Here is a 57671-nt window from a genome sequence, read left to right as displayed (position 1 = left end):
CATGGGTCGGCATTCCCGGCCGCACCGTCGGCGCTTCGCCCGGCTGTCACGAATTGTCGATCAATCTTTGGGGTCGTTGATCGTGTCCATGAGTCCATTTCCCATTCCCGTCGCGCCTTTCCGCCCGGGAAACCAAGCCGAGAGCGATGCGGTGCTCGACTATCTGCCGATGCCGCAAGGCATGCGCATCTATGTGGCGCCGACGCTGCCTGAGCGCTGCAATGCGCGGGCACTCGACGGCGCGCGCGGCGTGCTTCGCAACGTATTAGGCGTACTGGCGGCATACGAACCTGGTACGCCGTCCGAAGCCATCGATCTGACGCCGTACGATCGAGCAACGCTGCGCGTTCTCAACGACGTGCTGGGCGAGGGCGAGGTCAGCGCGCACGTCGACGGCGCGCAGCGGAGCGGCGGGCTGATCCAGGAGACTGTGTTTGCCGGCCTGTGGCGCGTAGTCGAGCGGAATGGCGCGCGCCCGGTCGACCGGCTCGAGATCGGCGCGGCCCCCGCGATGCTTGCCCAGCCCAAAGACCCGGCGCAGCCGATGATGCCGTTGCCGGACATGCTGCCGCTCGACGTGATGAACGCGCCGTCGATCCTGAGCGAAGTACGCGATTCCGCCGCGCGCTGGCGCGCCGGGCATGCGCCCCACATCGTCAACCTTACGCTCCTGCCATTGTCGCCGGGGGATCAGCAACTGATCGACGCCGTGCTGGGCGAAGGCGCGGTGCAGATCTTGTCGCGCGGCTACGGAAATTGCCGGGTGGGCAGCACGGCGATCGCGAACTGCTGGCGTGTTGCATATTTCAACTCGCAGGACATGATGATCCTGAACACGATCGAGATCACCGATCTGCCAGAGGTCGTGCGCGCCGCGCCGGAAGACCTCGCGGATTCGCGCGAGCGCTTGACCCAGTTGATCAACTGGATGGGTGAGGTGTGACGATGGACGAGCGAACGAAGCAATTCGAGGGCTGCCATCTCGGCGCCAGCAGCCCAATCGCGACGCACACGTGCCTCGAATGCAAGTTCTGCTGGTGGATCCACCATCCCGAACAAGGCGATCCGGTCTTGCAGATTCCTCCGCACGCGAGGTTCGCGGCGCTTCAGGCGCACTGGCGCTGCCGCGTTTATGGCCGCGCGCCGGATCAGGTCATTTTTCTTGTGGGACGCGGATTGACCGTGCGTGCAATCCAGCGAAAGGTCATACACGGCGATCCAAGGGTGGCTAGGCTTGTAGCGCACTTCGAAACGGCCGCAACCAGTGCGATGCCTGACATGCCGGTCGTGAAACTCGCCTTGCGTATCGAGGGGACCGGCTTTGAGCCGGTGCCCGGCGAGACCGGGGCCCGATGCGGTTGGTTCGGGATGCCGATCACGCCATGGTCCATGAGGCCCCTCTCGTTCCCCGGCGCGGTGCGGGACTCGGTGGAATGTCCGCGGCCGGCCGGCAAAGCGCACTTGCGCGTTGGCGACGTCGATTTCAAATGGCTCGGCGCGCACGCGCAAGACGTCGGAGCCTATGCGTGCTGCTCGCTCTTTTTGCCGATGCTCGAATTCCCCAGACAGAAGAGCGCCACATCGGGCGGTGTCCCATGCGTGTCGCGTCATGCGCTCCTGCTGCGGCCGGCCGCGTTCGGGAGCGCTCCATGACCGCGCCGATGCTGGCAGCATTGGCCGCACAGTACCGGGTGCGCCCCGGCCGGCACGACAGCATTGCGGGCGGGCGCCCACCACTGGCCGCCGCGCTGCTGCGCGGGCAACCGGTAGCAACTGCTGCGGCGCGGCTGTCGGCGCTGTTCTCGTTGTGCGGACTCGCGCATAGGCTCTGCGCAGAATTTGCCGTCGGCGCAGCGGGCGCTTCAGTGGAGCACAAACGCGACGATGTGACCAACGCCGCTCATGCCGCAATGCTCATGCGTGAGACGCTCGCCGTGCATCTTCGCTGCATGTGGACCGACTGGCCGGTGCGGCTGGCCGCCGCCGCGCCGCATACGCTGCCCGACGTCGAGTCGGTTGACTCTTCCGACTGGCTGGAGCGGCACGTTCTGGGCATGCCTGCGCAAAAGTGGCTCGCGCACTGGACGGACGATCCGCGTGGCTGCTTAGCGGCGTGGTGCGCACGAGCCGCGACGTTCCCGGCCCGGTTGCTGGCAGCCTGCCGCGCGCACGCCGATACGATGCGCGCTACGCCGCGGCCGCTCATCATCGACGAAACGCGGTTAAGCGAACTGGCCGCGGCGATTGCCGAGAGTCCGGTGTTCGCGCACGCGCCCGTACAACGCGGCCTGCCCGCGGAGACCGGCGTGTGGACACGTAGCGACGATCCGCGCGCGCTGGAATACGACACGCCTTGGCTGCGGATTGGCGCGCGCGTCGCGGAGGTGGCGCGGCTGGCAGCGGGCGACGACGGGCCAAGTGCGCTTCGCTTTGGCGCGCGAACGTGCGCGCCCGGCGAGGCGCTCGGCTGGTGCGAGATGTCGCGCGGCGTGCTGCTCCATTGGGTGCGCCTCGCGCCAGGCGATGCGGCGCGCATCGAGGACTATCGCGTGGTCGCGCCGACTGAGTGGAACTTCCACGGCCAAGGCACGCTCGCGCAAGCCTTGTCGCGACTGGATCCGGCGTGCGGCGATGGAACGTTCGCCGCGCGCGTAGGCGCGTGGATGGGCGCGTTCGATCCCTGTGTCGCCTATGTGGTCGACACGGACGGCGCGTGAGCACAAGGATCGAGACAAGGCCCCGAATACTGAGCTGAATGGAAGCCAAGGTATGCATGAAGTAAGTCTGGCCGGCGGCGTGCTTGCGTTGGTCGAAGCGGCAGCCGAGCGTGAGAGCTTTGTCCGCGTGAAGGTGCTGAGGCTTGAAGTCGGACGCCTCGCTGGCGTCGATGTCGAGACGCTGCGCTTCGCCCTCGAAGCGATCGCGCCCGGCACCTGCCTTTGCAGCGCACGCGTCGAGATCGACGAACCTTCGGGAAGCGCGTGGTGCATGAACTGCAACGCGACCGTGGCGCTGGCCACGCGGGGCGCCCCCTGCGCGCACTGCGGCGGCTACTGGCTCCAGCCGAACGGCGGCACAGAGTTGTGCATCGTCGATCTGATCGTCGACGATGCCTAACAATCATCGGATTAGCGCAAGGAGAAGCAACATGTGCATAGGATGCGGGTGCACCACCACAGGCGATCGGCAAAACACCGCTCAGCGGCGCGAGTGCGCGTATGCGCAGGGCCAGTCCGACACTCATTCCCACTCCCACCGGACGCCACCGGGCAAAGACCTGCACTACGGCCTCGGGCCCGCGGGCCTCACGGTGCCCGGCCTAGACCAGGGCCGCACCATCAAGCTCGAGCACGACGTGCTTGGCGAAAACAATCGCCATGCCGCCGTCAACCGGCGGCACTTCGCGCAGCATGGCGTGCGTGCGCTCAATCTAGTGTCGAGCCCGGGCTCGGGGAAAACGACCCTGCTGTGTGCGTCGATCGCCGTGCTGCGCGAGCGCATACCCAGCTTGCCCATCGGTGTGATTGAGGGCGACCAGCAGACGGCAAACGACGCCGAGCGCATCCGCGCGGCCGGTGCGCCAGCGATCCAGGTGAACACGGGAAAGGGCTGCCATCTCGACGCCGCGATGATCGCCGCGGCCTTCGGACGGCTTCCGTTGCACGATCATCGCCTTTACCAGGACCAAAAGCACGAGCGTGAATACGTACCGCTCACGCACGACGCCCCGTGCAGCGTGCTCTTCATCGAGAACGTAGGCAATCTCGTCTGCCCCGCGCTCTGGGACCTCGGCGAGGAGGCGAAGGTCGTGATCGTCTCGGTAACGGAGGGCGAAGATAAGCCGCTCAAGTATCCCGACATGTTCGCCGCCGCGCGCCTCATGATCGTCAACAAGATCGACTTGCTGCCTTATGTACACTTCGACGTCGAGCAGTGCATCGCGTATGCGCGCCGCGTGAATCCGTTCCTCGAAGTGATCTGGCTCTCGGCCACGACCGGCGAAGGCCTCGATGCGTGGCTCGACTGGATCACGAGTGCGCGCGACTCGATTGCCGAGCGCATTGGCGTGCTGGAGAGCAACCTTGCGGCGCAGCGTGCGCGAAAGCATCGCGCCGGAGGCGAGGCATGACGGCGCGTGTGCAGAACCTACCCCATACCCTCGGCGAACGGACGGTGCTCGCCACCGGCGCATGGCTGAAGAACGCTGCGTGCCTGTGCATCGGCGGCGACGTTCACTGGTCGATGCTACACGGCGATCTCGACGATCCGGAGCACTGTGTGGCGCTCGACACATCGGTGGCGGCGCTTGTTGAGAGCGCCGAGCGCGCGGGGCAGCCCGTGCGCATGATCGCGCACGATCTGCATCCCGACTTCTACAGCACGCGCGTCGCGCTCGAATTGGGTGAGCGGCTTGGCGTGCCGACCGTCGGCGTCCAGCATCATCACGCGCATATTGGCGCGGTTGCGGCCGAGCATGGGCTGCGCGAGCCCGTGATCGGCCTCGCGCTCGACGGCGTGGGCTTCGGCACGGACGGCGCCGCATGGGGCGGTGAGCTGCTGGAGGTGGCGCCCGCCTGCTGGCGGCGCCTCGGCAGTCTCACGCCACTCGCGCTACCCGGTGGCGACGTCGCGGCGCGCGAGCCTTGGCGAATGGCCGCCGCCGCCCTGCACGCGCTCGGGCGCAGCGCCGAAATCGGGCCGCGACTCTCGGCCGCCGTGGGCGCGACCGCGGCGCGCACGGTCGGCGTCATGCTCGCGCGCGGCCTCAATTGCCCGCCTAGCACCGGTGCGGGTCGCTGGTTCGATGCGGCGGCGGGACTGCTCGGCGTGTGCCTGCGCCAGCGCGCCGAATCCGAGGCGGCCATCGCGCTCGAAAGGCTCGCGAGCGGCTACCTCGTCGCGCACGAGGCCCCCGATGTGGCGGGCCTGTGGCGCATCGCGGACAACGGCGAGCTCGACCTTCGTCCGCTCCTCGTCAAGTTGCTCATGCTCGCGGACGCCGGCGAAGCCGCGTGCGGCGCGGCCGTCTTTCATGTTGCGCTGGCCAAGGCGCTCGCCCAATGGGCCGCGCTTGCCGCGCAGGGGCGCGCCGTTCTGTTTGGCGGCGGCTGCTTTGCTAACCGGCTGCTCACTGCGCATATACGGGAGTCGCTCGCCGCGCACGGCGTGCGCACCCTCATGCCCGACACGGTGCCCTGCGGCGACGCCGGGCTAGCGCTTGGCCAGGCTTGGGTTGCCGCATATGGTCCGCAGATGTTGTCGATGCCTACGACCGCAAGAGGAGTCAGTCCATGTGTCTAGCAATGCCGGCACAGCTCATCGACCGGTCCGACGCCGAAACGGGCGTCGTCGAGCTCGGGGGCGTTCGAAAGACGGTCTCACTCGCGCTCGTACCCGACGTGCGCCTAGGGGACTTCGTGGTCGTGCATGTCGGCTTCGCGCTTGGCATGATCGATCCCGAAGAGGCCGAGCGCACGCTCGCGCTGTTCAGCGAGGTCGCTCGGTCGCTCGGCGACACACCCATCGTCCAGTCGGGAACGGCGCAATGAAGTACGTCGACGAATTCCGCGACGACGAACTCGCCGCGCGCATTGCTGGGCGCATTCAGGCGGAGACGCTGACCGAACGCCGCTATCACTTCATGGAGTTCTGCGGCGGTCACACGCACGCCATTTCCCGCTTCGGCGTGGCCGATCTTCTACCCGGTAACGTGTTTATGATCCACGGTCCCGGCTGCCCAGTTTGCGTGTTGCCGATCGGGCGCATCGATCTCGCGATTCGCCTCGCGCTCGAACACGACGTGATCCTCTGCACGTATGGCGACACGATACGCGTGCCTGCCTCGTGCGGTCTATCGCTCCAGCGCGCCAAGGCGCGCGGGGCGGACATCCGCCTTGTGTATTCTCCGCACGACGCGCTGCGCATCGCGCGCGAGCATCCGGAACGCGAGGTCGTCTTTTTTGCAATCGGCTTCGAGACCACTGCGCCGCCTACCGCGCTCGTCGTGAGGGAAGCGGCAGACTGCGGCGCGGAGAACTTTAGCGTGCTGTGCTGCCATGTACTCACGCCCGCGGCGATGACACATCTGCTCGCCGAGCCGTCCGCCGACGCGAACGCGGTGCTGCTCGACGGCTTTGTCGGTCCCGCGCACGTGAGTGTTGTGATCGGCTCGGCGTCTTACGAGGCGTTCGCGCAGAGGTATCGCAAGCCGGTCGTGATTGCCGGGTTCGAGCCCCTCGACGTGCTGCAGGCGATCCTCATGCTGGTGCGTCAAGTCAACGATGGTCGCGCGGAGGTCGAGAACGAGTTCACGCGCGCTGTCACACGCGCGGGCAACGCCGCCGCGCAGGCGCTCATACAGGAGGTGTTCGAAACGCGGGAGTCGTTCGAGTGGCGCGGCCTGGGCGAGGTCCCATTGAGCGGGCTGCGCATTCGCCCGAAGTACGCGCGCTACGACGCCGAGGTCCGCTATGAACTCGTCTACCGCCCGGTCGCCGATCACCTCAAATGCGAGTGCGGGGCGATCCTGCGAGGTCTAAAACACCCGCGCGACTGCACAATGTTCGGCACGGTCTGCACGCCCGAGAATCCCATGGGCTCGTGCATGGTGTCCAGCGAAGGCTCTTGCGCCGCGCACTATTCCTATGGTCGCTCGAAGGACATTCGAGTCGTCGAAGCATGAGCCCAGTCCACACATCCCCGGTGAAGCCCGCCTACGTGCGGCCCCTAGACTTTCGCGACGGCCGCATCGACATGGGCCACGGCGCGGGTGGCCGCGCATCGGCGCAATTGACCCGCGAGCTGTTCGTCGCGAGCTTCGATAACGAATGGCTGCGCCAAGGCAACGACCAGGCCACCTTCGCGCATCTCGCGCCCGGGCCCGGCGAGCGCATCGTGATGACCACCGACGCGCACGTCGTCTCGCCGCTTTTCTTTCCCGGCGGCGACATCGGCAGCCTCGCCGTGCACGGCACCGTCAACGACATCGCGATGGCGGGCGCACGGCCTTCGTATCTCAGCGCGAGCTTCATCCTGGAGGAGGGCCTCCCGATGGCGGATCTGCTCCGCATCGTCGAGTCAATGGCTGCTGCGTCGCGCGCTTGCAGCGCTCCGATCGTGACGGGCGACACTAAGGTCGTCGAGCGCGGTAAGGGCGATGCCGTGTTCATCACCACGACCGGGATCGGCGTCGTGCCCTCGGGCATTCACATTGATGGCGCGCAGGCGCGGCCCGGCGACGTTGTGCTGCTCTCGGGCACTATCGGCGAGCACGGCGTGGCCATCATGTCGCAACGTGAGGGCCTGGGCTTCGACACGGAGATCCGCTCGGACAGCGCCGCACTACACACGCTCGTGGCGGACATGGTTGCCGTCGCGCCCGGTGTGCGCGTTCTGCGCGATCCGACTCGCGGCGGACTGGCCACGACCCTCAACGAGATCGCCAGCCAGTCGGGTGTCGGGATGCACATTCAGGAGCGCGCAATTCCCGTGCTGCCGCAAGTCGATGCGGCGTGTGAGCTGCTCGGCCTCGATCCGCTTTATGTCGCCAACGAAGGCAAGCTAGTTGCAATCTGCGCAAGCGCCGACGCGCCGCAACTGCTCGCCGCGATGCGCGCACATCCGTTGGGCGCGGCGGCGGTTTGCATTGGTGAGGTGGTCGACGACGCCCACAGCTTCGTGCAGATCGAAACGAAATTCGGCGGACGGCGCATCGTCGACTGGCTTTCGGGCGAGCAACTGCCGCGGATCTGCTGATCCGTTTGCGGCGATAGGTATCGGGAGACTGAGAGTGCTTTTTGATCGTCAGGTCGCTAGTCGCGTTGCCTTCGCGGGAGCTTTGAATGATCCATCCCCTTACGGCATCGATCAAGCAATGAGGTCTCCAGTCCCGCCCTCGCTGCAGCAGCCGTCGACCGCGCTCGTGGTCGAGCCTACGCTACATTCAGACTCTATTACGAGGAATGCTCTCCAATTCATTGTTGCCTGAGCGCTTTATCTGCAGCGGACTGTACCCGCCTCTCCTAGCCGGACAATCTCGCCTAGAGGGTGTTAGGCACTTTATGTCGGACCTGGTATCCTGGCGGAATGAAAAAACGCAGGCCCTACCCAACGGATGTATCGGATGAAGAGTGGTACTTCGCCGCTCCGTACCTGACCTTGATGAACAAGGACGCACCGCAGCGCCGCTACGAACTGCGCGAGATGTTCAACGCGCTGCGCTGGATCGTACGTGCGGGTGCCCCGTGGCGTTTGTCGCCTAATGACTTTCCGCCGTGGGAACTGGTCTACCAGCAGACGCAACGCTGGATTCAGGCGGGCTGCTTCGAGGCTATGGTGAGCGATTTGCGTTCGATCATCCGGGTCGCCCAGGACCGCCGTGGTCAACCCAGCGCGGTCATCCTCGATGGCCGTACCCTCCAGTCGACGTGCGAAAGCGGCGCACGCGCAGGCTACGACGGATACAAACGCAAGAAAGCCAGCAAGGTACATATGGCGGTGGACACGTTGGGACAACTGCTCGCGGTGCATGTGACGCCGGCCAATGAGCAGGAGCGCGCGCAGGTTGGAGAACTGGCGCGTCAGGTTCAGTAGGCCACGGGCCAGACGGTCAAGGTGGCGTTCGCGGATCAGGGATATACCGGCGAAGAGCCCGCGCAGGCGGCGCTTGACGAAGGGATTGAACTTCAGGTCATCAAGTTGCCCGAGGCGAAAAAGGGCTTCGTGCTGTTGCCGCGCCTGGGTGATTGAGCGCAGCTTCGGCTGGCTCAACCGCTTCCGCCGACTCGCAAGAGACTACGAGCGATTGCCCAGAAACTCTGGCTGGCTTGCACTTCGTCGTCTTCTCCGTGCTTATGCTTGTGCACTTTGCACCCCCTTAGCAAAAGTGCCTAACACCCTCTAAGCAACCGCCACGAAGCGTTTAAGCGTCCGGTTACAGAACAGCAAGTCGAGATAAAGGCCATCATTATCGATCTGGAGTCGCTTCTGCCGGGCGAAGAAGGTAAAGCCATCTCCTAGTTCGAGGAGTAACTGTTCCATTCCCGAAGGACTGCATCTCATTCATGACGAAGCACGGCGACTTAGAAGTCATCTTCCCTGCCCCATCCGCAGCTGCACCCGCCGAATTTCGCCAGTGCCTTTTCCTATCGGAGCGACGCATGCGAAGGCGTCGGTATGCCACGGCAGTTCGGCCATCGGCACGGCGGAGGGGAAACAGGCAACCGAGGCCACGGATTGGATCTCCGAAGACCCGCAACGCTTCGTCGCCAACTGAGTTCGGATGGTGCTACATGGTTAGGTGCAGCTGCCCAAGGAAAGGCGCCAATGAATTGATACTAAAGATTATATTGTTTGCGAGCATTTCTGCATTTTAGTGGTGGGCGCACGCGATATGGGGCTCAACGAACCGTGGTGTGCCGGCACGGGATTGATTCACTCTAGCCAGACCAAAGGGAGAGACGGCCTAATGATTTTGTCAAGCAAGCGGCAGTCGTTCGGGCATTGGATTCCTGTTGCGGAGAATTGCCGACAGCACATTCACACGCCTCCTGGCAAGAGCAATGATGATCTGATGACGGCGCTTCGCTTCTTTACGTTTAAAGGCAGCGCTCTTGGGACAGCGCATGGATGCAAATGCCGACTGATAGAAGATCCGCTTCAAACGCTTGTCGCCCTTCTGGGGCCGTTTAAGGCAACTGGATTTGCCCGTGGGACCCCAGAACATTGCTACTCCCGATGTGCCGAATGAATTCCCATAGTCGGTGGGGCGTTCGACACGTCTGCGCCTGCGTCCTCGTTCTGCGCGATAAGCGGAAACGCGACACGGTGTCGTCAGCCACCGTATATTCGCGAGCGGCCGCTAACCTGTATGCGGGAAAAATAGCCTGCTGCAAGCAGAGGAACCAGGTCTGAGGCGCAGCGAGATACGCGCGATAGCCACCGTTCCGTCAAGCCGGATCTTTGGGTATTTGAGATGGCCCGTGAAATCACCGAATGACAGCACTAGACGGCATTGAGTAACGCTTGATCGCGGTGAGCCGCCGATTTTTCAGACACTGTCTGGAAAATCTCTCCCTAGGGCGAGGCGAGATGGAAGTCGCGCATGCTAGCGAGATTGGCCCAGCCGATCTCGCGGCCAAAGCGGGGTGTTAAGTCTTCAGCGAGGTATGCGATGATCACTTGCCACGATATCTGCATCGATCAGCAAGGCGCTTTGAGCGCAGCTGCCGTGGAGTTCATTGAACTGTGACGGCATGCGCGTCGGCATTTCGGACAGTAAGCTCAATGAATGAATGGCAGCGGGTTAGCGTGGTGGCAATCCGGTGAGCAGGTTCACAAGGGTTCCGTAGGGCCAGAATGTTGCTGGCGCTGTATGCGAGGAAGACTCTGTCAAAGGGCCTGGTCAACAGTGACTGGCGTGACGCATTTCTTCCAATCTCGCCGACGGATGTAGGCAATGGCGATTTCCAGACAAACGGTGTACGAATGCAGACAGGCCAAGCGCTGAGAGAACTGAGCCTCAATCCGACTTTCTGGAAACATCCTTCCACCCCAAGGGCCCCAACAATCTCACAACGGTGGTCGCGAGTCAGCGAATTGAGCGGCAGCTGACGTTCCTGAAGCGACCTGTGAAGGAACGTGCTGAGGCGCTCTTGCCTGTCGTCCTTGAACAGGTCTTCAGGCTGTTTAGCTATGCCCAATCCTGATATTACGCCTCGATGATCCGCCGAATGGGGTATCTCGGAGCGAGACCTTCGTCAAGATGGTCTCGAGTTGCTTGCAATTGCCCACATCTTTGCCGCGAAACCTGGTAACCTGGCATACGTCACGTTCCATGCGTAAGCGAGATGGCCGGCAAGCGACGGGCGGATGATCGGTCGTGGATGAATCTTGGAGTCCAGGGAGGCGAATTCCAGGACACACGGTTGCGCCGTCGCTTCGCAACGCTGCTGGAAAAGCTCTGGGACGGCATGGGGCAGACTATTCCGTTCGCATGTCAGGACTGGGCTTCTACCAAGGCCGCGTACAGGTTTCTGTCGAACGACCGCGTCAGCGAACACGATATCCTGAGCGGGCATTTCCAGGCCAGCGCCGAACGTGTGAAGGCCACCGATGGACCAGTGCTTATCCTGCAGGACACGACCGCATTCTCGTACCAGCGCGAGCGTCCCGAACTCATCGGCTACACGGGCAAGACGAGCCTGCGCACAGGGAAGAATGGCATGGGCCCGCGACGACCGCTCACGCAATGCGACATCCTGATGCATTCGAGTCTTGCTGTTACTGCCGATGGATTGCCACTTGGCCTGGCGGCGGTGAAGTTCTGGACGAGAAAGCGGTTCAAGGGGGCTTCGGAGCTCAAGCGCCATATCAATCCCACGCGCGTACCGATTGAGGAAAAGGAAAGCTGGCGATGGCTGGAGAATATGCGCCAGTCGACCGAGCTTCTCGACGATCCTGTGCGTTGCATTCACATCGGCGATCGGGAAAGCGACATTTACGAGCTGTTTTGCACCGCATACGATCTTTGCACCGTAAGCGGCCAGCAAACCCGTCTTGGCGAACTGAACTAGCGGATGGGATCCGCCGGTTGCCAGCGATGAGGCAGCAATGCTGCGATGTCGCTGGCCTTTTGAGTCGGCAATCGGGTGAGAACGTCCTTCAGGTAGGCATGCGGTTCGTGCCCATTCAGTTGCGCTGAACGTAGCAGACTCAAGATGGCTGCGGCTCGTTTGCCGGCTCGAAGCGAACCGGCAAACAACCAGTTCGACCTGCCGATAGCCCAAGGACGTATCTGATTTTCGACCCAGTTGTTGTCTATAGGCACGTGACCGTCATCGAGATAGCGGGTCAGCGCATCCCATCGTTTAAGACTGTAATCCAGCGCTTTGGCAATTGCAGAACCTTCCGACACCAGCTTGCGCTGCGCCATCATCCATTCGTGTAGTGCGTCGCAGACCGGTTTGGCCCGACTCTGTCGGAGCTTTTGGCGTTCGTCGGCTTGCAGCATTGCAGCGTCGCGCTCGATGTCGTAAAGCGCAGCGAAGAACGGCAGCGCCTGCGCGGCGATCTGACTGCTGTGATTGGCGTGCAGATCGAAGAACTTGCGTCTCGCGTGCGCCGCACATCCAATTTCAGTGATGCCCTGCTGGAATCCAGCCTTGTAACCACTGTAGTCGTCGCATACCAGTTTGCCCTGCCAGCCAGCGAGGAACGCGCGCGCATGTTCGCCTGCACGGCTGTCGGCGAAGTCGTAGACCACGGCGCGTAACTCACTGTAGTGTGTGGGCGTATACGCGCACAGATACGCGCGGTGAGTCTTGCCTTTGCCGGGACTGAGCACCTGTACCGGTGTCTCATCCGCATGCAGCACACCCTGCTGCAGGATTTCCTGATGCAGCGCGTCGACCAGCGGTTGTAGCTGCACGCCGCACGTACCGACCCATGCGCCCAATGTCGAGCGCGGTATCGCGACGCCCGCTCGCGCAAAGATCTGCTCCTGACGATACAGGGGAAGGTGGTCAGCGTACTTGGCAACCAGCACTGACGCCAGCAGTCCCGCGGTCGGGATGCCCTTGTCGATGACGTGCGCAGGCACCGCAGCCTGAATCAGTGTTTCGCAGTTTCTGCACACCCACTTGCCACGGATATGCCGCTCCACGGTGAACACACCTGGCGTGTAGTCCAGCTTCTCGCTGATGTCCTCGCCGATGCGCACGCGCTCGCAGCCACACTGGCATACGGTGCTCTCCGGCTCATGCCGGATCTCTGTGCGCGGCAATTGCGCCGGCAGCGCTGCACGCTTCGGTTGCAGGGGTAGCGGCTCGGTTGTGGCTTGTGGCTGAAGTTGCTCGAGCTCAACTTCAATGGCGGCGAGATCCGCGTCAATTGCCTCGTCCAGCAGGTTCATCTGATCGCTGCTGAGCTGCTCGCTGCGCCTGCCGAACTGATGGCGTCTGAGAATCGATATCTCGTGGGTCAACTGGTCGATGCGGGTCTGCCGATAGCGTAATTCCCGCTCCTTCTCACCGACCTCCCGGGTCTTCTCTTCAATCTCCCGGTCCCGGTCTTCGACGCGTGCAATCAGTTGCGTGGCGAGCGCACGCAGTTGTTCGGGGCTAAGAGTGTTGAGGTCGGCGGGCAGATCCATGCAGACGAGTCTGCCAGAACCCCGGAGAGCGCGAAAGCGCGACCGTATACGTCCCGAACGTCCTCAAACGACACGGATCACGCCGTCCGCGCCGATGCGCTGCCATGGCAAACCCACCACCAGACCGGCAAGTTGTTCCTGCGTGAGCGCATGTTGCTTTGGTTCGCTACCAGCGCGCGGCCACGCGAACTGCCCCCGATTCAGCCGTCGCGCAGCCAGCCAGATGCCAATCCCATCGTGAACCAGCACCTTCAGGCGGTTGGCTCGCCGGTTGGCAAACAGGTAAGCATGGTGCGGATGCGCAGCGCCGAACACGGTGATCACCCGACCCAGTGCCGTATCGAAGCCGGCCCGCATATCCAGCGGGTCAACTGCCAGCCACACCTGATCAATGCGGATCATGCGAGCCACTCGCGCAGCCAGGCGGCGCACTGCGCTGCCTCTGAGGTTGGCCAGCTAACCGTTATTGACAGGTCCGCGCGACGCACCTCGACCCGAATCTCAGCTGTGCGCGTGTTTCGCGTCTCAAGAGCGAGCGGTACAAATTCCGGTGCCGGCGCCGCTACCAGTGGCGCTGCCATGTCGCTACGTGCCACCAGCACACAATCGTTCGTTTCGGCCTGCTCGACCCAACGTCGAAGCAGATTCGCGTTCAGCTTGTGGTGCAATGCGATGGCCGCGAGCGATACCCCGGGCCCCTGGCAAGCTGCCGCTACCTGAGCCTTGAATTCGACGCTGTAGCGCCGGCGTCGTCGACGGCTAGGTGCCGCTGCTTCTTCAATAGTGTTCACGTGTCCACCTATTTAAGTGAACACGATGCTCCCAAGACTTTCACCGTGACTCAAGATGGGATGACCGGGCGCTTACTTTGCACCCACTTCCTTGTGCGTACCTGCGTTGACAGGCTCGCGGGAGACGGTCAGCACACGATCTCCAAAGCCATGCAGCATGGTTCAGGTCAAGGGGCTCCACCGCGTCGAGCTTCGCGACGCGAAAGGCCGTCCGATGACCGCGACGCTCGAACTGCGCTACCAGCCTATGACCGTTCTGCCGCCCATCGGCAAGCAGAACCGTTACCGTGCGCTACAGCTAACAGTCCTGCACGCTCAGGAACGCGATCCGCCGCCCGGGCGTGCCCGCATCGAATGGAAGCTGATCACCAACCTGCCGGTCCGCTCTCATGCAGAGGCAATCGAAAAGCTCGACTGGTACGCAATGCGCTGGAAGATCGAGACCTTCCACAAAATCCTGAAATCGGGCTGCAAAGCCGAGGAGTCCCGGCTTCGTACAGCCGAGCGGCTAACGAATCTGATCGCAATCTTCTGCATTCTGAGCTGGCGCATATTCTGGATTACCATGCTCGGCCGATCGGCGCCGCAGGCCGGCGCCGAACTCGCGTTCACGCACACCGAAATCGAACTGCTTGAACACATCGTTCACGATACGCCCCACAACGCGCAAGCTCCGCCGCTCGTGCGCAACGTTATCAGGCTCGCTCAGCTCGGGGGTTACCTTGCCCGCCCCAACGACCCTCCGCCGGGCAATACCGTAATGTGGCGCGGGATGTGACGTCTGACAGACATCCAGATCGGCTATAAGCTTGCGCTAAAAAGAAGTGGGTAATTGCAAGCTCGAGTTGGCGCTTACTATGCCTTGTGTATGCCCAACTGTGGTCGGGCATTCGTGTGTCGTTGTGCGGACGGCATGAATGCTCGTTTTGGCCCCCCGCCTCCTTCGCAGGCACCGGCCCGTAGCCGAGAATCGTCCAGGATCGCATCGGGCAGCGCCTCCGGCAAATGAAAATAGCACCGCTCTTTCAGACGAGATCGCGTTTCCCTATAACCGTCGCAGTAATTTGCTTAGAAGTAGTCGTTGGTTGGCCCTGGCTGATGAATGTTCTCTCGTGGTGCGCCTGACAACAACCGCACCACACCGCACACCTCGACATGGCCAAAAATTTCGTCCTCTACCTATCGAGACTATCGGTGTTCCAGAAGTGATTTCCACCAGCGAACTGACTTTCCGTAAGGATATCTCGTCACTCCGGTAAGTCGAAGGCAAGACCATCGGCTACCCTCCGAACTCGACGGCACAATACGCGCTGGACGCGGCCATCAGGGTATACGGGCTTGACCGCAGCAAAATCATACCAGTACCTCTTGCGCCTAGTGAAATTGTCGCAGCATGGAAGGGCGGCGACATCGACGGCGCCGATGCCTGGGATCCTGCAAGTCAACAGCTTGTCGCCAACGGTGGGCTTAAGATCTTTCCATAAAAGACTGCAGAAAGACGGATACCTCATCTATAACAACTTCGTTATCCGTAGGGTTTCTGCGGAAAAATACCCGTAGATTGTGGCGACCTTCCTGTAGACCTATGGGCTACACGGCGGAGAGGACTAGAAGCTTCGCATCGTCCATCGGCTTTACTGCTGCGCCGCCGTCAGGAAATTCATGCATCGATGCAACAACCTGGAATTTAATGTCGCGATTAACACGCAAAGTCATATCAATACCACCGAACCGCACGGCTGATGACGATAACAGGGAAGCGATGACCGTGATAAAGCGGTTTTGTCTTCTTCATTACGTCATTCTACGGCCCCATTCCATTAACCTGACAGAGCCGGGAGGCCTTGTCGATCTGCCGCATTTCACTGTATAGAATAACCATAGCGATAAGACCCGCTGCCATATCGGCAGCCGCTACCGAGAACAAAAGGCCGTCTTGCCCATAAGCGTGCTGCAGCAAGGCCATCAGGGGCATCAGAAACAAGCCATGCCGCAGTACCGCTACAAGCGTTGCCCAGACTGCGTTGCCCTTGGCCTGCATGAAAAGCAGGCACACCTGTTGCACCCCTAACACCGGCAACGCACAATGGAATAGCAAGATCGCGCGGCTGCCAATCTCTATCGTCGCGGACTCGTGCGCAAACCAGCCGATGATGGTTCTCGCTTGCCACACGACCCAGCCGGCATAGACTCCGGCGAACGTTAGCGCGACGGCAACCATAGCCCGAACCGCTTGCGCCACCCGTGTCCAGTTACCTGCGCCGACATTAAACCCAACAACCGACTGCGCCCCGCTGCACAGTCCATACAGCGGAAGTGCTGCCAGCATCGCCAAGCGGCTGGCCAAACCTATCGCCGCCACCGATGCCTCACCGTAGCGAGCAGCGAACCCATTGAGCATGGACATGGCCGCTACCGCGAGCAGCGTATTGAGCGCTGGCGGAATGCCGATGCGGGCGATGCTCGCCAGCCGGCACCCGCAGCGTCCCACCGATGGCCACGATAAGACGATGGCTCCGTGCCTGCCCGCGAAATGTCGCCAATACAAAGTTAAGCCGCACAACTGGGCCAGAAATGTTGCGATGCCAGCCCCTTCGATGCCCAGCCCGAACCAGAAAATCATCACCGGGTCGAGTGCCGCGTTCATTGCGAAGGATGAAACTTGGGTCGTCATGCTGAGCACGGTATTGCCATCCGCTCTCACGATGAAACCACAGACCATATTGAATACCACTGCCACATAGCCCAACAGCAGCCAATGAAGATAAGCCACCGCCAGTGGCAAAATCGATGGTCCAGCGCCTAGCCATGTCAGCAAAGTTGGAGCCAACTGCCAGCCCGCGATAGCCGTTATGCCAGCAATTACCATCGCAGACCATAACGCGTGCGATGCATAATCGTTGGCAGAGTGATCGTCGGCACGTCCCAGGCTTCGAGCAATCAACGAGGCGGCCCCTGCACCGAAGATCTGGCCTATTGCCGTGATGCACATTGCAAATGGGAACGACAATGCCATCGCCGCGAGTGCTGCTGTTCCGAGCCGCCCCACGAAATAGGCGTTGAGTAACTGATAAGCGGCACTGACAGTGACGCCAATGACGGACGGAAGAGCCAGCCGCAGGATCAGTGGCAACAGTCGATCGTGGGCCATTGACTGCATCCGTGATGCCGCAACTGCTGGCGTGTTCATACTGTGGCCCCGTCCTTCACGCTTGTTGCGTCCACATCTTCCTGATTGTCCCTGAGCCATCCGGCATAAGCCGCGAGACAATGCAGCAACTGACGTCCCAGCATATTCGTCTCCTCTGCGGAAAAGCAAGGCAACGCACAATGCATCTGGATACGAAGTTTACCGTCCACATTATCGATATCTAACCGCAACGTGTGATGACGGTTGGGCCCCATCCCATCACCCGTCCAGATCGTGGGTTGAGCAAGGCCGAGCAGCATGCGCGTACGAAGATTATCTAACACAGCGCGATAGTTGACGACAACACGCGGCCAGTCGAAATCCACCAATGCCTTCGCCTGATCATCCGGCAGCAGATACGCAGCCGCCCGTAGCCCAATGCCATGGATCCGTGCCGAATTGCGCTGACGACGCACCGCTTTCAGACGTTCCGCCACACTGAGTCGCCCCTCACAAATGATGGCCAGCGGGACAAGTTCCGCGGTAAAGCCCATAACTGTCGACAGATCCTGACCCGGCAGGATAGGCGTGCGCAGCATGTCCATGCTGTCCAGAAACAGCCCTCGTCGCTGGTTGCCCCGTCCTGCCACCTCCGCCAAGGCGCACAGGATGACGTCGAACGCGTCAAAGCCGTGCCGGTCCGGATGCAGATCGAGCAGAATCTTTGTCGATTCCGCATCCAGATCCAGATAGCGAATCCCCTTGTGCGCGCACAAGGCCTCGAAAGCAGCATCACTGTGCATCTGCCCAGTGTGGAGCATCTCGAACAAGCGCCGGCTGGAATCAGCGCCACTATCGACTGGCTCAACCTCGAAGACTGTTGCACCATCCTCACGCAGCAGTTCCCATGGCCGGCTTCGCCAATAAGCAATGTTGCTGTCCAACGAACCGCTCACATGTTCGCGCAGCGCCTTCACCCATCGATTCACCTGCGCGCGGCCACTGAATGCGGGATCCGGTGCTTGGTCATGCTCTATCGCCAGATAGTAGCGTTCTACTTCGTCCAGCAGCAGCCGGAACCCATAGCCGTCGACCAGGAAATGATGAATTATGATAAAAATCCATCTGTGCGGCCGCCCACCGACCTCCGCCTCGATCAATTGGAAACGCGACATCCAGGTACGACCATCGAACCGGAATGCATATTGCGCTTTCTCAGCGATACCAGATACCTCTCGCGTGCAATCCCCGAGCTCTGAGTACGAGCCCAATGCAACTCGCTCCAGATGCAACGCTCCGACTCCGGTATGGAAGCGTAGATCCGCGTCATCTCGAGAGATCCTGGTGCGCAACAGTGGGTAGTCTTTCGCCAACCTAACGATAGCGGACTCCAATATGGCCGGATCCAAACGGCAGCTATCGTCCTGCCAGATCGCGCACATGTTGAAATGCTCGTCTAAACCCATGCGCCGATTCATGAAGCGTATCGTAGGCGTTACTTCCACTCCACCGTCGATTTCGCCATCGTGGTGCACCAGTTCGCCGGAGCGGGCATCGATCAGCCCAGCCAGTTCGCGTAACACTGGATAATCGTACAACTCGCTGACAGAAAAGCGGATTTCCATCCTGGCCGCCCGCGCCACACAGCGCACGCTCAGCATAGAGGTACCACCCAGTGAGAAGAAATGCGCGTCCGCACCAATCGTCGACATACCAAGCACTTCCTGCCAAACCGCGGCCAGTGCATGCTCGGTCGTGGTAACCAGCGGCGCGAATACGCCCACCGCGGTTTGCCGTGGCAACGGCAAGCGGGAACGGTCCAGTTTACCGCCCGGCAGCTTAGGCAAAGCCCGCAAGCGAACAAATGAACGGGGAATAGTATGGGGCAACAGCGAATGACGGAGCATTTGTCGGAACCCATCCTCTGTTGACGGCAGCTTCGCCTCCGTGCCCACCACGTAGGCAGTCAACAGCGGCTCGCCATCCGCAGCGCGGTGCAAATGCACCGCGGCCTCCTCGACCCCAAGACATTTTCCCAAGATGTGAGAAATCTCATCCAGTTCAACGCGCAAGCCATGGATCTTGATTTGGTTGTCACGCCTTCCGAGGAACTCCAAGCGGCCGTCGTCGCGGTGGCGCCCCAAATCGCCAGTGCGATAAGCCACAGTTCCGAAAGGCTGTAACTCTGGCACCGGATTAGCAACAAATCGCTCGGCTGTCAACTCCCTGCTGTCGTGATAGCCATTCGCCAGGCAGTCACCCGTCACCAGGATCTCCCCCACCGCACCTTGAACCACCGGCCGCAACTTGTCATCTACGACGGCTATGCCGACATTGGCCACCGGCTTACCGATCGGGACAGTTCGTTCATCAGCGCCCACTTCGCACACCTCCCCCCAAGCGGCGTTCGAGCTACACTCCGAGGAGCCGTAAAAGTTGAACAAACGGGCCTGCGGGAAAGCCTCGAGAAAGCGCCGAGCCAACTCCGGTGGCAACGCCTCAGCGCTTGAGGTGACCAGCCGCAAATCTGAAACCGACCGTCCGTCTGTCAATTGTGCCGTCAAAATGCCGGTGATCAACGGTGGCGAGCACAGCAGATGCGTTACCCGGTAACGATCTAGCTGCAATAGCAGCAGGGATGGATCTTGCAGTTCTTGCTGACTCAGCAGCAAACTAGGAACGCCTTGTAAGAGTGGCCCGAAGATTTCCCATTGACTGGCAACCAGCGCCGCCGACTTCTGCACTACGCAGGCATCGCCTGCCTGGAAGGGGAATTGCCCCCACATCCAGTGCAAACGATTTAGGCATGCTGTAGCGGGAACCACAACGCCCTTCGGTTTTCCCGTAGAACCAGATGTGTAGACGATCTGCAGCACTTCATGCGAACAAGATGGGGAAGGGGCGGCATCTGTTTCCTCATTGCCGCATGCAACTTCCTCCGACGGCAGTAAAACTAGCCCTCTGTCACGAAATGCTTCCCGCTGCAGCGGCGTGGCAACGAAGGCCTTGGGGGCGACATCTTTAGCAATCTCAAGTATGCGACTTATCGGATAATTTGCCCCGATCACCGAGTAGGTTGCGTGCAGCTTAATCGCAGCTAGAATAACGATCAACGCGTTAATGCCGCGGTCAATGCCAAGCAGCACCCTGTCGCCGGCACCAACACCGGAGGCTGCGAGTCTGTTAGCAAAACGGTTGGCCGCAGTATCCAACTCCGCGTACGAAATGCGACCGCGCTCCCAGAAATAAGCAGTATCCACTGGCGACATTTTGGCACGCGCTTCGAACATTTCGCGTAGTGTACTAGCGCCCGTATAAGCGAGCCGTCCTCCGTTGTAACGCTTAAGAAAAGCCTTTTCAGCTGGGTGCCGCAGATCCAGCTCTGCAAGCGGCGCCGCCGGCGCCGCAATGATCACCTGAATAATTTGCTGCAGGTTGAGCAGCATTCTGGAAACGAGCTCGTCGGAGAACAGCTCAGTGCAATAGGACATCTGCAGATAGATGCCGTCCCCCTCTTCCTGACAGTAAAGAGTGAGATCGTACTTGGTATAACCGTTTTCCAATTCGCGGGCGAAAATTGACACATCGTGCTGCCCCTCAGAAATCAGCTCTGCCTTCTCCGAATACATGTTGAACATCACCTGGAATACGGGGGAAAAATTGCTTCCACGTACCACGTCAACTGTTTCCAACATCCGACTGAATGGATATGCCGCGTTGAAGGCAGCACCGATGACAGTTTGCTGCGTCGTGGCCAGATGTTCGATGAATGACTTGTCAGGATCCATCTTCGCCCTTAGCGGCAACATGTTTAGGAAGAACCCCAGCAGGTGTTCCGTACCTGACTGTTCGCGTACTACATTCGGAGTCCCGACGATGATATCGTCCTGTCCGCTGTACTCTCTCAATAACACGTAAAAAGTCGTCAGTAACACGCTGAAAAGCGTGGTGCGATTGTCCGCAGCGAGTTCGCGAAGTCTGGACGCCGCGAGAGCCGGAATTTGTATGGCGTGTGACTTACCGGTGTAACGCATCCGCCTCGGACGAGGCTTATCGGAAGGCAGGGTCAGCACCGGCAACTCACCCGACAGCTGTTGTGCCCAGTACGAGCGCTGTCGCGCCCAGCAGTCCGATCGAAACTGCTCAGACTCCCATTTAGCGAAATCCGCGAACGAAATTTCGGCTTTGAGACCGTCCTCTGAACTGACTCCCGCCTGGTAAAATTCACGCAGTTTGCGCACCATCACCGAAAGCGACCACGCGTCCATAATGATTTCATGCGTCGTAAAGATGACAACATGCCGGTCGGAGCTCTCTCGTACTAGTAGTGCGCGATACAGTGTGCCTGCGGCGAGATCAAAGGCCGGTTGAAACTCGCTCGCCTTCAGTTCAGCCAACCTGGAGGCAGGATGGTCGCCGCAAAGGTCTATAAAGCGCAAACGACCCTTCGGCGGTGAATCGAAGGTCAAATATGGATTGCCGCTCTTTTCGACGAATCGGATGCGCAGTGTGTCGAAGTACTGCACCACCGCATCCCAAGCCCGACTAAAGCGATCTCGATCAAGCTCTCCGCAGCATTCGAGCGCCGTTTGCAAGGTATAGTTGGATGCTGTTGGATCAAGCTTCCACAAAAACCATAAGTGTTTTTGAATGTGACTGGCCGGAGCCTCTCCGCCCTCATCACGGCGACTGACGACAATGGCGGGGAGCGACTCATGCCCATCCTCTTTCTCGGCCAAGAGTTCGGTCAACTCATCTATTGTGCAATGGTACAGGTCAACCACAGAAACTTCGCAGGCGAATTCGCTCCGAATACGGTTGATCGCAAGCATGGCGCGCAGCGAGTCACCGCCCATCAGCAAAAAGTTGTCGTTTCGCCCCAGCCGGTCTAGATGCAGTATCTCGGCTAAGAGCCTGCACAACCGAACCTGAAGACCGTCAGCGGGCTCCAGATATTTCACATCGGACAAAGGACGCAAATTTTCTGGAGAAGGCAATTGGTTGTAATCAAGTTTGCCATTGGCGTTTAATGGTAATTTCGCCAGCTCGAAGAAAAGATCAGGCAGCATGTAGTCAGGCAACTGACACGACATGTGTTCGCGTAAAGCGCTCCGTGTAACCTCCTCTCGAAGCTTGACGAAAGCCACGAGGCGCGGAAGTCTTTCCGCTTCCCCTGGACTAGTCAGTGTTTCCCTTGCCGTCAGTTTCACCCGATTGTCAGCGGGATAATGCACCACTACGGCCGCGGCCTCGACGGCAGTATGTAACCCCAACAAACCTTCCACTTCGTTAAGCTCAATACGGTAGCCACGCAGCTTGACCTGGCGATCTGCTCTTCCGAGACACTCCAGCAAGCCATCCTCACGCAGCCTCACGAGATCACCAGTCTTGTATAATCGATCATATCCGCGCTTATCGCTGAAAGGGTTAGCCACAAAAGCCTGCTCCGTACGCGCGTCGTCGTTAATGTAACCACGCGCAACGCCAACGCCGGCTACACAAAGTTCGCCTACGTCACCTGACGCAACAAGCGTCAGCGCCGCAGCATCTGGCCTGACCACATAGATTTCCAGATTGTCTATCGGTTTCCCGATCGGCATAAATGCCTGACCTTCCGCCGGAGAGTTAGAGATCAGTGCATGCGTGACACCGTCGGCACATTCGGTTGGTCCATAATGGTTGAGGATGGGAATAGACGGGTACATCGCCAGCCAGCGTCGGCATACGTCGGGCGGCAATGCCTCTCCGACGGTGGAAATCCTGCGCAGCGCCGGCAGCGCGCGTGCATCGATCAATTCGACTTCGGCCACAAACGAGCGTAGTAGCGACGGCACAAATTGAATGACTGATACTTGGGATTCGCGCAACTCAAGCAGCAGCCTCGACGGATCGCATACGACGTCTCTATTAATGATCCGCGTGCACGCCCCCACTTGCAGCGCCGCCATAAACTGCCACAAAGAAATGTCAAAACAGTGCGATGCGGTCTGCGCCACCTGATCAGCTTTACTGATCTCCAGATCGTGTACTTTAGCGTGCAAGTGATTGATCAAGCTCCGCTGTTCAATCATTGCGCCCTTTGGGTGACCGGTGGTACCCGAAGTGAAAATGACGTAGGCAAGATCACTACCTTTGCCTCTGGGCCCGGCAAAGGCTGCGCTCGATTCTTGCGCCTCCTCAATATCAAGAAGCACTAGTTCCGGTCTGGTTGTCTGCTAGTATGCCGCCTGTTCGAAGCAGTTACGGGCGGTCAGCAGCAGGCAGCATTTACTCTTCTCCAGCATGTAATCCAAACGTTCCGCTGGATACTGGCCATCAAGCGGCATATAGGTACCGCGAATCTTAAAAACGGCAAGCATCGCAGCCAATAAATCAATTCCTCGCTCCATCAACACGCCGATGACGGGCGCCTCGCGGCCACAGCGCTCGGTCAGCGCCATTGCGATGCGGTTGGACTGCTCATCAAGCTCCCGATACGTTACCGACTCGCTGCCATGCCTCGCTGCTATATGTTGCGGATAACGCCGTGCCGCTTCACAAAAGTAGTCCACTGCCAATAGTGTTTTCATTTAAACCTCACTCACTCGCCTAAGTGCTTGAATTAACCGACCCTATACTAAAAGCAGCTCTCTCGGCGGGCGACCGCGCAAGTATCCGTGGAATGATCGCCGAAAGGTTCATTGCGTTTGGGTTGGATAACAGGCTAACTGGCAATCTTAAGATATTGAAAATCACATCTTCTTCGCATTCTGTACGTATTCAATATTTTGATACCTATTCACTTGGCCGTGTCACTTGCTCTGCTAAATTGAACCGCATTTTCATGCGGTCACCAATGCAACGGCCAAGATCACTGGTTACCATTAAAATCCGTACCTATAACTGCGAAAGATGCGGCTGGCGCAGGCACGTCACTACTCGCCCGCGTCGCGTAACGGCGCTATATCGCGCCAGCCCCGCAGTTCTTCCCGATCCTCTGAGAGCGAGTTCCTGGCACGCTTCCGAAACGGCCACGCAGCGCTCACTGGCAAAAAAAGCAGTATCGCGCTCGTAATGAAGGCTTTCGGATCATCGGAAACAAGCGAGCAATCGTGGGAGACCACACAGTGCGTGATCTGTTCATCGTTAAAGTAACCGTCCTCAATCACAATCACGACCTGAACTCAAGCAAGCGATTTCAGGTGAAGAAGGGAAATATGCAATAAGTTCGCAGCAAGAAATTCACTTGATACAGGTTTCGAACTGTATGCTGCAATATAAAAACCATGGTAAAGCGCCCGAAGAATTGAAGGATGCTTCGGCACTCGACGCTCCTGCAGCATAAGTTCAGAAGTATTCAACAGTCACATCATGGGTTAGGAGGTGCGACGAACTCTGCTGGTCATCCTGACCGTCGCGTTGATGTCGGTCCTCCATGCTGCTCACTTCGCCGCACAGCTTCATTCTGTGCAGAGCCCTTGTATCTTTCTTTGCGAGATACATCGTTCGTCGGATTGCACAGCAACGCAGGAAAAAACTTTCTGCTCAGGGAACGGAATGGAACTGATGATCCAGAGCGCCGGTTCGTTAATAACGCGTAGCGCGGCACCTTGAGTGGACGCGGCAATAGAATGTCGACGATCATTTTTTGCAGATCTTGTCTGTGGTTCGTGAGGCTTTGGTGTGGTGTTCACGCTTCGTTACCTCCAGCTTCAATTTCCCCGCGACAGCAGATGCAATAGTTGAGCCAACGCCACGACACACCTGAGAGATATCTCCACACATTGCTGATCGGGATGATTGATGGGTACTTACCCTCCAAAACGCTTGCGGGATCTTCCGGCAAATATCATTTGTGGGATTTGCTGTGTTGCATATCCGACAATGTTGGATGTGCAACACCACGGATTGCCGCGACGAGGGGCGACCAAAGCGGCGAACTTACTGACGAGTGCATCAAATAGTGCATAGTTGGCTACGCGGCATACCGAACGTGCTTTTCCTTGGACAGTTTCCGGATCACGTGAGGCTCTCTTTTGCCGACGATGCAGATGCGCGTTAATGCAATGGGCGCGCCCCCCCCCCACCCAGCGGCATGGATGTGCCAAATCTGGATCCACCCCATCTTTGCAACCCTGATTTTTTCGATGGCGAGTTGGCTTGCCCAAATCTATTCGGCGTCGTTTTGGGGATCGCTCCCCGCGGCTCGAGCGGGCAGGACGAGCAGGCGCCTGACATTTTTGTTGCTCCGCCGGCTGATCCTGAGAAGATTGGTCTTGCCGCCCGTACTGTATTGCCGCGGAACGAGCCCAACCGATGCCGCAAAATCGCAACTGCATCCGTACCGTTTTGCATCGCCCATTTTCGCGGCCAACGCGCTTGCGGTGACCGGGCTCCCCAATTACGTTTCGATCCACTACACGGAGCGTCTGGCCGAAACCGGCGTCGAATCGGCAGTCGACACAGTTGGCAATTCGTACGACAACGCACTGGCCGAGACAATCAACGGGCTGTATAAAGCGGAGCTGATTCATCGGCGCGGCCCGCGGCGCAGGCAGCAAGCTGTCGACCTGGCAACGCTTGAATGGGTCGACTGGTTCAACATTCGTAGGCTGTTCGGCCCGATCGGCGACATCCCGCCGGCGGAAGCCGAGCAAGCTTACTATCGGCAGTTTCAGGTTGCACGACATTCTGATTGCGGTCGTGGACGGCCTGCGCGGCTTTCCGGAAGCGATCGAGGCGGTGTATCCGGCCGCGCAGATCCAGACCTGCATCGTGCATTTGATCCGCAATTCGCTGAATCTGGCGGGCTGGAAGGACCGCAAGCTGCTGGCGGCCGCGCTCAAGCCGATCTATCAGGCCGCCACGGCCGTAGCGGCGGCAGCGGCGCTCGAGGTCTTCGCACAAAGCGGGTGGGGCCGCAAATTCCCCACCGTCGCGCCGATGTGGCAACGCCAATGGGAGCAAGTCATCCCGTTCTTTGCCTATCCGCCAGAGGTGCGCAAAATCATATATACGACAAACGCGATTGAAAGCATGCACATACAGTTGCGCAAGATCGTCAAGAATCGCGGCCACTTCCCCAGCGACGAAGCCGCCAGCAAGCTGCTGTATCTGGCCTTGCGCAACATCGAAAAGGATTGGAAGATGCCGCCTATTACCTGGCGGCAGGCAGTCAATCAGTTCGCCATTATGTTCGGCGAGCGGTTCACGAACGCCATGAGCTGAGATCTTTTAACCGACCTCGGCACACAAAATTACTGACACCTCCCGACCAGGGCTGGCAATATCAGATGGCGGTGTACCGTCGCCTTCTTGAGAACCGTTCGATCACACAAAGCATGTCACGCAAGGGCAACTGCTATGACAATGCCGCCATGGAGAGCTTCTTCGGCACCCTCAAAGCGGAGTTCTTTTATCTCAACAAATTTGATAATCTTGACGAGCTGGAGGTCGGCATAAAGGACTATATCTGGTACTACAACCATGACCGTATCAAGCTAAAACTGCAGGGCATGAGCCCCGTAAAATATCGGACTCAATTCCGTCAGGCGTAGCCATCTAACCGTCCAACTTCTGGGAGTCAGTCCAAATTGGTGGACGCCTATGCTCCTCGCTCCTGGCGATCACTGCCAGACGCTAAAGATGGACCGCTTACGTTTAATCTGCTTCGGGTCCGGGTAGCGGAACCCATCCTGCTCGCCCATTCGTTTGAAATGGGGGGAACTCGGCCCGCTTGTCAAAGAAGTTGGTGTAGACGTGCTCAAGGTCCTTCAAGGCCTGCTGGAGCAGATGGACTGGCGCATCGTTGAGCCACGGTGCTTCCGCGCCGTTGCGCCACTCCGTGAGCAGCTTGCACAGGCCGGCGTAGCCGAGCTTCTTATCGCCGCCCTTGTGGCGTTCGACCTGCAACGCCAACGCCTCGTTATAGACGAACCGGCACGCGCCCGCCAACTCGCGCATATTGCGTTGCGTTTCGTCGTTGGGCATCGGTTCGAACTTGAAGGCCTAGAGTCGTTGCATGGCTCAAGCGTATCAGAACCGAAGCGTTGTCAAGGACGCCTTTGGCGTCCGCGCTTTCCTTCCCCGCCGTGAACGACGAGGCTTCACGCGCATCTGGGCCAATTTCGTTCAATCTGCCAAGCCTTTAGAGAGCCCGCATCTGCGCAACAATGCGCCAACCGAAGCCCCGTTCGAATCGCGGCGACATATCGGTACCGAGCGCTTAATCAGTGCCTCGCGGTATGCCGCCCCACCCTCGCCTCCCTCCTCAATCCCTAACGCCCCCGACCGATTTCCCCGTTGGTCGCCACCATCAAGGCATTGACGCTTCGCGCATCCGCCGTATGCATGAATTCCACTAAGTTGGCGATCTCTCTGTGTCGGGCCCATGGGCGGCCTGCGAAGTGTCTTGTTTCGTCATACCGCCTTCCATCATTGACAGAAGTCCTCTCGGACAGCCAGCCGCGCAGAATCCGGCAAGCTACAAATTACGTAATGTTCACTACGTCCGACGCGTCCGTGCGGCGAAGGCCCCGTCCGAGCGACAGCTCTTAGTCTTTTTGCCGATCATATTGAGGACCCAGCCGTGAAACAATTGCGGTCAAAGCCGCAAGAGCGCTGACAGACGGGGCTTGGGAGCTGCCAGAAATTGTTCGGCAATGTTTCACAGAGGCGGCGCGCAATTCTGCCGCGGGAATTTCGAGTTTCCAACTAAGCCTCAGGCAACATGACGGCAACTCCTTAGTTATGCCAGGGATTTTGCTTTGCGCCGCCCGAGGGCACATTCTGCATCGACACCGAGAGTTCGCGAGAGTGGATGAGCGAGCGCGTCGACGAGATACTGCGTCTAGCGCGGCGTGCCGCCGCAGACCCACCATCTCGCGCTTACGAGCTCGTCTCGAGAACTGCTTGTACGTATTCGCCATCCTCCTTGGCCTGAAGGCCGGAGATTCCTGCGGCGCTACGCGTGACAAGCATCATGCGTCGTCGCTTCGGCCGGGTTCCAGTTTCCCAGAGCGACCGGACTGCCGCATCTCTCTACAGATTAGCCGGGGCATGTCCAGCTCTTCGCTGCTGAAAGCGTTCCGCCGCGGCGCGGCATGTTGATTGTGTCAGCCATATCGACAGGGTTCCCTGTGGCCGTACGCAATACAAGCGGAATTTCGTCCATGTGTTGCGGTTATTTGCTGAGACGTGTCCGCCGGAGGGATGCGTCTCGCTTTTCTGCTCGGCACGGAAGCGAGCCAGCCACCCTCTCAGTCGTGCTTTTGCTCAAGTTGACGCGGAACGTCGCCCCAGTCCTACTCGAGAATCACTGTGTTCAGGACAGAGTTGGCCTGTATGTTTTGACCAAATACCCAAGCGTGCCCGCAGTCGACTTCGCCATGCTGCGCGTCTACAGGTCCTCCATAGCAAGCGCTGCGCAAGCGCGAGACGTCTCTAGTACCGCCTGATCCGTTGAGCGCCTCAAGACGCGAACCATCGGAGAACGCGGCAAACCGGTCAATGCCCAGTAAGCCGATGGTTGATGTCGCTTGCGGATCATGCCGCTCGAGTCGCGCGGCGTTTGGAACACCCAGTGACTGACCGGAACGTTGCCCTGTGCACCTTCCATGATGCGACTCTTGGAACTCCGCGGCGCACCCTGAAATCGACCCGGCTCTGTTTTGGTGGGTAGGGGAAGCCGTCGTAGTGGCCGCGCTTCGTGATCTGCGTGAGCGCCACACTTCTCGCAGAAGCGGGCGCAACCACGCGCCTGATCATTCAGGCTCTGTTGCAGGGGTGAACGGGGCCTCGGCCGACGATGCCGCTTCTTCGCTATCGCGCCATGGGGCTAGTCCTTTGCACATCCCCGCGTGGCCAGCCTAGCGTCTGACCGGCTACATCAGCACGTCGTTATTGACGGACCGGCTAGGACCGGAAATGCGACAGAGGAAGCACTTGCGGCCACCTTTGGCATCAGTTCGGTCGGTGCGCCTGAAGTTCGTTGCATGCAGGCAACCGTATCGGTGTTGACACAATGTCAAGACGCCTTTCGCGTCCGCGCTTTCTTCTCTCGCCGCAAACGGCGGGGCTCTGCCCGCGTCCGGCCAAACTGGATCTGTTGTCAGCGGCGAAGATCACGAATGGTGGCAACCGATGCAATGATGCTCGCCACCGTTCAGGAGCAGGCAAGAGCCGACGTTTAAGTCGCTTCCCGTTGCATCCAACGATCGCTTGCAGCGAAGGCGGCGTGGCTTATGCCCTCATGTGGGGCCTTCGCCCGGCGCGGTTATGCCGCGACGCGGGCCTTCGACCGCACGTGCTGCGCTGTGTAAATCAAAATTGATGGCGAGAGAGTGCCCGAAAAAACACGTGTCCCAACTTGGGACACTCGCTCGGCAAAAAGGATCGTCGCTGCCACCTTCAGTCCGCGACAACTAAAGTTCCGAATCTAGGGGATATGATCCCCCAAATTGCTGAGCCTTTCTTCGACGGGGGACGCGTGTCCCAAGTTGGGACACGCGCACAGCCAGAAGTTGAGGAGGGGCCAGAAAAAGTGCCCTCTTGGGGCACCTTTACCTTACTCAGCACTGCTGTTGCTGCCCGAAAAAAGCTCAGCGATGAGCATCCGTATCTGCCTCTCTTTTTCGTCCGTAAGCATTCCGGCTCGAATCTTCACGGTAAATCCTACAGCATCTTTCGTAATCGACCCGGCCTGGTTCTTTCCCGCAAAAATTTTCTCGATGCTACGGTCACTGACACTACGCGATCCATTGTCACCGCTTTGGATGGCTTGCTTGATTGTTCTCGCCAGTTTCGATTGATCGAGTTCCCCAGCCACCACTCTTGCCCATACCTCTCGCGCCACTTCGACCGTTTTTGGGTTCTGGTCCCGCAAGACCGAAACGAGGCCCTCTGCGGCACTCGCCCCCAGGAGTCTCGGCTGTATATCTAGATCCTTGACCACAAAGTCTGGAAGATCCGAAAAAGCGAGGAAGCGATACAGCTCCGAACGAGATATACCCAGACCTTCCGCCATACGCTTCCGGTTGGGAAACTCTTTCTCGGTGCTACGAATAGAGCGAGCGATCTCATAGTCGGACAGGTCGTCGCGCACGACGTTTTCCACAAGGGCTAACATCGCCATCTCTTCATCCGAAAGATCGATGATGACAGCCTTGATCGTCTCTTTCCCGATCATCTTGTGGGCACGCCAACGCCTCTCGCCAGCAACAATCTGATGGCCGGGCGCCGCCCGTCGAACTACGATTGGTTGAACCAGCCCCGCTTCCCGAATCGATTCGGCGAGTTGCGTCATCTTGGCTTCGTTGAACACCTTCCGTGGCTGCCACGGGTTAGGAACGATGTCCGCAACGGCTACGTCCGACGCGGTGCCTGCCTTCTCAAGTTCGACTATTCGCTGTTGTGCCTGAGCTAACGCTCCTGCCATCCCAGGGGCGGTTCGCGGGCTGGTGGGTTTTTCTTGCTGCTGGTCAAGCTTGATGTCTTTCGCTGCCCGGACCTCAGCAGTCTTGCTCATCATGCGCTCACGCAAGTTGCTCATTGTCCGGCCCTCCATTGCGCAACATACTGATCATCGATCCACTTGCAGTAGTCCAGCAGCGGTTGCTTTACCCGGGCCAAAGTCTTCGCAACAGCATCAGAACGCGATAGGTCGAAGACCGTCGAGAAGGCTAACGCGCCGTTGCTCATAACGGAACTGGCCGGAACCTCCGTTGTATTAAGCCAGTCCCCATATGCACGTTGAGACCAGGAGCGGACAACCGGCGCTGATGATGTTGTTCCATAGTCGACTCGAGACAGGAGGACAGAGATGAAGTCGTACGTTTTATCGACCTCATGCTCCACGAACCCATGCGCGACTTCGGCGAACAGAGACCAGAAAGATACCGAGGAGATAAAGTCCAAGCTCTCCGGAACCAATGGCATAACCATCGAATCTGCCGCCATCAGGCCATTAAGGGTCATGTACGAAAGAGACGGGGCGGTGTCCAGAATGATGTAGTCGTATTGGGCCCGCAGCGGTTCAACTCCCTTGCGAAGAACAGACCAGAATTCGAAGCCTGGGTTTGTCTGTTGCGCCGTAGGAAGATGAAACTCCGCGTCATGAAGGTAATTGTGTGCAGGGATAACGTCGAGCCCATCCCAATATGTACTTTGAACCTTCGCGGCGAGTCCGCCTTCGATGTTCGGGTCGTAGATGAAAGGGAGGACCGTGTCCTCCCACGTCACGTCCTTTTCCGCATACAAGCCGCAGAGTTCCGAGAGGGACGCCTGCGGATCGAGGTCAATGACAAGGACTTTGCGACCGCGCAGGCTCAAACCTTGCGCCAGGCACATGGTCGTAGTGGTTTTACAGGAGCCCCCTTTGAAGTTCGCAGTGATCAACACGCGGCCACGATGCTCACGAGTGCCGGTGACGAGCGGAGTCTGGTAGATGTCAGATACTTGCTGTACCCACGTGCGAACATCCTTAAGAGAGAAGATGCGCGCCCTGCCTGTGCCGTGCGCCATGCCGGGCGGAAGCTCCCCACCTTCCTTAGTCGCCAGATAATTAATCTTCTGGCGGTCGATACCGCATAGCTCTGCCAACTCCCCAATCGTGAAGACGGGAGGGTTCTTGCGAGGTCGCGGAGCCAGAATCTGGTCGCGTAGTTCATTCGCCATGACTGACAGACGCTCAGCGAACTCACCGAGATTGGAGAGCTTCACGCGCCTGTCTATCCCAGGCAATTCGCTCAAGTTCATTTTGCAGTTCCTATGTTTTGTCTAGGTGAGCTGATTTCTTCACGCTCACCATCGATTTCTACGGTTATTGGTGGATCACGCGTCGAACCGTAGAATACTCATCCCACTGCAGAATTGCCATTGAAATCTGACTGGAACAGCGAGTTCAATCGTCGCCAACGTTTATTTCCTTTTATTTCAACTACTTACCCGATCTGATTAGCGGAAGACTGTAACGGAAAATCGCCAAAGGGAGAGACGACTAACGGGCCCGGAGTCGAAAAATAAAACCCGCCAACACAGAACGCCTCACCTTATCCGGACTCAAAAGCCGCCAAATTTCGGCCCTCATTTGTGCGCCACACAATTCGCCTCACCTTCGCTGAAGGCCATGCCGACGACGTTTTTGTCAAAGATCCCAGGTCTCTGCGTCAGCCCAATCCCACTTTCCCATTTACAAACGCAGACTGCATCGCTCCGCGGCAGCTTGTTCGTCGCGCACATTCGGCCCGCCGTGGTTAGTGTTTACAAAATAAACAAAAACCACAAACAACTAACGTAAAGCAGACTTTCTTTAAAAAACAGGAAGTTAGATACCCGAGGTGAGGCGAATTGTGTCAAAGGTGCTGTTAATTGAGAGCTAGGGTGAGGCGTTTACCACCCCAAGGTGAACCAAATTGAGCAGCAAGGTGAGGCGATTTGGCGCGAGGGTGAGGCGAATTGTGGCGAGGGGCGGGTGAAAGGTGAGGTGTTCTGTGTGGACCGTCGAGCAAGGTGAGGTGATCTGTGTTGACTTCGCACCTTCCCATCGGTACCGTACCGCTCCAGATATCCTTGACCGCAACCTTGGAGGCCGCATGACAACTGCAGGGCAAGTAGCCACATCTCGGCAACTGGCCTTGGCTTTGTTCGACGACGCAACCGGTCAGGATCTCCCGGTCGACACAGCGCGATCCGATATTGGCTTCGCGCGAAAGAACGTCCTTATTCGAATTATCGATTTAGGCGTCGCAGCGCGACGTCTGATCGATGCGGCGTATTTCATCGTTGCTCAGGACGAACAGGTGCGTAGCCTCTATGACGTTGAGCTGGATTACTTCAAATGGCTTATGCGTTACTCGAGTCGCAACAACACCCATCTCGAGCAAGTCATCACAGAAGCCCAACGAGCATTGATCCAGGCGACCACTGCTCCGGACGCCGATGGCGAAAAGCCCTTTGGCTCAGTACAACTGATCGGACGCATCTCGTACTCTGGCGGCCGCTTCCAATTTCGAGTACCTCTGGATCTCATAGACATCATTCGTGGTCCAGGCAAGTCGCATTGGCTCAGCCTGCGTATTACGTCACTCTTCACCCTCAGCTACGCACGGGTCATGTACGACCACTTGCTTCCATACGCCGATGACGGAGAAACGGATTGGCTTACGCTCGATGAATTGCGTTTGTGGCAAGGGGCAATGGGTGCCAAGGCAAACGAGTTCAAGTACTTCAAACGAGACTGGCTAGTACCTGCTATTGAGCAGATCAACGAGGTCTCCGACCTGAGGCTTTCATACGAGACGCGCAACGAGCAGGGGTCTCGGAAAATCGGTCGCCTGAAGTTCCGCATTGAGCGCAAAGAGATGGCTGAGCGCATCCTTCATACTCACGAGCAGGCGCAAGCGATCTATCAAACGTTGAAGCAGGAGTTCGGGCTATCCAGCGCTCAACTCAACCAGATCGCGGCATCGCGCGACACCTACAACGATGAACGATTGGAGCAGGCAATCGAGCGCACGCGCTTCAGCTTGAAACTGGGTAAGGTGTCGAAGAGTCCGGCGGGATTCTTCATGAAGGCACTGAAGGAGGGGTGGATCATCTCCGACGCTGAGCGTCAGATGGTAGAGATCCAGGAAACGTTGGCGCTGACAGAACAACGCGAAGTCGAAGTGAAAGAAAAGGCTGTCAATCGGGCGGCGTTGCGGATCGCCGCCCAGGATGTGCATGCTCAGGACCGTAGAGTCGAAGAAGTCCGGCGCGGATGGGAAGCTTATGAAGCAGCGACACCTCGACAGCGAGAGGACTGGCGACGGACCTATAAGGTAACGCCCGCCGGCAAACTCACTTTGCGTCGACTGGGCATCGATCCAACCAGCGATTTGGCTGAACCGACGATCCAGAAGTACCCCGACCTAAAAGACGGATTCGCCGGCTACGTATTCAACAGGTCAAGGTCTGGCAAGTCTCGCTAGTCTCAGTTCGATACTTGTAACGCATGTTGGCCGCAGAACGTCCTGTGTTTCCGCCGGCGTCTTTCCTGTGCGAATTTTGCGGACATGCATTCCGACCAGGCGATGAAAACGACGAAGCTCAACGGACACGTCGTCCCCGACCGGCGGCCTATCAGATAAGTTGCAACACTCCAATCAAAACCGCGTTGATTGCCCTCTCAAGACGCGGAAGATCCGACGAAATGCTGGTCAACTGCGGCGAGTACAGCCTGATGTAACCTTCCTCTTTATGGCGTGTGAGCCTCACGACCTGTTGTCGGATCGGCGCCAGAAACCCAGTAGCCAGGCCCGCGAGTATCTCGTGCACCTTGAGGTCGGAACGGGCGCCAAAGCTCACGGCGCGCGCTATCAAGAGTATACGCCCAGTCCGCTTTTCAATCTTCGCGAGTGTTTCCACGGATTCAAAGGAAATGCGATGTGCGTCGCCAAAAGTGTGGATAACTTCGTCTGGGACTTTTGCTGCGCGCAGCAACCGACTGACGTGTGGTTTCGAAATGCCCAAGGCGGAGGCCAATTCAGACTGCGATCGCCAAATTTCCCGATTCAAAAACGAGCGGCAAAGCCGCCCGAACATGATGATCGATGTCTTCCGTTGGCGCAGGCTGTTGTATTGGGCGAGAGCCTCTCGCTGAAGAAGCGTAAGTGAATCTGTCTGCATAATGGATCTTTCCAAAATGAGTTCAGGCTAACCCGGACGCTCGAATGTCAAGGAACCTCAAGCATCAACCGGGCGATCACATGTCGCGATTGAGGAACTTGGCATTTTGAATTGGACGTCGCCAAAACTTCCGTCAGCCGGCTGACACCGAAAGCTCGACATTCTCGTTTTAAATCAATGACGTGACTGTGCGGTTCCATGTAACCCATGTAAACAGCCACGATCCTATTCGATACGCTCGCAGTCGTTGCCCCGAAAGCTACCCCAAAATCGTCATCATTTCGGCTTAAGCCCGTTAGCCGGCTGACGCGACCCATCGCCGAGCCCCACAGCCCAGAAAGCGCCCACAAATCGCACCTCTTTTGCATGAGTTGCTTCCCATGCGGACTGATTCAATGGAGTCGGTCCAAATGGAACGAGCGTCATGCCTCTTTTCCGCAGCAAAAAGCAGATAGCACTGTCTACCGCCCCTGGGGGCTATTCCGAAGATGATCCCGAGAAGATCATCTTCGATAACGGCTCGCGCCTGCGCGTTGAAGCGAACCACTGGAAGACCTTCTGCTTCATCCTCGTGTTCATTGCTGGCGGCGCAATCTACACCCGAAATCCAGCGCCGTCCGTCGTGAAGGCCTATGGTGTGTCGGGGGACGCGAACGGCCATGCTGTCGTTACCCAACTGACGGCATACAAGCCAGACGATCAGGCTATCCGCACCTCGCTTCGTGAGACCGTCGAGCGATGGTTCACGATCGAGCCGGTCCTCACCGATGACATCCAGACATCGCGCATGGCTCGCAACATCAACGGCGTGAAGGCCATGATGGTCGGCAATGCCCGCAACCAGTTCGGCGACTGGGTCAAGACGGATGCACCGTTCCAGCAGATCACGCTCAACCCGAAGCTGGTGCGTGAAGTGCGCGTGACCAACGTCGCGATGCTCGAAGACTCGACCGCGGTGGTGGAGTTCACGACAAGCACGACGCAATCGCCGACTGACAAGCCGGTGGTGCAGAAGTACGCCCTGACGTTCCGCTACCAGATCATTCCCCCGACTTCGGAAGACGCGCTCGGTACGAACACGTTCGGCGTTTTCTATCCGTTGTTCTCAATCCAAAAGACCCAATGATGATCGACTCCCGCACGCTCGCCTCGTGGGTCGCGGCTCTTGCCTGCGTCACGGTGGTTTGCTCGCCAGTGTCTGCTGCAGGGAAGGGCAGCCAAGAACGGGGCGATGGCTTGAAGCAGCGCATGTCTGCGAATCTGTACTGCTTTGGCTCTCCTCTAACGGTTGCAATTGCGGTGCCCGGGAACGCTCTGACTTGTCGCGGCTTTCGGTCGACGTGGCTGAACAGTTTCTCGGATTACCGCCGTTCGATGATGAAGCCAGTTTAGTTCAAGTGATCCTGGCCCTGAGCCGTCTTGACTATCGCAAATCCGACGTGAAAAAGATATTGGCAGTTTGCGGTGAATACATCACGCATCGTTATGGCGCAGGCCAGTCCTGATCGGACAGTCAAGCACGCCGGACAGTTCAACGAGATCGGCTATCGGGCGAGTTGCGGAGTGGACCAGCCGTTCGAGTGACCACTGCATTGCTCAGGCGAGCCGTAGAAAGTGGCTGGCTGAATGCACTGAGGAAGCGAGGCTCGCCCCTTCTTGCAAGCCCGACGGTTTCCCCCCAAAAAGCTTGACTGAGTGACTCAGGGCGTGAAGCGGTCACGCACCCAGTATCGCCGGCAATGACCGCTCCAAGATCCCACGGTCGCTCGCTTGATACCGAAAACGCTGTCTGCTTTTCGTCGGACCGCGGTTCAATCGCGCCGCGATGAGCTGTGGCGATTTCGAGCAGTCGCTAGTAAATGACTTGAACATTCCTCGCAAAGGTTATACAAAAGGATAAATATGTAGCGTTAGCGGGCAGGCATGTGGCTGCGGTAAAGCTACGCATTAACCAGTCGCACGCTGTGCTGTCAAGATAGAGCCGTTGCTGCTGCTTCATGCGGCGTAGCTCTTGATCGCGATAATGACGGCAGCTGACGAGGTATCCTCCGTAAACGATTGCTCATCCGCGGCGTTCCCTGAGAGCCGGCTTTCGACATACAAATGGAGGAGCCCCTCAGCTATGAGGGTCCGCCTGGCCTGATAATTCAAGCAGGCATGAATTTCCATTTTCGATGGGCATTAAATCCCGGTGGTTGTCGTACTCCGTCACCCTCAGCTTTTCCCGAACAGTTATCTGGGCATTTAGAAAGCACTTATCGGGCAGGAATTAAGAGCATCGCATATGGGAGAGTCATTTCCTCCTGTTCCTGCTGAATGGCTCTTTTTAATGTTTGTTTGCAAACATTCATTACGTGCAGTGCTCTTTTATCCACCAGGATAGAGTCCGGGAGGTGAAAAGATGAAATGCTGTCTCATGCATCCGGCAAGTGGGCTGCTTGTCTGCTCGACAATGCTCTTCGCCAGCATCAGTTTTGCCCAGACTCTTGTCATCAACGGCAATACGACCCAGACTGCCGCCGTCGGATCGACGGTGATTGGCACACTCGTTCCCGGATCCAGTAGCGGGACGGTGAATGGGGTCCCCGGGGGAACGTTCATTGTGCCGGCCGGGGCCGACGTCGCACTGAACCATATAGAAATGGCCCAGCAAGCCGGCAGTAGCGGACTGATATCCGTGACTGGTGGAACGATTACCGCCGTCAATCCGCAATCCCAAAACTACATTGGCTTTAATGGATCCGGTGTGCTGACGATCAACAACGGCGGTTCCGTGACCGGGTTCACCCAGACCTACCTGGGAACCAATCCCGGCAGCAGCGGTGCGCTCACGGCCGATGGTCAAGGGTCGAGATATGCGGCTACGGGTTTTATTTACGTCGGGAATTCCGGTTCCGCGCAGTTGAATGCGACGAACGGCGGCGCAGTCTCGAGCCAGGATACGGTGCAGATCGGGGCCACCTCAAGTGCGCAAGCGGTTGTCAGCGGCGCGGGTAGTAGACTGTCCGCGACTGGCTTTCTCGGCGTGGGTGTCTTGCCCGGCGCCGACGGTGTCCTGACTATTACCGACGGCGGCATGGCGACGAGCGCCAGAGGAACTTATCTCGCCTTCAACGCGGCGTTTGGGACGTCGCCTGCTTCGACTGGGTCGGTCGTGGTGTCGAACGGGGGGTTACTCACGTCACCGTTTCTCGTTGTCGGTACGCGCGGTCCGGGCGATCTGCAGATCCAATCGAACGGCACCGTGACGATCGGCGGGAAGACGATCGTCGGCTCGATTGCGGGCACGAGTTCGGTCGAGATCCGCGGGCCAGGTGCCACGCTTAACGTGGTCAACGATGACCTGGTCGTGGGGGCGCAGGGAAATGGCACGATGACGATCGCCAACCAGGGCGCCGTTAACGTGACAGGCAGTGGCGCCATGTTCATCGCTGGTCAGTGCACCGGACTCTCCTCATCTTTCTGTAGCACGACGCCAACCGGAGGTGCCGGCACCGTCACCGTCACCGATGCCGGTTCGGTACTGAATTCTGGCGCGTCGCTCGGTGTCGGTCAGTTTGGCGCCGGTGCCCTGACCATTGAGAGTGGCGCGTTGGTGCACGCGAATGCCGTGTCTGTTGCACAGAATGCTGGCTCTACGGGGACGCTCAACATTGGTGCGCCCGCCGGCACGGCGCCGGCCCCGCCCGGCACGCTAGATGCCAGGACGCTGACTTTCGGCAGCGGCACGGGCGATCTCGTGTTTAATCACACGGACTCCAGCGGCAACTACCAGTTCCCCGCGGCCATCGCAGGCTCGGGCGCTGTCAACGTCTATAGCGGCAAAACCGTCATGACCGGCGTCAGCACCTATGCCGGTCCGACCACCGTGCAAGGCGGTACGCTAGCGGCTGGCGCTCCCAATGTCTTCAGCCCGAATTCTGACTATGCGGTGCAGTCTGCCGGCACACTCGATCTGCGCGGGTTGGACCAGCGTGTGGCGAGCGTCGTCAATGCCGGGCTGGTCCGCATCGCCAGCGATCCAGGAGCCGTGTTGACCACGACCAGTTATGCCGGCCACAACGGCACCATCGCCATCGACACTTACCTCGGCGGCGACAATTCACCTTCAGACCAGCTTGTCATCGACGGGGGTTCGGCAACCGGCAAGACCATCATCGCCGTCACCAACGCCGGCGGCCCTGGCGCGCTGACGCACGGCAACGGCATCCCGGTGGTGGTCGCGACCAACGGCGGCACCACGGACCCAGGCAGCTTCACGCTGGCCGGCGAAGTCCGCGGCGGCGCCTACGACTACCGTCTGGATCGGGGCGCTCCCAGTCGCGCGTCGTTTGCGAACGACTGGTTCCTGCGCTCGGAATTCGTCGTCGGAACGGGCGAGGTGCCGCCCGGCCCGGGCGAGGAACCTCCGCCCGAGGTAACCTTTCCCAACGACCCGCCGCCTTCCGTGCTGCCCCCTGGCGAGTACCCGATCATCGGGCCGGAACTTGCCACCTACTCGGTGGTGCAGCCGCTCACGAGACAACTGGGCCTCACCATGCTCGGTACGATGCACGAGCGTATCGGCGATACGCTGACACAGGCCGCGGGCGGTACCGACGCCGAAGGGGTGGCCCGTTCGGCGTGGGCGCGGCTGTTCGGCCAGCAGATCGACAATCGCTACGAGACCTTCACCGATGCGCGCGCTAACGGCCATGTGCTCGGCGTGCAGGCGGGCCTCGATCTCTGGGGCGGCAGCTTGATGTCTGGCCATCACGACGCCGCGGGCGTCTACTTCGCCTACGGCAACAGTAATGCCGACGTGGACGGCCTCGTCACGAATGCGGCGGCGACTAACTATGTGCTGAACCACACCGGCTCGGTCAATCTCAATGGGTATTCCGGCGGCGCGTACTGGACACACTACGGCCCGGGAGGCTGGTATATCGACGCGATACTGCAAGGCACCTATTACGACGGCGATGCGACGACACAGTACGCCCGGTTGCCGATCTCGGGGTTGGGGTTCGCCACTTCGCTGGAGGCAGGCTATCCGATTCCCTTGCCGCTTGGACCGGGCTTCGTGCTAGAACCGGAGGCACAGCTCATCTGGCAGCACGTCGGGCTGAACGAAGCCAATGACGGGCTGGGTCCTGTCGATCCAGGCTCGACGTCAGGCGTGAGCGGGCGGCTCGGGGTGCGGGGTCAGTGGAGCATTGAGCGCGCCAACGGCGAGCTGTGGCAGCCGTACCTTCGCACCAATATCTGGCGGGACTGGGGCGCAAAGGCAGCGACGACATACGCCGGAGCCCAGCAGGTACCGCTGAGGCAGCAATTCACGCGTATGGACGTCGCCGCTGGCGTGACGGCGAGGCTCGACATGCGTATGAGCTTGTACGGGCAGTTCGGCTACCAGTTCTCGATCAATGATGCCGTGAGCGGGAGCCGAAAAGGTGTCTGGGGAGACATCGGCTTTCGCTACACTTGGTGAGAGACGGGGGGAGCAGAAACAAGCGCAGTGCGTGTCACCACGACAATGGTGGTCGGGTGAACCGAGGACTGCCAAGGTTCGAATTCAAGCGCACCGGTCCAGATTTTACGCGGTTAGCTATCTCGCCGGGTAACGAAACGTTCAGGCCTGGACAGAGGATGTACGCTGTCCCCTTCTGATCTCCCGTTCTTGCTGTCACGTGCGCCGCGATACACATCCGGTCATCATAGAATCTTTGTCGCGCATGAGGACGCACTACAAAGACAGAGGACGGGCTAGCTGGCTAGACGGCGTGAAGTCGTCAGGACCTGCGAGCCCGAGCGCCCCGGTGAGCGGAGGCTATCGGCAAGGCCTGTCGCGCACCTCAGCAGTCAGGAAGCTTTGCGTTCGGACCAATCGCGCACGGCCATCCTCGCTAGCGAGCCAATGACCGTTGCTGCGACTGAGCAGCTGGATGTGTGAAGTGCAGCTACTGTCTCTGGAGCCGACATTCGCGTGTCCATCCGCGGGCGCAAGAGAACGACTGGAGATGGCCGTACCTCGCCTCTCGCAGTATCCTTCGGCTCGTTTCGGGAAAGGCGGACACCGTTCCGGAAAGCCGAAAGCTGTATGGTTTTTCTGGCCTTTTCGCCCTTTGCAGCCTTCGATCTGGCGCTATCGTTGTCCCATCTACCGCGTCTCTGACGCATCGAACCGCCGGCACGCACGTCCGGCATCTATTTTTGACCCTATCGGGAACCACTCCCGATAGGGAGCAGGTTCCCCTTTCTGGAGAACCTGCAATGCAACAACTGACTGCACCCCTGAAGCGCATCAAGCTCGGCCGCAATCCCCGGACGTATTTTGATCCGAAGGCGATGGCGGAACTGACCGAGTCGATTCGCGCGCATGGCGTCGACACGCCGATCATCGTTCGCCCCGTTGACGAAGACGACTTCGACTTCGAGGTGATCGCGGGTGGCCGTCGCTATCGCGGCGCCATGGACGCTCACGGTGAAGAGTTCCCGATGCCCATCGTTGTAAAGGACGTCGATGAAGTCGAAGCGCGGCGCATTGCGCTCACCGAAAACATCCAGCGCGACAACCTTTCTCCTTCCGAAGAAGCCATCGATGCCGCCGAGCTGCTCGGTCTGCAGGGCGGCGATCGCGACGTGACGGCCAAGATTCTTGGCTGGTCTCGCGCGACGCTGGATAGCCGCCTTGCGCTGCTGAACTGCTCGACGGCGGTGCTCGATGCATTGAGCGAGCGAAAAATCAATATCGCTCACGCCGAACTGCTGGCGGCGCTCTCGAAAGAGAATCAGGACAAGGTCCTGCCTGTCGTTGTCGCTGAGAAGCGGTCGGCCGCTGATGTGCGCAAGCTGGTGGAATCGGCGTCGTGCGCGTTGGCTCCTGCCATCTTCGACAAGACGGACTGTGCGGGCTGCCCGCACAACTCTTCAACGCAGGCACAGATGTTTGGCGAAGCGATCGGTACGGGAAACTGTACTAACCGCACCTGCTTCAACGAGAAAACCGAGAAGCAGCTTGAAGCGACAGCGGCAGGCCTGCGTGATGAGTTCCAGACCGTGCGTATCGTGCGGGCAGGGGACAACAATACGCGCGTGCGACTGGCTGTGGAAGGCGCGAACGGCGTTGGTCTCGAACAGGCGAAAGCCTGTCACGGTTGCGCAAATTACGGCGCAGCGGTGAGTGGCCTTCCTGATTCGATTGGTAAGGTCTATCGCGGCCAGTGCTTCGACACCGTCTGCAACATGAAGAAGGTGGCGGCTCGCATCCAGGCGGAGAAGGCTGCATCGCAGCCGGCAAAGCCCGACAGTGCAAAGTCCGCACCAGCAGCCAAAAGCGCAAGTGCGGGCAGCAAGTCAGCCACTGCTCCGGCGTCCACGAACCCCTCGGTGACGGTCATTGCCGAGTCCGAGAAGGTGAAGGCCTATCGCGTGAAGCTGTGGCGCAAGGCCTTGCGTGCTGATATCGGCATGAATCATGAACTGGCCCGCCAGTATCTGATTGCAGTCGTGCTGAGCGGTCATGCACGTCAGGTCGACGATGCTGCGTTCCGCAAGTTCTTCGAGCGGATTGTTGGCAGCGAGGCACCCGTGTCCAACCTGCCCAAGGCGATCGACGCCGTGCAGGCAGCGAAGGAAAGCTCACAGGCGGACCTGATGATTGCAATGCTGTTCGCCGCAATCGAAGGTCTGGATGTGACGTATCTGACGCAACTGTGCAAGTCGCACAAGCTGGATCTGAAAAAGCACTGGAAACTCGACAAGGAGTTTCTGGAGCTGATCACGAAGTCCGAGATGATGGTGCTGGCCGACGAGATCGGCATCCGCGCCGCGCTGGGCGACAACTTCAAAAAGGTCTTCGCGAAATCAAAGCCGGAAGTCATCGAGGCGCTCCTCAAGGTCGAAGGTTTCGACTACGAGGGCAAGCTGCCGAAGGTGCTGAAGTTCTGAAATCGCGGGGCGCGTTCTGCGTCCCGTCTCCCCTCTATATGTATACGCCGCCATCGCGCGGCGTCTCTCTTCTTTCGAGGTATTCAATGTTTCAACAACTTGAAGCGCTGGTGCGAGCCAGCGGCAAGCTGCAACTTACGCTGAAGATGGACAACGACCGCATGGCGGTAGTGGTGGTGCCGCAAGGCGAGGGCAAGGACGCAGCGCTGCGCCAGCCGCTGGTGCTTACTGGTACGGCGGCCGAGCTCGAGGAGGGCTTTGCTGCGGCGATCGGTTCGTACTCGACGGCTCATGCGTCGCTGTCCGAACAGGTCGCGGCAACCACCGCGATCCTGCAGGAAGCGGAAAAGAGCCAGGCGTCCAAAGCGCAGAAGTCTCTCGCAAAGGGCGGTAAGACGGCACCGGCGAAAGCCGGTCAGTCGAACGCCAGCAGTGAGGGCGACGAGGACGATGAAGCCGGCAACGATGATGACGAACAGTCAGCGTCTGCGTCGGCCGCGCCGGCTTCTGCAACGCCAGTGGATGCCGGGAAGTCCTCCGGCACCGATCTTCTTTCCCTGCTCAGCTGAGGTGCGCCATGTCCATTTCCGTCGCCCGTCTGGTTCGCGAGTTCGTCTACAACGGCGTGAACTTCGTCGATCCCGGTCCGACCTTTTCTCCCGAAGAGGTGCGCGATCTGTACTCCGCCCAGTATCCGGAGCTGACCACGGCCGCCATTGAGGGTCCGGTCTACAACGGGGAAACCGCCCGCTACACGTTCATGCGTGCAGCAGGTGCCAAGGGTAGCGATGCGTAAGCGCGCGCTCATGCAATGCATCGCCGATGAGGCAATGCCATCGTCCAATGAACCGCCCGAAAGGGCGGTTTTTTTTCATGACAAGGAGATCGAGCAATGTTCTTCGATCCTCGGCCGGCTGATGCGCACGTCGCTCTTGACGGCGTCAGCTGGCAACCGCAGCGGCGTGCCGTTGCCCGACGTCGACCTGCCCATGATTTTCTGACGCTTCCGGATGTGTCGTGCGACGTGGTTGCGCGGCCGTCGATGAAGTGGCCGCATGACGCAGGAGTAGCACGGCTCGTCGCGACTCATTTCGAGTCCGGCGCGCTCCGGGCGTCCGATGTGAGCAGTTACGAAGGCGCCGGCCACGCGATGGCGCAGGCGCTGTTCGCCTGGATCAGACGGCAGTGCGGCACGCTGAAGCGCCTCACATTCAGGCCGGTGCTGCTCGATGCGGCGTCTGTCCAGGACCAGATCATGTACCAGGACAACGCGTCGGAGTTCGAGGTGAGCTCGCCGCTGTATCTGGGCATCGATACCGTCGAGGACTACATCTACATGATCGACGACCGGGCGGCGCCGTTAATCCAGGCGCATCCGCGGCTGCTCTCGACGGCGCTGATCCTGATCAACCGGGCAGCCTTTCGCACGCTGTGGATGCGAACTCCCGATGACTTCCTTGGGATGTTTTCGCAATGGCATTGGGATGGCGATCCGTGGTGCACCGACGAGGAGGCGATCGGGTTGCTGAAAGACCGCTTTGGCGACGACCCACACGAGTACGAGCAGTACCTGCCGTCCGTTGTGCGCGACGAACTTTGTCCGGACAGCATGGAGATCGGTCGGTATGACCTGCGGGCTCGCCGGTGGCGTTCGTTTCCCGCCTTGGGCATCGAGGCACTACGGCGTCTCGGCTATACCGAGCGTGGCTGGATACGCGACCTGTGCGCGGAACTCGAGCATCTGACGGCTCTGCTCACAAAGGCTGGTCGCCGGAACCTGTTTGACTGGGCGTTCAGACCTGAGGCGATCTATGCCGCCACGTCCATCGCGGCGTGCGACGGACCGTATGTCGGCGATGTGCTCGATACGCACTACGAGTATTTCAGCAACGGCGGCGACGGATCGTGCTTCCACGGTTTCATCGCGCTTGCCACCACCCCTGATGACATCCGCAAGCAGTACGCGGACCTGTCGTTGGGCTTTTCCATTCTTCGTCAGGTTGACCGCGTGGTTTCACTGATCACGCGCGATCCGCAGGGGACAAGTTAATGAAAGACGTTTTTCTGTCGACGGGGCATTCGGTCCCGCTGTCGGTGACGGGTGCAATCCTGCTGTATTCGGGTGTCGCGAGCACGGACAGCCCGGTCTATGCCACGGCGCATCCCGTCACGATCAAGGGCAAGCGCCCTGTGATCGGTGCGGGACGACCGGTGGACCGCGGCGCGCTGTTCACGGCGCTCGATTCATTTGCCGAACGCTGTGCGGCGAAGGCCGAGTTTCTGCCGGAGAGTGTCCTCGCGATCGACCGCACCGCTGTGACCTGGTGGTGCCGGCCGACAACGCGACGGGTGTTTTTCGACTGCCCCGAATTTGGCACGGTCACCGCGGTGGTTCCGCACCCGGGCCTGGTCTTTCAGGCGCGCAATACCGGGTTCTACGTGTACGCCGTTGACGGCGCCGCACGGCCGACACCTGACACGCCGCTGTATGAACCGCCGTACTTCAACACATGGGACCACGGTTCCATCTGTATCGGTTCCGCTCGCGTTCCCGATCGCATCGACATCGCGTCGATTAACGGCTGGGAATGCGGTTTCTTCGAATCGGCGTTCACACACCCCAATGCGGGTGGGAAACGCGTCAATCACCCACGAGGCGAATTTGCATTCTGGAAGGAAATGCTGGCCGGCAAGTACGACGAGCAGTTCCCCCTGCAATGTCTCGTGCCCATGAAACGGACTCTCGGCGATCTGATCGCGCAGGGTCCCAAAGGCTAAAACCACATGAATATTCTCGATATGACGCTGCAACGGTCGTTTCCGACCGTCATGGTCCCGCGCAACGAAACCGTCGCAGAGATGCTGACGGCGGGCGAGCGGTTGCTGATTGCGGAGAACGGTGTGTTCCTTGAAGTCCGGCGTCCGTGGCTATCGCTGGTGCGCCAGGTCGCGGAATTCAACGTCCGCACGGCCATACCGTATGGACGGGTTACGCCGTCGACGCGGCTATTGTGCGAAACCATTCCGGCTGACCTGGTAGGTGCGTTCGCACAGATGGCCCGCAAGGCGCATCCCATGGAAACCGGGGCGTGGATTGTGTGGAGTCCCTCGACGCAGGCCTTCCGGCTCGCGCCGGTGGGCATCGTCACCCATACCGCCGGTTCGCTGAAGTATCAGCCTCCGGCTCTCGCCGGCGATGAAGTGCTGGTGATGGACTGCCATTCGCATGGCAGGCATCCCGCGTACTTTTCGTCGACCGACAACGACGATGACCGGCATGACGTGAAGATGGCGCTTGTCATCGGCAACTGTGACCGTTCGACCCCGAGCATCGCCGTGCGTCTCTGCGCAAAGGGGATCTTCGAGGAGACGGAACGCGCGCCGGCGTCGTGGTATCAGGCAGTGCGCGTTCGGGAGGCGGTATGACGGGCGCGATCTGCCATGAAATCCCGGCGCACATGGTGCAGCGTCCCTGGAGAGTCATCGTCGTTGGAGCGGGCGGGACGGGCAGTGCTGTTCTGCCAGCCCTCGCGCGGTTGCACCACGCCATGATCGAACTGGGACACCCCGGCGGGATCGAGTGCACGGTGTACGACGACGATACGGTGAGCCCGACTAACGTTGGACGGCAGGGTTTCTATCCGAACGACGTGGGCAGTTACAAGGCCTCGCTGATCGTGAACAGGCTGAACATGCTGATGGGTACCAACTGGCGTGCGATCACGCAACGCCTGAACGGTCGCACAGCACTGTTCAATGTCGATCTTGTGATTGGTTGTGTTGATACGCGTGCTGCCCGCAAGGCAATTCTCGACACCGTCGGGGAAACGCACGCGTATTACCTCGACTGCGGCAATGACACGGATCGCGGGCAGGTGGTGCTTGGACAGACCATGCCCAGGGGTCAGAGGAAAGCCAGTCCGGACCGGTTGCCGCATGTGGGCGACCTGTTCCCGGACCTGGTGGACCCGTCGAAAGACGCTGAGGACGATACGCCGTCCTGCTCGATGGCCGACGCGCTGCGCAAGCAGTCGCTGGTCATCAACTCGGCCATTGCGGTTCAGGCGTTCAATCTTCTGTGGACCCTGTTCCGTACCGGTTCGTTGAAGTATTCGGGCGTGTTCGTGAACCTGGCAACCGGGCGTACGAACCCAATCCCGATTGACCCTGCTGCGTGGGCACGCTTCGGATACGAGGCACCCAAACCCAAGGAAAAGAAGGCTCGAAAGAGCCGGAAATCCCCCACCGCAGACTGACCAGCCGCTTCCTTCGGGAAGCGGCTTTTTTATGGAGGCACCACATCGCTATACATTAAAGCAGTGCTCGTCGCTGCATCCCTGAGCTTCATTCCTCAAACAATTTTCCGAGCATTCAATGCCGAACAACTTTTTCTCTAAAACCGCGCTCGCTCGCACCGCGAGCACTCCGTATGCGCATGCAAATGCGCTTGTCATTACTCTGCTTGCACTCTTTCTGGCGGCGTTTCACCGCTACGAGGGATTCGCCGAGCCGTATCAGGTGTGGTTCCGTCTCGACGAAATCCACTATATCGGGCGTTCGGCACCGGGCGCGATTGAGCATCTGGCGGGGGCGTTCGCGCTCTGCTCGCTGTTCACGCTGTTCTGGGGCATCTTCGTGAGGCCGACCTCGCGTAACCGCGTGCTGGTCGCCGGTACGTTTGCCGTCGTGTACTTCGTCGCTTCGACGCTGATGCACGATGGAAGCCAATACCTGGCCAGCCACGATGCGGACCAGTTGATGCAGATGCTGGCGGACGTGCTCGGTCTCGGGCTCGCGCTGGTCTGGCTCGCGTGGCCTGAGGCACCGGAGGACGGCGAACCCAGCTTCGCCTGATTCCGTCCAACGTTGCTCCCTCCGGGAGCGGCGTTCTTTACAAACCTTCCCGCGCGGACCGACAACCCGTGCGGGTTGCTCCGCGCGGCTATTTCACGAGGAGCAACAATGAACGAAACGGCCGCCCGTATCAAAGCCGCCGCACAACGCATGCAAGGCGTGATCATTGAAGTCGATGGCGACGAATCTCTTTCGATCGACGCACGCGCGCTTGACGGCATAACCGACGAGGGCCTGTTCGATCTTGAAGGCGAACACGCGGCGAACCTGATTTCCGAGGCACGCGCGTACGTCCTCATCGCCGACGACGAAGTGACCTTCGAAGATGCCCTGGCATCTGTCGTTGAAGGCTATCTCTCGGACTATCGTGAGACGACTGTCGCACAGGCGATCGACCTTGCGTTCTGGGACGCCTTCAGGGTCGACGGTAGCCATATGGCGACCATTGGCGCTATCGAGGCCAGGTCGTGCGTCGGCGAAGCCGTCGTCAGGCTGCTAAACGACGTTCAACGTATCTGCGTGCGTCCGACCGCCGACGGAGGCGGCATGGAACCCGACATGGTCGGCGTCTTCAAGGCGGGCGCGTATCGACAGGCGCGCGTCTGGTATTTTGGCTAACCCAACGTTGTTCTGAATTGCGCGGCCCGCGGGCCGCGCGCGAAATCTGACGTCAGCGCTGGTCCTTCGGGATCAGCGTTTTTTTTCGCTGCCGCTCGCGTGAAGCAGGGCGAAATTTAAAAGCGAGGCGGTTTTCTCGATGTTTCCAGGCTGGCCGCGCTTCGGACTGGCCTAGACTGGCCGTATCACCCGCGCTTTTGCGCATCGAAAGAACACTCTGGCTTGCCGGAGTGCGCCAACCTTGGACCGACGAATGTCGGTCATCCACGACGGGCTTCCGCCTGTCTTTGACCCTGTTGGGAGCCAATCCCAACAGGGAGTCGGCTCCCTTTTTCTTAGGAGCCGCACAGTGCTGCAGCAAGTCCTTGTTTCGCATGTTCACGTCGCGACATCCCCAAAGGCGTTGGTCTCTCAGGCCGAGGCATATAGCAAGTCTCGGGAACTCCTGAGTCTCGTATACGGCCAGGGTTTCCGTCTGGCGACAACCGCCTACACCTACGAAATGTTTTCCCTGAACCTCGTTCGTGAGTTCCCCGATGCTGTTCCTGCAAAAGGACGCATCGCAGGAAGCGACGAGAACGTGTCGTGGATGGTCGGTAGTCAGACAGTGGCGATCTGGAACCCGGAGAAGGCTGTCGGCGTTACCGGATATTCGAACCAGATTCGCACCAGTTAATCCTTCCTCAAACCGCTTGTGTTATCGCGGTTGAATTCTTTTCCCGTCAGGGCAACCATCCCTGATGGGACGGTTGCCCTTCAATTCTTTGAGGCAACCATGTTCAAGATCATCATCAGTCTCGTTCTCGCATCCATGCTGTCCGCCTGCGCCAGTACCGATTTCGGCTCGCCGAATACGTATCAGCGCTACGACGTCCAGCGTGCCGGCTCTGTTGAAGAGGCCACCGTTGTTCGCACCCGCTCAATCTCGATTGAAGCGGGTTCGGATAACTCCGGGCTCACTTCGCTGATCACCGCCGGTGTGGGTGCGTTCCTCGGTAGCCAGACCATCGGCAACGGCACAGGACGCTACATCGCGGGCGCATTGTCAGGCGCTGCATCGGGCTTCGTCGCACAGAAGGTTTCACAGGCCATGTCGCAGCGTTCAGGGCTCGAGATCATCGTGCGCAAGAGTTCGGGCGCCACTGTTGTCGTCGCTCAACCCGATGACCAGCGTTTTGCCCCGGGCGAGCACGTGCTTCTCGTTTCGACCAGTTCGGGTCTTCGCGTCACTCACTGACCCGCCCTTCAGATGCCGGCACTGCCGGCGCATTCCTTCATCGCGAGGTGTTCCCGAATGGGCACCTCGCTTTTTCTTTTTCTGAGGTTTAAATGCTTAAGGTTCCAAAGGTGTTCCATGCCGACCGCCGCAGTGCGGGCGCGGCAGCAGACGCCGCCATCACACACCATGCGACGCAGATGCTGCGGCGTATCGCACGCGATCTTCGTCTGCGTTCCGGCGAGCACGAAATTGTCACCGAACCGGCTCGCCGCAATCGCGGCTGCCGCGTCACCCTGCGAACCCCGGCCCTCATGCTGGAGGTTGCAGACTCCCGGACCCGGCAGAAGATCGCCGTTTCCTTCCGCACGCGCCGCGGCCGCTCCGATCTGTCGGGCGGTGGCGACAACGCAGTGTCGCTCGAGCAGCTGTCGTCCCGCGAGGGCTACAACGCGCTGCTTGGCGGTCTGCGGCTTGCAGGCGGCCTCGATGGCGAAAGCCGGTAGGGGACGCGATGGAAATCGTCGACATTGTCGTTGAGTACCCATCCGGCCTGAGCATCACAGATCGGGCGACGTTTATTGCCGATCTGGATCAGGTCTGCATATCGGAGAGGCTCGCATTTGTCATACAGCACCTCTCCCAAACGGAGCCTCCGCCCAAGGTTTCTGCGCGGGGTCCCGATTGCTCCCTGCAACTTGAGGCCAGGGTCGACGGCACGTTCCATGTGGCGTCGAAGCTGGCAGATCGACTGGACAAGATCGGACTGTGGGCAGAGCTGGTGGACATGGTCAGGTCGCCCACGAGGGACCAACGCCAGCAATTCGGCCGGTTCATGCACACGCTGTCTGCCGCAGCAGTGATCGGTGCGATCAGCTTCTGGCACACAACGTCGAGCTGGTCTGTTTCCAACATCCTGTCGGAGGTCAATCTGGTCTTGGCCTTTGTGCTAACCTTGTACGTGGGCATGGTTTCCATGAATGGAGAATGAGCATGGGCTTCAGTTTCTTTGCGCTGGGCGTGGCTGTTGCCTTGTCTGTACTTGGTCTCGTCATGGACCGCAACGGTCGCAAGGCGGATCGCGCTCGTCGTCGCATCTGATTGTCAAAAGCTGACCGGCGACGCCGCCGGTCCTCAGTCCATCTAAAGGCTGCACCTCCGGGTGTGGCCTTTTTCTTTTCCGATCCCCATGTCCGAACTTCTCGAACCACCGGTCGTGCATGCCAGCACGCCGTTTGATCCTGCTCGAAAAACCATCAGCCAGGTTGTGAATCACATTGCCCGGACGCTGCGCCAATCCGAGATGGAACCGGAATGGATCGTGGCGGCCAACTTCATCAACGATCCGAACGAAGACTGCTACGGCCTGTCGGCTTCACGAGACTGGCCGGACAGCGGGACCGCGCGCCGACGGCTGGCGCTATCGGTTGCCCGCGGAAGCTCGGAAGGCTGGATCATCCAGATTGATTTTGTTCAGTTCATCCCCGTAGGTGAAGCTGGACACTGGAAGAGCCAGCCGGTCCTGCGCATCAAGACGCTTTCGCGCACGCAGGCATGGGCGATCGCCGCCGTTGTCTCGCGGATGCTCGACCTCGACTGATTCGATTTTCTTCACTTTTTTTGCAATCCCGGACGGGGCCAACTCCCCTGATGGGGTGTTGGCCCCGTTCCATTTTTGCGGAGCCAACATGTACCAACTCTCGATTCCCGGCCAGGTCTTCACGACCCCGACGCTCTCCGGGGTGTTCGCGCTGTTCGCCAATGAGGCGGTCCAGGCAACTGAGACCACTTTGATCAACCTGGAGGGCGGTGCGGGCGCAGTACGCGTGACGCGCTACAACGGCACGCTCGGTATCCGTCGTGACGGCACGGTCGCAGACATCGTTGCGGCAATGTTCGACGAAGCCCGTTCGCTGTGGCTATCGACCTATGGCCCTGAGCCGAAGCCCTGGCAGATCCGCGCGTCGCACTGGGAACTGCTGTTCGCACTTTTCGATCTTGCGCGCACGCCAACGCGGTTTCTCTCGACCGACCAGATCGATGCGCAAAAATCGGCCGCACGCGAAGCGCGCCAGTTCTTCAATCTGCTGTCGCTGTTCAATGACGTGGCCATCGAACGCTTCGGATTTGCCAGCGGCGGTCCTTGTGTGCCGGGAGGCAGCACGAACGGACGACATGAGGTGCACATCGCCTATGCGCTGCTGCGCAACGAGCAAATTCCCGAAGCGGTGCTCTCGGAATACCGGGTGATGGACAGGGCATTCCGCTATGACCTGGAGTGGGCGTCGACTTTGCTCGACGTTCCGACGCTGCGCGGGCGGCTACCGGCGGCGAAACTGCATCAGCTGGTGTCCGTGATGCGAGCGGCGAAACAGCCGGTCACGGCAGAAACGGTCGACGCTCTGGTGGCCGCTGTCGCCGGCGTATCCAATGCACCGGACTTCATCGAGGTCGATGACGCCCTGTTCGCGGCGGGCATCCTGCAGGTTGACCCATTGCCGGAGATGTTCGACAAGCCGGTATCGGTCGGACAGCCGGTCAATGCGCTGGCCGCGCGGCTTCGTGACCTGATCGCCGACTGGCGCCGGGAGAAGAAGCTGGACCATGCGGACATGCAGCGCACGCAGGGGCGGCTCAGTGCCCGTCAGCGCGCGCTGGAACGTTCGATGGCGTTGCTCGCACACGGGCGCGAAACGTTCGAATGGCCGAACCGTGTAGCCGTTGCACTGGAGTCGCGCGATGTGGCAAGTCTGCTGAACATCCTCGACACGCCTGACGATCAAAACCGGAGCAGCAAGCAGGTCGTGCTCGAGTTCTATGGCCTGAAGTTGCGAGGCCTGACGGCTAAGTCCCAGCGCCGTGCGATTTTCGAACTGTGCGGACTCGACGGGACTGCGCAGACCGCATGGGAGGCGAGCGAGCTTTCGCGCACGCAGGCGGAGCGCAAGGAGCAGGATGCGCAGCGTGCGAAGGAAGCCGCGCAGAATGCCCGCTATAAGCGCGGCGACGGCGTCGTGATCGATGGCGCCCAGCATGTCGAGGACGCGATCGCATCGGGGTTCCGGGAGATTCGGGACTGGCGCAAGGGGGCGAGCAAGCAGTACGCGCTCGTCAACCCTGAGCTTAACGAGGCGCGTCGTCTGCAGGTAAAGGATGGCACGCTGGATTACGCCCGCGCGATGCTCGAGCGGCTTGCAGCCTGAAGGAGGGATCATGCGATTCGATCGTACTCCCAAGGTGGAAGGCCTTCGCTGGACTTCGCGGATGCAAGCCTTGCATCGGAGCCGCCAGGATCGGGCTCGTCAAAAGATCGAGCGTGCCTACCCGCTCTTCAGCGATCAGATCGAGGTGCCCCGGGCGCTTTCGGTTGATGAAGAGCGGGAACGGCGCGAACGGCTGCTGTACCAGAGCGAGCAACGCATGCGCGATCTGTACGCCCAGCAATGGCGTCGCCTGCGTCGCGAGTACTTCGCATGCACGCCCGACGTGCGCGCGCGGATCATGGAGGCCTGGAAGGCGTGGCGCGGTCCGGCCAATCCTGTCTGTTTCGCCTACGTGATCGAGCAGCACAACGGCGCGGGCGAAGAGAAGTCCCGGCGGCACCGCGAGCGCGAAGCGGCGATGATCGCGAGAATCGATGCAGCACGGGCCGCTCAGACAGCGTTAGTCTGACGGCAATTTTCCTGAACCACAGCCGGCGCATATGCGCCGGTTTTTTTTTGCCCTGGCGTCACGCGAGAAGTCTAAGCGGGGTCAATCTGCTCATCATTCGGGCAAACCTTCGCGCAGCGGCCGCCCATACTGGGCTCTGTTACCCGCGTCCATGACGCATCGACCCGCCGGAGATCCGGCAACAATGCTGCCCTTGGGGATCACGTCCCTTGGGGCGTTGTTCAGGGGCACTTCCTTCGAGGACACCCCATGAAACATCCGAACGCTGTTTCAGGAAACCGGGACGTTTCAATCGCCCAGATCGAAAACGCGATCAACGTGTGGCGCAACCGCAATCCGGCAACCTCCGACGAGGAGGTGACGGTGCTGTGCGCGGAAGCACGCTGTCTCGCCAATCTCTACGGCAGCATGATCTTCAACCGCGCGACCGCCGTGCCGCGCGAAACCCTTACCGAAGCTCAACTGGCCGCTCTGGCTGGCGCGCAGGCGTAAGGCGCAATCTTTCTTCGCGTCTCCAGGACGCATCGACGCGCCGCATCCGCGGCACATCCAGCTCGCCCCTCAGGGACCACGTCCCCTGGGGGCGTTGTTTCGTGGGGCTTTTCCTTTTCAGGTACCCCATGAAAGTCTCTGCCTCGCAACTTCGCGAACTGCTCATCACCTACATTCCGGCCCGTCTTCCGGTGCTTATCACTGGGGCTCCGGGCATTGGCAAGAGCGACATCGTCGCTCAGGCGGCTCAGGAAACCGGGCATGACCTGCTCATCAGCCATCCCGTCGTTGAAGACCCCACGGACTCGAAGGGCCTGCCATTCCCTGACGGGAACGTCGCCCGCTTCCTGCCGTTCGGGGATCTCGAGCGCGCATTGAGAGCGACAACGCCGCTGCTCTGGTTCCTTGACGACCTGGGCCAGGCATCACCGGCGGTGCAGGCGGCAAAGATGCAACTGCTGCTGGCACGCCGCATCGGCGAACACGCGCTGCCCGACTGCGTCACGTTCGTTGCGGCCACCAACCGGCGCAACGACAACGCGGGTGTCTCGGGCATTCTCGATCCCGTCATCTCGCGTTTCGCGACGGTGGTCGAGCTTGAGCCTTCGATCGCCGACTGGACTGCCTGGGCGGTGCGCAGCGGTGTTCCTGCCGAACTGATCGCGTTTCTGCGATTCCGGCCGGATCTGCTGTCCGTGAAGAAGACCGCGCGCGATATCGAAAACGCACCGAGCCCCCGAACATGGGGATTCGTCGCGAAGACGATGCCGGTCGTGCCGAAGTCGCTCGAGCTCGTCTCCTACGCGGGTTCGGTGGGCGAGGCTGCAGCGAGCGAACTGATGAGCTTTCTTGCCATCTACCGCGAGTTGCCGTCGCCGGACGCCATCATCCTGTCGCCGGACACGGCGCCGATCCCTGAGACCCCGGCCGCGCTGTACGCGGTCAGTTCGGCGCTGGCAGCGCACTCGACCGAAGGCAACTTCGAGCGCGTGCTGACCTACAACCAGCGGCTGATCGACGTAGGCCACCGTGAATTCGGTGCGCTTCTCGCGCGTGACGCCGTGCGTCGCAAGCCTGAACTTGCGAGCACCCATGCGTTCATCCGCGCGCAGGGTGGCGAGATCGGAAAAATCATCCGCGGCGAGTAAGCCGCTGCCTGTTGCTTCATCCGTTGTTCGTTCTGCCACGGCCCGCCTCGCGCGCCGTGGCTTTTTTCTTTCTGCTCAATCCAATCCCTTTCTATTCTGGAGTTTTCCATGAACATCACTGAACTGAAATCCCGCGTCATGCTGTCGGCCGTCACGGTATCCGCCTGGCAGGCGCGCTGCTTCGACGTGAAAGCGACCGAAGAAGTCGAAAAAAACCACCAGGCCAAGGACATCGGGCGCTTCAACAAGCGCCTGCTGCCCGAGCATGCGCCGAGCTACAAGGAGGTGGTTTCGATCGGCAATCGCATTCGCCGCTATCACTACGACCACTCGCTGAAGTACGAACAGCTGGGCGTGCGTCTGCTGCCGACGGCGATCTACATGGACTTCGCCGACCAGATGCGCAAGATGAAGGATGAGTTCGATCTCGCCGTTTCCGTCTTCCTGACCGACTACCTGAATCTGAAGGAACAGGCACGGGCGGAACTCAACGGGCTGTTCAACGAGTCGGACTATCCCACGCTTGCCCGCATGTCGGAGAAGTTCGGCGTCAAGCTCGCGGTGCTGCCGTTTCCCGACGCAAGCCAGTTTGGCGTCGATCTGCCGGCCGACGTGCTGACGGATCTTCGTTCGGAAATTGACCAGCACGTGCTTGCCTCGATCTCGACGGCGAACAACGATCTGGTCGGGCGTCTGTACGAGGCCGTCTCGAAGCTGGCCGACAAGCTGTACGGTGCCACCGATGTTCGCCTGGGCGTCACCAACCAGGTGCGCGAACTGTGCGAGCTGCTGCCGAAGCTGAACTTCACGAACGATCCGAAGCTCAGCCACATCCTCGAACAGGCGAAGACGCATCTCGCGGTTCACACGGGTGCGGATCTGAAGGAGTCGAGCGTGCTGCGTTCGCAGGTCGCGGCCAAGGCCTCGGAAATCGAGGGGCTGATGGCAGCGTTCATGGGTGGGGCACCGGAGCCGGTGGCGAATCAGCTTTCGACGTTCTCGCCGCTGGAGCAGGTTGTCCAGCCGGAGCCGACGCCGCTTCTGCGACTCGTCGCGTGAGGTAGCCATGGACCCGCGCATCTCGAAGCAACGCACGGCGCTGGTCCTCGACCAGCCGTTTTTCGGCGCACTCGCTTTGCGTCTGAAGGTGGTCGAAGATCCGTCGTGCAGGACGTTCTGGACCGACGGGGAATCGCTGGGCTACAACCCGGCGTACCTCGGCGGCCTTAACGATCTGGAGACACGCGGCGTGCTGGCGCATGAGGTTCTGCACGTGGCCAACGGCCACTGCTGGCGCCAGGGCGATCGCGATCCGAAACTCTGGAACGACGCATGTGACTATGCGATCAATCCGATCGTGTACGACGCAGGCATGCAGTTGCCGAAGGGCGTGCTGTTCGACGCCCGCTTTCGCGGCAAGTCGGCCGAGGAGATTTACGGCATCCTCGCGCAGGAGAAGCGGCAGAAGGAAAAGCAGCAGGGCAACGGTAAGAAGGATGGTGGCAAACCGGATGCGCAGCCTGGCCAGCAGTCGACGTCACAGTCGACTCAACAGTCAGGCGGCACACCGGGGGGCAACAGCCCGCCGCAATCCGCGAACGGCGCGACCGCACCGTGCGCAACACCCGAGTCCGGCACTTCTCCCGAGGCTGCTCCCTCCTGTGGCGAGGTCCGTCAATACCGAGGGGACGACAAGGCGCAGAAGGAAGCTGACTGGAAGGTCGCCGTCCTGCAGGCCGCGAAAGCGGCGAAGATGCGGGGCGGGCTGGGCGGCTCTCTGGAAGGCATGGTCCAGGTGGCGGTGGAACCTGTGGTTGACTGGCGCGCGATCCTGCAACGCTTTGCGCAGGAATCGTCGCCGACTGACTACACTTTCGCGATGCCCAATCGCCGGTATCTGCACATGGGGCTGTATCTGCCGTCGCTCAACGAACCGGCGGTTGGCGATGCGGTGTTCGTGCGCGATTCCAGCGGTTCGGTGTTTGACGAGACGCAGGCACAGTTCGACGCGGAAATCCTTGTTGTGAATGAGACTGTGCGGCCGCGGCGGCTGATCGTGCTGGATTGCGATACGCGTGTAAAGCAGGTGCAGATCTTCGAGCGCGGCGACGCGGTCGAACTGCTACCGGTGCGTGGCGGGGGAGGCACTTCGTTTGTTGATCCGTTCAAACGGCTGGCCGACGAAGGCATTCAACCCACGTTTCTGGTCTATCTCACCGACATGGATGGAGCATTTCCGATCGATGAACCGTCCTATCCCGTCCTGTGGGCATCGACCGTGCCGCTCCGGCGCGCGAAGAAGGCACCGTTTGGGGAAATGATGGAAGTGATCTGCTGACAGGCGATGTCTGCCACGTGTTCTGAACCCAAGCCCGGCGATTCCGCCGGGCTATTTTTTTGGGGGGGCCGCGGATCCATAACTTCGCTGGGCAATCGGGAAAATCCAGAAGGCCCTTGGACACATTGATCGGCTAGACTCGTTCGTCCGGGGCCTATCCCTGGTTCCGGCGTGTGCTTCAAGGCCTATTCATTTTGAATGAGATAGGCCATTTTTTTGCCACGGTTTCGCGCGGTTGGCTTCAGGCGAAAAGGTCGGGCTGTCGCGGGTCGATATTCTCAGTCCCGACCATAGGCTGCGGCGCCGGCTTCGACTCGATGCGAAAGAAATCAGGGCTCACACCGGCGTTGCTGGCAGCGCGTAGCCAGTCGGGCATGTCGCCCAGTCCGTTCCATTCGTTGCCGCGCGCGTCGCGATAAAGAGGCGGGTGATCGACGTCATGCTCGATCGACTCTGCCAGTGCTTCAAGCGTGATACCGAACTCTTCCATGCGCCGGCGAAGCCAGATGATCAGCCTGTCGCGCGCCTCGCCGTCAACGATTTTTCCCCTCATGTCCTGTTGCCCTAACAGGTTGCTGAAGTACCGCTGAAACACGTCATCGCGCAGAGTTCGTGAAGCGTTGATAGATGAACCACCACTTGCCCACTGGAGATCATGCGCGGCGCCGACACGTTCACCGAGAGTTTGTT

General features: G+C 59.7%; 49 protein-coding genes and 7 pseudogenes (1 of these 56 running past the window's edge). 42 read left to right on the top strand and 14 right to left on the bottom strand.

From position 1 onward, the window contains the following. The 11 genes and pseudogenes from AB3X89_RS28895 to AB3X89_RS28845 form a co-directional block, all read left to right on the top strand. Positions 1 to 80: the 3' portion of a hydrogenase gene (locus AB3X89_RS28895; protein WP_368586333.1), read on the top strand. The gene continues 343 nt to the left of window position 1, outside the view; 80 of the gene's 423 nt are visible here — the last part of the coding sequence; its start codon lies beyond the left edge, outside the window; its stop codon occupies positions 78 to 80. A gap of 8 nt (positions 81 to 88) precedes the next feature. Then, positions 89 to 943 carry a hydrogenase expression/formation protein gene (locus tag AB3X89_RS28890; RefSeq protein ID WP_368586332.1) on the top strand — a complete coding sequence of 285 codons (855 nt, stop codon included), beginning with the start codon at positions 89 to 91 and terminating at the stop codon, positions 941 to 943. A 2-nt stretch (positions 944 to 945) separates the two neighbouring features. Then, the gene (gene hybE, locus AB3X89_RS28885) at positions 946 to 1653 is read left to right on the top strand and encodes a [NiFe]-hydrogenase assembly chaperone HybE (RefSeq protein WP_368586331.1); all 708 of its coding nucleotides are present in this window, start codon (positions 946 to 948) and stop codon (positions 1651 to 1653) included. Next, the gene (locus AB3X89_RS28880) at positions 1650 to 2717 is read left to right on the top strand and encodes a nickel-dependent hydrogenase large subunit (RefSeq protein ID WP_368586330.1); all 1068 of its coding nucleotides are present in this window, start codon (positions 1650 to 1652) and stop codon (positions 2715 to 2717) included. Before hybE ends, AB3X89_RS28880 begins: the two co-directional genes overlap by 4 nt. Before the next feature lie 52 nt (positions 2718 to 2769). Next, positions 2770 to 3117, top strand: a complete 348-nt coding sequence (locus AB3X89_RS28875) for a hydrogenase maturation nickel metallochaperone HypA (RefSeq protein ID WP_368586329.1) — start codon at positions 2770 to 2772, stop codon at positions 3115 to 3117. Between the two features lie 31 nt (positions 3118 to 3148). Beyond that, positions 3149 to 4129 (top strand): hydrogenase nickel incorporation protein HypB, encoded by a 981-nt coding sequence (gene hypB / locus AB3X89_RS28870; protein WP_368586328.1) that lies wholly within the window; start codon positions 3149 to 3151, stop codon positions 4127 to 4129. Next, positions 4126 to 5301 carry a carbamoyltransferase HypF gene (locus AB3X89_RS28865; RefSeq protein ID WP_368586327.1) on the top strand — a complete coding sequence of 392 codons (1176 nt, stop codon included), beginning with the start codon at positions 4126 to 4128 and terminating at the stop codon, positions 5299 to 5301. The genes hypB and AB3X89_RS28865 overlap by 4 nt, the downstream gene beginning before the upstream one ends. Further along, entirely contained in the window at positions 5292 to 5549 is a 258-nt protein-coding gene (locus AB3X89_RS28860) for a HypC/HybG/HupF family hydrogenase formation chaperone (protein WP_368586326.1), read from the top strand. Before AB3X89_RS28865 ends, AB3X89_RS28860 begins: the two co-directional genes overlap by 10 nt. Beyond that, positions 5546 to 6682 carry a hydrogenase formation protein HypD gene (hypD, locus tag AB3X89_RS28855; RefSeq protein ID WP_368586325.1) on the top strand — a complete coding sequence of 379 codons (1137 nt, stop codon included), beginning with the start codon at positions 5546 to 5548 and terminating at the stop codon, positions 6680 to 6682. Before AB3X89_RS28860 ends, hypD begins: the two co-directional genes overlap by 4 nt. Before the next feature lie 71 nt (positions 6683 to 6753). Further along, entirely contained in the window at positions 6754 to 7755 is a 1002-nt protein-coding gene (gene hypE, locus AB3X89_RS28850; protein WP_368586324.1) for a hydrogenase expression/formation protein HypE, read from the top strand. 330 nt (positions 7756 to 8085) lie between these two features. Further along, positions 8086 to 8879 (top strand): annotated as a pseudogene (locus tag AB3X89_RS28845) (IS5 family transposase). Between the two features lie 22 nt (positions 8880 to 8901). On the opposite strand, the pseudogene AB3X89_RS28840 reads toward AB3X89_RS28845, so the two are convergent. Together AB3X89_RS28840 and AB3X89_RS28835 are read right to left on the bottom strand one after the other, a co-directional pair. Next, positions 8902 to 9056, bottom strand: a pseudogene (locus tag AB3X89_RS28840) (PDDEXK nuclease domain-containing protein); the annotation flags it as partial. A 419-nt stretch (positions 9057 to 9475) separates the two neighbouring features. Then, positions 9476 to 9724: a hypothetical protein gene (locus tag AB3X89_RS28835; protein ID WP_368586323.1), complete on the bottom strand. Its 249-nt coding sequence runs from the start codon at positions 9722 to 9724 to the stop codon at positions 9476 to 9478. A gap of 1123 nt (positions 9725 to 10847) precedes the next feature. Between AB3X89_RS28835 and AB3X89_RS28830 the strand changes: the two genes are divergently transcribed. Continuing rightward, a complete protein-coding gene (locus AB3X89_RS28830) occupies positions 10848 to 11573 on the top strand; it encodes a transposase DNA-binding-containing protein (protein WP_368586322.1) in 726 nt (241 codons plus the stop codon). On the opposite strand, the gene AB3X89_RS28825 is transcribed toward AB3X89_RS28830, so the two are convergent. From AB3X89_RS28825 to AB3X89_RS28815, 3 genes are all read right to left on the bottom strand, one after another. Continuing rightward, the gene (locus AB3X89_RS28825) at positions 11570 to 13150 is read right to left on the bottom strand and encodes an IS66 family transposase (RefSeq protein ID WP_368586321.1); all 1581 of its coding nucleotides are present in this window, start codon (positions 13148 to 13150) and stop codon (positions 11570 to 11572) included. The genes AB3X89_RS28830 and AB3X89_RS28825 overlap by 4 nt on opposite strands. A gap of 63 nt (positions 13151 to 13213) precedes the next feature. Further along, the gene (tnpB, locus tag AB3X89_RS28820) at positions 13214 to 13552 is read right to left on the bottom strand and encodes an IS66 family insertion sequence element accessory protein TnpB (protein ID WP_368586320.1); all 339 of its coding nucleotides are present in this window, start codon (positions 13550 to 13552) and stop codon (positions 13214 to 13216) included. Next, on the bottom strand, positions 13549 to 13941 hold the full coding sequence (locus AB3X89_RS28815) for a transposase (protein ID WP_368586319.1): 393 nt from the start codon (positions 13939 to 13941) through the stop codon (positions 13549 to 13551). The genes tnpB and AB3X89_RS28815 overlap by 4 nt, the downstream gene beginning before the upstream one ends. A gap of 157 nt (positions 13942 to 14098) precedes the next feature. Here AB3X89_RS28815 and AB3X89_RS28810 point away from each other — a divergent pair, with 157 nt between their 5' ends. Both AB3X89_RS28810 and AB3X89_RS28805 read left to right on the top strand, forming a co-directional pair. Continuing rightward, positions 14099 to 14719: an IS4 family transposase gene (locus tag AB3X89_RS28810; protein ID WP_368586318.1), complete on the top strand. Its 621-nt coding sequence runs from the start codon at positions 14099 to 14101 to the stop codon at positions 14717 to 14719. A 496-nt stretch (positions 14720 to 15215) separates the two neighbouring features. After that, positions 15216 to 15425 (top strand): glycine betaine ABC transporter substrate-binding protein, encoded by a 210-nt coding sequence (locus tag AB3X89_RS28805; protein WP_368586344.1) that lies wholly within the window; start codon positions 15216 to 15218, stop codon positions 15423 to 15425. Between the two features lie 320 nt (positions 15426 to 15745). On the opposite strand, the gene AB3X89_RS28800 is transcribed toward AB3X89_RS28805, so the two are convergent. From AB3X89_RS28800 to AB3X89_RS28785, 4 genes and pseudogenes are all read right to left on the bottom strand, one after another. Further along, positions 15746 to 17092, bottom strand: a complete 1347-nt coding sequence (locus AB3X89_RS28800; RefSeq protein WP_368586317.1) for an MATE family efflux transporter — start codon at positions 17090 to 17092, stop codon at positions 15746 to 15748. A 35-nt stretch (positions 17093 to 17127) separates the two neighbouring features. Continuing rightward, positions 17128 to 22140 (bottom strand): amino acid adenylation domain-containing protein, encoded by a 5013-nt coding sequence (locus AB3X89_RS28795; protein ID WP_368586343.1) that lies wholly within the window; start codon positions 22138 to 22140, stop codon positions 17128 to 17130. Between the two features lie 411 nt (positions 22141 to 22551). Continuing rightward, positions 22552 to 23640: pseudogene (locus AB3X89_RS28790) on the bottom strand (AMP-binding protein); the annotation flags it as partial. A gap of 1613 nt (positions 23641 to 25253) precedes the next feature. Next, positions 25254 to 25442 (bottom strand): annotated as a pseudogene (locus AB3X89_RS28785) (transposase); the annotation flags it as partial. Positions 25443 to 25452: 10 nt separating this feature from the next. On the opposite strand from AB3X89_RS28785, the pseudogene AB3X89_RS28780 reads away from it, so the two are divergent. From AB3X89_RS28780 to AB3X89_RS28770, 3 pseudogenes are all read left to right on the top strand, one after another. Beyond that, positions 25453 to 25722, top strand: a pseudogene (locus AB3X89_RS28780) (integrase core domain-containing protein); the annotation flags it as partial. Between the two features lie 7 nt (positions 25723 to 25729). Next, positions 25730 to 26278: pseudogene (locus AB3X89_RS28775) on the top strand (transposase); the annotation flags it as partial. Positions 26279 to 26322: 44 nt separating this feature from the next. Then, positions 26323 to 26607: pseudogene (locus AB3X89_RS28770) on the top strand (transposase); the annotation flags it as partial. Positions 26608 to 26710: 103 nt separating this feature from the next. Here the strand turns inward: AB3X89_RS28770 and AB3X89_RS28765 are convergent. The 3 genes from AB3X89_RS28765 to AB3X89_RS28755 form a co-directional block, all read right to left on the bottom strand. Further along, entirely contained in the window at positions 26711 to 27040 is a 330-nt protein-coding gene (locus AB3X89_RS28765) for a helix-turn-helix domain-containing protein (RefSeq protein ID WP_368586316.1), read from the bottom strand. A 2575-nt stretch (positions 27041 to 29615) separates the two neighbouring features. Further along, entirely contained in the window at positions 29616 to 30599 is a 984-nt protein-coding gene (locus AB3X89_RS28760; RefSeq protein ID WP_368586315.1) for a ParB/RepB/Spo0J family partition protein, read from the bottom strand. Then, the gene (locus tag AB3X89_RS28755; protein WP_184228696.1) at positions 30596 to 31804 is read right to left on the bottom strand and encodes a ParA family protein; all 1209 of its coding nucleotides are present in this window, start codon (positions 31802 to 31804) and stop codon (positions 30596 to 30598) included. Before AB3X89_RS28755 ends, AB3X89_RS28760 begins: the two co-directional genes overlap by 4 nt. An 836-nt stretch (positions 31805 to 32640) precedes the next feature. Between AB3X89_RS28755 and AB3X89_RS28750 the strand changes: the two genes are divergently transcribed. Beyond that, positions 32641 to 34017: a replication initiation protein gene (locus AB3X89_RS28750; RefSeq protein ID WP_368586342.1), complete on the top strand. Its 1377-nt coding sequence runs from the start codon at positions 32641 to 32643 to the stop codon at positions 34015 to 34017. Between the two features lie 151 nt (positions 34018 to 34168). On the opposite strand, the gene AB3X89_RS28745 is transcribed toward AB3X89_RS28750, so the two are convergent. Next, positions 34169 to 34714, bottom strand: coding sequence for a hypothetical protein (locus AB3X89_RS28745; protein WP_368586314.1), 546 nt, complete (start codon positions 34712 to 34714; stop codon positions 34169 to 34171). A gap of 424 nt (positions 34715 to 35138) precedes the next feature. Here AB3X89_RS28745 and AB3X89_RS28740 point away from each other — a divergent pair, with 424 nt between their 5' ends. The 24 genes from AB3X89_RS28740 to AB3X89_RS28625 all read left to right on the top strand — a co-directional run bounded on the left by AB3X89_RS28740 (position 35139) and on the right by AB3X89_RS28625 (position 56981). Next, complete coding sequence (locus AB3X89_RS28740) at positions 35139 to 35840, top strand: type IV secretion system protein (protein WP_368586313.1); 702 nt, start codon at positions 35139 to 35141, stop codon at positions 35838 to 35840. Positions 35841 to 36033: 193 nt separating this feature from the next. Beyond that, positions 36034 to 36219: a hypothetical protein gene (locus AB3X89_RS28735; RefSeq protein WP_368586312.1), complete on the top strand. Its 186-nt coding sequence runs from the start codon at positions 36034 to 36036 to the stop codon at positions 36217 to 36219. A 911-nt stretch (positions 36220 to 37130) separates the two neighbouring features. Beyond that, a complete protein-coding gene (locus AB3X89_RS28730; RefSeq protein ID WP_368586311.1) occupies positions 37131 to 40184 on the top strand; it encodes an autotransporter outer membrane beta-barrel domain-containing protein in 3054 nt (1017 codons plus the stop codon). A 782-nt stretch (positions 40185 to 40966) separates the two neighbouring features. Beyond that, positions 40967 to 42643 carry a PRTRC system ParB family protein gene (locus tag AB3X89_RS28725; protein WP_368586310.1) on the top strand — a complete coding sequence of 559 codons (1677 nt, stop codon included), beginning with the start codon at positions 40967 to 40969 and terminating at the stop codon, positions 42641 to 42643. 86 nt (positions 42644 to 42729) lie between these two features. Then, on the top strand, positions 42730 to 43212 hold the full coding sequence (locus AB3X89_RS28720) for a PRTRC system protein E (protein WP_368586309.1): 483 nt from the start codon (positions 42730 to 42732) through the stop codon (positions 43210 to 43212). A gap of 8 nt (positions 43213 to 43220) precedes the next feature. Further along, a complete protein-coding gene (locus AB3X89_RS28715; protein ID WP_013094760.1) occupies positions 43221 to 43439 on the top strand; it encodes a PRTRC system protein C in 219 nt (72 codons plus the stop codon). Between the two features lie 10 nt (positions 43440 to 43449). Beyond that, positions 43450 to 43644 (top strand): hypothetical protein, encoded by a 195-nt coding sequence (locus AB3X89_RS28710; RefSeq protein WP_368586308.1) that lies wholly within the window; start codon positions 43450 to 43452, stop codon positions 43642 to 43644. 41 nt (positions 43645 to 43685) lie between these two features. Beyond that, positions 43686 to 44693 (top strand): PRTRC system protein F, encoded by a 1008-nt coding sequence (locus AB3X89_RS28705; protein WP_368586307.1) that lies wholly within the window; start codon positions 43686 to 43688, stop codon positions 44691 to 44693. Beyond that, positions 44693 to 45421, top strand: coding sequence for a PRTRC system protein B (locus AB3X89_RS28700; RefSeq protein ID WP_368586306.1), 729 nt, complete (start codon positions 44693 to 44695; stop codon positions 45419 to 45421). Before AB3X89_RS28705 ends, AB3X89_RS28700 begins: the two co-directional genes overlap by 1 nt. A 6-nt stretch (positions 45422 to 45427) precedes the next feature. Continuing rightward, the gene (locus tag AB3X89_RS28695) at positions 45428 to 46069 is read left to right on the top strand and encodes a PRTRC system protein A (protein WP_368586305.1); all 642 of its coding nucleotides are present in this window, start codon (positions 45428 to 45430) and stop codon (positions 46067 to 46069) included. Continuing rightward, positions 46066 to 46899, top strand: coding sequence for a PRTRC system ThiF family protein (locus tag AB3X89_RS28690; RefSeq protein ID WP_368586304.1), 834 nt, complete (start codon positions 46066 to 46068; stop codon positions 46897 to 46899). Before AB3X89_RS28695 ends, AB3X89_RS28690 begins: the two co-directional genes overlap by 4 nt. Positions 46900 to 47017: 118 nt before the next feature. Beyond that, positions 47018 to 47497 (top strand): hypothetical protein, encoded by a 480-nt coding sequence (locus AB3X89_RS28685; protein WP_368586303.1) that lies wholly within the window; start codon positions 47018 to 47020, stop codon positions 47495 to 47497. Positions 47498 to 47605: 108 nt separating this feature from the next. Beyond that, positions 47606 to 48115 carry a hypothetical protein gene (locus AB3X89_RS28680; protein WP_368586302.1) on the top strand — a complete coding sequence of 170 codons (510 nt, stop codon included), beginning with the start codon at positions 47606 to 47608 and terminating at the stop codon, positions 48113 to 48115. Between the two features lie 349 nt (positions 48116 to 48464). Beyond that, the gene (locus AB3X89_RS28675; protein ID WP_368586301.1) at positions 48465 to 48791 is read left to right on the top strand and encodes a hypothetical protein; all 327 of its coding nucleotides are present in this window, start codon (positions 48465 to 48467) and stop codon (positions 48789 to 48791) included. A 99-nt stretch (positions 48792 to 48890) separates the two neighbouring features. After that, complete coding sequence (locus AB3X89_RS28670) at positions 48891 to 49352, top strand: glycine zipper 2TM domain-containing protein (protein ID WP_368586300.1); 462 nt, start codon at positions 48891 to 48893, stop codon at positions 49350 to 49352. Between the two features lie 92 nt (positions 49353 to 49444). Further along, complete coding sequence (locus AB3X89_RS28665; protein ID WP_368586299.1) at positions 49445 to 49837, top strand: hypothetical protein; 393 nt, start codon at positions 49445 to 49447, stop codon at positions 49835 to 49837. An 8-nt stretch (positions 49838 to 49845) separates the two neighbouring features. After that, complete coding sequence (locus AB3X89_RS28660) at positions 49846 to 50322, top strand: hypothetical protein (protein WP_368586298.1); 477 nt, start codon at positions 49846 to 49848, stop codon at positions 50320 to 50322. A gap of 198 nt (positions 50323 to 50520) precedes the next feature. Then, positions 50521 to 50931 (top strand): hypothetical protein, encoded by a 411-nt coding sequence (locus AB3X89_RS28655; protein ID WP_368586297.1) that lies wholly within the window; start codon positions 50521 to 50523, stop codon positions 50929 to 50931. Between the two features lie 58 nt (positions 50932 to 50989). Then, on the top strand, positions 50990 to 52534 hold the full coding sequence (locus AB3X89_RS28650) for a hypothetical protein (protein WP_368586296.1): 1545 nt from the start codon (positions 50990 to 50992) through the stop codon (positions 52532 to 52534). A 10-nt stretch (positions 52535 to 52544) separates the two neighbouring features. After that, the gene (locus AB3X89_RS28645; RefSeq protein ID WP_368586295.1) at positions 52545 to 53003 is read left to right on the top strand and encodes a hypothetical protein; all 459 of its coding nucleotides are present in this window, start codon (positions 52545 to 52547) and stop codon (positions 53001 to 53003) included. A 249-nt stretch (positions 53004 to 53252) separates the two neighbouring features. Beyond that, on the top strand, positions 53253 to 53495 hold the full coding sequence (locus tag AB3X89_RS28640; RefSeq protein WP_018432917.1) for a DUF3717 domain-containing protein: 243 nt from the start codon (positions 53253 to 53255) through the stop codon (positions 53493 to 53495). A gap of 128 nt (positions 53496 to 53623) precedes the next feature. Next, complete coding sequence (locus AB3X89_RS28635; protein ID WP_176112132.1) at positions 53624 to 54643, top strand: ATP-binding protein; 1020 nt, start codon at positions 53624 to 53626, stop codon at positions 54641 to 54643. A gap of 108 nt (positions 54644 to 54751) precedes the next feature. Then, positions 54752 to 55702: a hypothetical protein gene (locus tag AB3X89_RS28630; RefSeq protein WP_368586294.1), complete on the top strand. Its 951-nt coding sequence runs from the start codon at positions 54752 to 54754 to the stop codon at positions 55700 to 55702. Positions 55703 to 55709: 7 nt separating this feature from the next. Next, complete coding sequence (locus AB3X89_RS28625) at positions 55710 to 56981, top strand: VWA-like domain-containing protein (RefSeq protein ID WP_368586293.1); 1272 nt, start codon at positions 55710 to 55712, stop codon at positions 56979 to 56981. A gap of 241 nt (positions 56982 to 57222) precedes the next feature. Here AB3X89_RS28625 and AB3X89_RS28620 read toward each other — a convergent pair. Continuing rightward, a partial coding sequence (locus AB3X89_RS28620) for an H-NS family nucleoid-associated regulatory protein (RefSeq protein WP_368586292.1) occupies positions 57223 to 57671 on the bottom strand: 449 nt, incomplete at its 5' end.

This window comes from Paraburkholderia sp. BR14320 (genome assembly GCF_040948665.1).
In the GTDB taxonomy this organism is placed as follows: domain Bacteria; phylum Pseudomonadota; class Gammaproteobacteria; order Burkholderiales; family Burkholderiaceae; genus Paraburkholderia; species Paraburkholderia youngii.
Note: the sequence above shows the minus strand (reverse complement) of the source record. Positions and strands in the feature narration are given on the sequence as shown.

Coding starts and splice junctions, on each gene's coding strand:
- AB3X89_RS28890 (WP_368586332.1), top strand. CDS start 89: ATGAGTCCATTTCCCATTCCCGTCGCGCCTTTCCGCCCGGGAAACCAA.
- hybE (WP_368586331.1), top strand. CDS start 946: ATGGACGAGCGAACGAAGCAATTCGAGGGCTGCCATCTCGGCGCCAGC.
- AB3X89_RS28880 (WP_368586330.1), top strand. CDS start 1,650: ATGACCGCGCCGATGCTGGCAGCATTGGCCGCACAGTACCGGGTGCGC.
- AB3X89_RS28875 (WP_368586329.1), top strand. CDS start 2,770: ATGCATGAAGTAAGTCTGGCCGGCGGCGTGCTTGCGTTGGTCGAAGCG.
- hypB (WP_368586328.1), top strand. CDS start 3,149: ATGTGCATAGGATGCGGGTGCACCACCACAGGCGATCGGCAAAACACC.
- AB3X89_RS28865 (WP_368586327.1), top strand. CDS start 4,126: ATGACGGCGCGTGTGCAGAACCTACCCCATACCCTCGGCGAACGGACG.
- AB3X89_RS28860 (WP_368586326.1), top strand. CDS start 5,292: ATGTGTCTAGCAATGCCGGCACAGCTCATCGACCGGTCCGACGCCGAA.
- hypD (WP_368586325.1), top strand. CDS start 5,546: ATGAAGTACGTCGACGAATTCCGCGACGACGAACTCGCCGCGCGCATT.
- hypE (WP_368586324.1), top strand. CDS start 6,754: ATGGGCCACGGCGCGGGTGGCCGCGCATCGGCGCAATTGACCCGCGAG.
- AB3X89_RS28835 (WP_368586323.1), bottom strand. CDS start 9,724: ATGTTCTGGGGTCCCACGGGCAAATCCAGTTGCCTTAAACGGCCCCAG.
- AB3X89_RS28830 (WP_368586322.1), top strand. CDS start 10,848: ATGGCCGGCAAGCGACGGGCGGATGATCGGTCGTGGATGAATCTTGGA.
- AB3X89_RS28825 (WP_368586321.1), bottom strand. CDS start 13,150: ATGGATCTGCCCGCCGACCTCAACACTCTTAGCCCCGAACAACTGCGT.
- tnpB (WP_368586320.1), bottom strand. CDS start 13,552: ATGATCCGCATTGATCAGGTGTGGCTGGCAGTTGACCCGCTGGATATG.
- AB3X89_RS28810 (WP_368586318.1), top strand. CDS start 14,099: ATGGTTCAGGTCAAGGGGCTCCACCGCGTCGAGCTTCGCGACGCGAAA.
- AB3X89_RS28800 (WP_368586317.1), bottom strand. CDS start 17,092: ATGGCCCACGATCGACTGTTGCCACTGATCCTGCGGCTGGCTCTTCCG.
- AB3X89_RS28795 (WP_368586343.1), bottom strand. CDS start 22,140: ATGCTGCCTGATCTTTTCTTCGAGCTGGCGAAATTACCATTAAACGCC.
- AB3X89_RS28765 (WP_368586316.1), bottom strand. CDS start 27,040: ATGCCCAACGACGAAACGCAACGCAATATGCGCGAGTTGGCGGGCGCG.
- AB3X89_RS28760 (WP_368586315.1), bottom strand. CDS start 30,599: ATGAGCAACTTGCGTGAGCGCATGATGAGCAAGACTGCTGAGGTCCGG.
- AB3X89_RS28755 (WP_184228696.1), bottom strand. CDS start 31,804: ATGAACTTGAGCGAATTGCCTGGGATAGACAGGCGCGTGAAGCTCTCC.
- AB3X89_RS28750 (WP_368586342.1), top strand. CDS start 32,641: ATGACAACTGCAGGGCAAGTAGCCACATCTCGGCAACTGGCCTTGGCT.
- AB3X89_RS28745 (WP_368586314.1), bottom strand. CDS start 34,714: ATGCAGACAGATTCACTTACGCTTCTTCAGCGAGAGGCTCTCGCCCAA.
- AB3X89_RS28740 (WP_368586313.1), top strand. CDS start 35,139: ATGCCTCTTTTCCGCAGCAAAAAGCAGATAGCACTGTCTACCGCCCCT.
- AB3X89_RS28730 (WP_368586311.1), top strand. CDS start 37,131: ATGCATCCGGCAAGTGGGCTGCTTGTCTGCTCGACAATGCTCTTCGCC.
- AB3X89_RS28725 (WP_368586310.1), top strand. CDS start 40,967: ATGCAACAACTGACTGCACCCCTGAAGCGCATCAAGCTCGGCCGCAAT.
- AB3X89_RS28720 (WP_368586309.1), top strand. CDS start 42,730: ATGTTTCAACAACTTGAAGCGCTGGTGCGAGCCAGCGGCAAGCTGCAA.
- AB3X89_RS28715 (WP_013094760.1), top strand. CDS start 43,221: ATGTCCATTTCCGTCGCCCGTCTGGTTCGCGAGTTCGTCTACAACGGC.
- AB3X89_RS28710 (WP_368586308.1), top strand. CDS start 43,450: ATGCAATGCATCGCCGATGAGGCAATGCCATCGTCCAATGAACCGCCC.
- AB3X89_RS28705 (WP_368586307.1), top strand. CDS start 43,686: ATGAAGTGGCCGCATGACGCAGGAGTAGCACGGCTCGTCGCGACTCAT.
- AB3X89_RS28700 (WP_368586306.1), top strand. CDS start 44,693: ATGAAAGACGTTTTTCTGTCGACGGGGCATTCGGTCCCGCTGTCGGTG.
- AB3X89_RS28695 (WP_368586305.1), top strand. CDS start 45,428: ATGAATATTCTCGATATGACGCTGCAACGGTCGTTTCCGACCGTCATG.
- AB3X89_RS28690 (WP_368586304.1), top strand. CDS start 46,066: ATGACGGGCGCGATCTGCCATGAAATCCCGGCGCACATGGTGCAGCGT.
- AB3X89_RS28685 (WP_368586303.1), top strand. CDS start 47,018: ATGCCGAACAACTTTTTCTCTAAAACCGCGCTCGCTCGCACCGCGAGC.
- AB3X89_RS28680 (WP_368586302.1), top strand. CDS start 47,606: ATGAACGAAACGGCCGCCCGTATCAAAGCCGCCGCACAACGCATGCAA.
- AB3X89_RS28670 (WP_368586300.1), top strand. CDS start 48,891: ATGTTCAAGATCATCATCAGTCTCGTTCTCGCATCCATGCTGTCCGCC.
- AB3X89_RS28665 (WP_368586299.1), top strand. CDS start 49,445: ATGCTTAAGGTTCCAAAGGTGTTCCATGCCGACCGCCGCAGTGCGGGC.
- AB3X89_RS28660 (WP_368586298.1), top strand. CDS start 49,846: ATGGAAATCGTCGACATTGTCGTTGAGTACCCATCCGGCCTGAGCATC.
- AB3X89_RS28655 (WP_368586297.1), top strand. CDS start 50,521: ATGTCCGAACTTCTCGAACCACCGGTCGTGCATGCCAGCACGCCGTTT.
- AB3X89_RS28645 (WP_368586295.1), top strand. CDS start 52,545: ATGCGATTCGATCGTACTCCCAAGGTGGAAGGCCTTCGCTGGACTTCG.
- AB3X89_RS28640 (WP_018432917.1), top strand. CDS start 53,253: ATGAAACATCCGAACGCTGTTTCAGGAAACCGGGACGTTTCAATCGCC.
- AB3X89_RS28635 (WP_176112132.1), top strand. CDS start 53,624: ATGAAAGTCTCTGCCTCGCAACTTCGCGAACTGCTCATCACCTACATT.
- AB3X89_RS28630 (WP_368586294.1), top strand. CDS start 54,752: ATGAACATCACTGAACTGAAATCCCGCGTCATGCTGTCGGCCGTCACG.
- AB3X89_RS28625 (WP_368586293.1), top strand. CDS start 55,710: ATGGACCCGCGCATCTCGAAGCAACGCACGGCGCTGGTCCTCGACCAG.